Here is a 54,404-nt window from a genome sequence, read left to right as displayed (position 1 = left end):
GAAGATGCGCCAGTACCGGATGAAGACCTGGGTGGGCTCCTTGCTCGTCGGGCTGCTGGGAGTGGCCTGTGGTGGCGCGCCGGAGACTCCACCGGGGCCCTCCCCGCTGCCGGTGGCGACCCGGGAATCCAAGCTGTGCGCCGAGCTGAGTGTCACCACGCTGAGCCTGACGGGTAGCAGCACCCATCAGGGCGAGCTGGCTGGGAGTGGAAGCTGGGCGGTCTCGGGCCCCGCCAACGCGGTCCGGCTGGAGTACTACGTCGACGACGTGCTGTATGCCGTCGAGGAGCAGTCCGGGAAGTCGGGCACCTGGTACTTCAGCCGCACGGGCGCCTCCTGCGGAGTCCTGCACCCCCTCCAGGTGAAGGCCTGGCCGATGCTCATCGACGACGATGGGGTGCGCACCACCTGCACGTCGGGCGCGAAGACGATGTCCAAGCCGGACGTGGGGGAGGAGTGCGCGGAAAACCCTCCGTGTGAGAGCTGCCATGCCAGTGGAGCCATCCGGGGACGCTCCACACGGGCGCTCGCCGACCACTGCCCTCGCGGTGCCCTGGACGAGCAGAACATGATGAAGCTGTTGGAGCGCGCGAAGAGCGGGGAAGGGTCAGCGCGGAAGTAGGCGACGGAGCCCTGTCCGGCGCTCGCCCTGGTCCACGAGGGTTGACGCCAAATGCCCGACACCCGGGCATCAGCGAGATGCACCTGCGTGTAGATGGCATTCAGCGACGCCTGTGCCAGCACCGCAAAGTCACACGAGGACACATCGGACATCAGGAGTTACCGCGGGGCTTGCCTCGCTTGCCCGCCTGAAATGGCAAAGGCAACGTCTTCGTATCTTTCTTTGGCGAGGGAAGAGGGGAACGTTGATTGTCGAGTCGCAACTCCTGCGTTCGTGGCTTCCGCTTGCCGGGAAACTTGGGCCCAGGGCCATACTCCACGGAGGGCCCTCTCTGTTGCTCGGAGATCTTCACCAGGAGCTGTCGCTCCACCATGTCCGATAGGATGTCACGCGCGCGCTGCACATCAATGTCAAAGAAGTTTTGCAAGGTACGGTTGTTCACCTTCCCGTATTCGCGCACATGAGGGATGATCTTTCGATCCAACTCGTCCATTGTCCGGCGCTGGTAATCCACGGCTGAGCCAAGTTTCTTGAGCACCTCTCCTCGCAGTCGATATGCAGGATGGCTCAGACGTGCCGTTTGTCGCGTGGCCTCCAGGATGGAGACTTCGTCGTTCGTCAGCCGCCGCAGGCTCGCCTCGGCCTCATCCACCGATTTCTGCAACATGGGAGCCATATCCAACGCCGTGACGGTCTTGCTGCGACAAAGGCGGAAGAGAATCAGCAGGGTGTCAGTGTCATCCCGTTCCTGTTCCGGGAGCTGGGCGACAAAGCGGGCAATCTGCGTTCTGGGAGCCCCTGCCACCAGTTTCACCTGAACCTGCTCGAAGGACGCCTCGATGCGAGGAAGGTCACGACCGGAGCGAATCATTTCCCGATACATACGATCCACACCGCGTCCAGCTTCCTCGGCGAAACCCAAGGTGCGTGCCGCGCGTGCGAGGGCTCGGTTACGAGGTTTGGGAGGATGGGTCAGGATGTTTTCAGGAGTCACGCCGGAGACAAGAGGTCCGGGAGAGGTGACCACGAAGACTTCAGGGGAATGATCAATGAAGACAGGGCGCCGCAGCCGATAGTCCTGATGGACGATGGCATTGGCAAGGGCCTCGCGAATGGCCAACTGGGGAAAGTCCGCGATTTCAATCTGCTGACCGTTGGGCAGCGAGATCGGCGTCTGATTGAGCCGGGCCTGCACCAGGCCCAGCACCTTTTCGAACGCGAGGACAAGGGGTGTCTCGATGCGTTCGATGGCACGAGGCTCTCCACCCGGCGTCTGGCGGTAGTGGTACTGGAGCAAGGGAGACAAAGGTGTTTCGCAGAAGAGCAACTCCCCAGCGCGCAGAAGTTCCCCTTGCTCAGAAACAACCCCGAGTGCGGCCAACAGGTCGCGGTCACTGAGGCGGGCATACTTGCGCCGCACTTCATCCGTGAGGGTGGCGAGACTGCGGCGGGCCACCTCAAGCGCGGTCGGGGAGACGTCGTTGAGAGTGCGTCCACTGGGTTGACTCGACCAATCAAAATCCCGGCGTTCCTCGCGTAAGCGAGCCACCTCGTCGGGGTTCATGGGCAAGCAGTCGGTCGCCACCCGGCGTCGGGCTCGCCCTTGTGTGTCGGCATGGACATCAAGGCTCTGCTGTACGAAAAGGACGAGCAAGCGAGCACCTGAGAATTGACGCGCTTCCGCCTCAACGAGGAGATGCGGGTTGCTCAACTCGTAGACGCGCTTGCGGACTTCGTCGGAGTCCAGGTCTGTCCCCTTGAAGGCTGGCGGACCAGATTGCTTGTTGTCGACCCCGATGATGATCGCCCCACCACTCGCGTTCGCGAAGCAGACGACATCACCCGCGAGGTCACGCATGAAATCCTTCTGCCCCCCTTGCTGGCCTTGCTCCTTGAAATCCAGGGTGGAGGATTCCAATTTGGATGCGGTCGTTCCCTCCAATACCCGGCTGAGAGCCACCTCCACCTCTTCTCGAATGTTCCGCATGGCTTGATGCCCCACCCAAAGAAAAGTTTGTGCCGAGTTTGTGGTGACCCTTCACTGTGGAGGGTTCCCACAAACTCGGCACAAACTCAAGGGTCAAGCAGCCCGGAGCAAGGACGAGAACCGGTCTTCAGCGGAGGGCCAGTCCGGCACTCGGGCGCTCCCTGGTATACTGGGCCACCCGGCGGCTTTATCGTGCGTCCTTCTCTCGGAGTTTTCCCTGATGAAGGTCCCCTCCCTGATCCGGCGCGGCATGGCGTTCGCCCTCCTCGCGCCCTGGGCCGCGCCCGCCCTGGCGCACAATGGCTACCCCGACACCACCAGTGTCACCCTGCGCCAGGGCCACCCCGAGGAGATGCTCCTGGGCGCCACCTTCGGCGCCGTCATCACCCACGACGGCGGCGCGAGCTGGCACTGGATCTGCCCCCAGGCGCTCGGCATCGGCGGCTGGAGCCCCGAGAGCTACCTCTGGCAGGCCGACGGCACCTTGATGGCCGCTACCGGCGCCGCCCTCATCCGCTCGAAGGATGGGGGCTGTACCTGGGCCCCCCACCCGTTCTTCACCCCTCCGGACAAACCCCAGGCCGCCCTGTGGCCCAAGAGCCTCGCGTCGCTCCCGTCCCAGCCCTCGCGCCTGTGGGTGTCCACGGGCCGCCCCGGTCAGAGCAACGCCCTCTACCGCAGCGATGATGGCGGAGAGACCTTCACCCCCACCGCCCTCCAGAGCACCACCGAGGTCTACCCCAGCGTGAAGGTGGCCCCCTCGGACCCGCGGCGCCTCTACGTCTCCGCCAGCACGCCCACCGGCCCCCGCCTGTACCGCAGCGATGACGAGGGACTCATCTGGCGGCCCTTCGCCTCGCCATTCCCCGAAAACCTCGCGGACGCGAAGCCCTACGATCTGTTCGTCCTGCGCGTGTCCGACCACGACCCGGACCGGCTCTGGGCTCGCATCAGCGCGGGATTCTGGACCTACGTGCTGGAGAGCCGGGATGGAGGCCAGAGCTTCCGCTCCATCGTCCACCCGGACGGCCAGGCCGAGGACGGAATCGACGAGACGCTCATGGGCGTGGAGGTCTCCGAGGATGGCAACACGCTCTGGGCCGCCACCCCCACGCGCCTCTTCCGCGTGCGCTCGGGAGAGACGTTCGCCACGCTGCTGTCGCTGCCCACGGGCAACGCCTGCGTGGAGCGGACGAACGGCGTGCTCTTCGTCTGCGGCGCCTCGCGCCTGCACGACTGGGCCCTGGCCACCACCCCCGACGAGGGCCTCACCTACACGCCCCTGCTCGACCTCCCCGACATGCGGCCCTCGGCGTGTCCCGTGGGCACTCCGGCGCGGGATGTCTGCCAGCCCCTCTGGCCCCAGATCGCCGCCCTCGTCGAGGCCGATCCCCTGTCCACTCCCAGCGGAGACGCCGGCACGCCGCCGGTCCAGGAGCCCCCGCCCGCGCCGCCACGCAAGGGATGCTCCGCCACGGAGGGACTGTTGCCCGCCGCCATGCTGCTCGCCCTTCCCCTGCTGCGCCGCGCCCGGCGGTCCTGACCTCACGCGGGCCAGGAGCACTCACCCCTGGGGCTCGTACGCCTTCATCAACTCGACGAGCCCCTGGCTCCCGTGCTGATCGCCGAGCCCCACGAAGCGCATGACGCCGTCGTAGTCTCGCGCGTCGCGGTTCTGGCCCAGCTTGAACTTGCCCTCCAGGCGGGTGATGGAGATCTCGAACGCGACGATGCCCGCGAGCAGCCGGCTCACGACCGCCTCGGCCTCGGCGGGACTCCAGGGCTTGTCCCTGCCCGCTTCGTACTTGCTGGCCAGTTGCCGCATGACGTGCAGGACCTTCTCGGGCTCCTCGACGAGGGAGGGCGTGCCGTACGCGTGCACGACCGCGTAGTTCCAGGTGGGAACAGAGGGCGCCGAGTAACAGGAGGGCGAGACATAGGCGTGCGGCCCCTGGAAGATGGCGAGCACCTCGCGCTCGTCCGCGAAGGACCGCCACTGCGGATTGGCGCGCGCCACATGGCCCTTGAGCAACAGCCGTCCCCCGGCATCCCGCTCGACGAGCAGGGGCAGGTGCGTGGCGAAGGGCACGCCCTGGGGGTCGGAGGTCACCAGCGTCGCGAAGCCGTACTGCTCCATCAGCGCGAGCAGTCGCGACTCGTCCTGCTCGTGGAAGTGGCGCGGGATGTACATTTCAGTCCTCCTCGGGTTTTCCGTCCCGACCGGTGCAGGGGAGCCTGGCTCATGCGAGGCATCTCGATTGAAGCACGCTCGTGGCCTCGCCATCTCGCCCGGCCAGGACATCCGCTCGAAGCGCGCCCCCCCACCGAATAACCTTCCGGCCCATGAACATGAAAGCTCCGAGCCTCGCCGCCCTCGCCACCACCCTCGCCCTGGCCGCTTCGGCCTGCGGGGAGCAGCCCATCGACACCGAGCCCACGTGCGCCGAGCCCATCTATGCCGGCAAGGCCACGGACGAGGCCTGGCACGCGCTGGTGGACGTGCGCGACAAGCCACTGGATGCCTCGGGCGCCGTGTACCTGACCTCGCCCACCGAGGGCCAGGAGTACGCGGTGGGCTCGCCACCTCCCACCTGGGAGTGGAGCCTGCCCGTGAGTTCGCTTCCGCGCGGGCTGCCGGCCACGCCCCGCGCGACGTCCCGCTCCTTCACCACCTGGCTGGGCGAGCTGCTCCTGCCCTCGGCGCGCGCCCACCTGCCTCCCTACACGGGAGAGATCTACTGGGTGGAGGTGTTCGCTCCGGGAAGCACGTGCCCCGTGGCGCAGGTGCTCACCTCGGAGTTGAAGTGGCAGCCGGACACCGACACCTGGGCCGCGCTCGGCCAGCGCGCGGACAGCGCCCTCACCGTGCAGGTGACACGCGCATACCTCCTGCAGAACCGCGTCACCGAGGGCCCCTATCGCCTGGATCCGCCGCGCACCATCCGCTGGAGCGCGCCTTGACGCGGAGCCCGCGCGTGCCGCCTCGTCTCGGTGCCCTGCCTGCTTGAGGAGAAGCACGTCCCGAGGAATCCATGACAGCTCGGATGAGATACTTCGACCTCTACGATGACGTGTACATCCCAGGGCGATGGCATTTGAGAATGCCTCTGGATGACGAAGAGGGTCTGGAAGAACTGTTCGACGTCGGGCGATTCAAGGAGGGGCGACTCTTGGACATCCAGAAGCCTATCCGCATCTCCATGAAGCCCGCGGGCCTTCCTCTCGAGTTCTCTCATGCCCTGGGGGTTCCCATCGTGCACCGCCGGGTGGTCTCCCTTTTCGAGCGTCTGGGTCTCCAGAAGGAAGTGCAGTTCATCCCCGTCGAGGTGGAAGGTCAGACGGAGCCCTGGTTCATCCTCAACGCCTTGCGCGTCATCAAATGCATCGACGACGCCCGGTGTGCGGAGGTTCTCCACTGGCTCCCGGAGGACAATCGCCCGGACAAGGAGCCTGGTGAATACCGCAACGTCTCGGGGCTGAAGGTGGATCCGGAGAAGCTCGGGGAGATCCACGTCTTCCGTCCCTGGGGCTGGAAGGTGATCCTCATCGTCTCCGAGCACGTCAAGCGCGCCCTGGAGGAAGAGGGCATCACCGGCACGAAGTTCATCGAAGTCTGAATCACATTCCAACGCCCGCCATGCCCTCGTACGTCATCCAAGCCCTCTGCATGCTGCTGGTGCCGCTCGCTGTCCAGGCGGCTCCAGCCGAAGTCGAATCGCGGCTCTCGATACTCAAGCCCGTGACGGTGAGCGAGTACCGAGGTGCTCCGGAGCATGGGTTGAAACTCACCTTCGAGAAGCTGGGGCCGAACCCAGCCTTGGCGCTGTTCTCCTTGAAGGACGCGCGCGAGGTGCTCGCGGCGATGGAGCCAACCGGGTCATCACCTGATGCCCGCTCCTCCAACCTGGAGAGACGTGTACGCGAGGAGTTCGAGGAGAGGTATGGGCCTCCCCTGGTCTCGCCACCGTCGTCGCTGGAGAGTGCCAGGTGGTTCCAGGCCCTGAAGCTCTCACCACGCTACATGGGGGATGGAGCCCGAGAGGCGGCCGTGGAGATGTTCAAGTCTCCGGCCATGCTGCTTTCCGTGGGCATGTCGATGATGCTCTACATGATGGCGTGGGCCGCGCCGGAACCCGTGTTCTCCAAGGCCTTCGCGGCAGCGGTGACGCTGGGTCTGCTGATGACCTACACGGTAACAGAACTCCACAACGTGGGAATGGCGTGCCTGACCCTGTACCGGGAAGCGGAAGCGGCGAAGACGAGGGAACAGTTGGAAGCGGTGGCCGAGCGCTTCGGCAAGGCGATGGGAGGAGTGGGGCTGCGCGTGCTGGTGACGGTGGCGGGGGCGCAGCTGGCCAGGGGACTGCCGGAGGTCCCCGGGGGCGGCTTGTGGGCACGATTGTCACCCCCACGCTTCGCCTTCGCGGGTGGGGGTGCACGGGGAGGATTGTCGGTGGGAGCGGGAGCCCGCGCACAGGTGAGCGTGGCGAACGGAACGGTGGTGCTCATGGGCGTGTCGGCGAACACGACCGCTTCCGCGGTGGCTTCGGCGGTGTCCTCGGCTCGGACCACAGGCGACTGTGCCCAGTCGAAGGCCGACAACAACCATGCGCACCATCTGTGCACGAACAAGAACAACAAGTCCGAAATCACGGGGGGACCCTGGACGCCCAGGTTCGAGGAATTCTTTGAACAGGCGGGGATGAGCATCGAAGATCCGGTGAACATCGTCTATCTGCGAGGCCATAAGGGTCCGCATCCCGAGGACTATCACCGCGAGGTCTTCAGTCGACTGGATTCTGCACTGCAAGCATGCAGGAGTCAGTCTGATTGCCGAGCCCGACTCGTAGAAGCACTCGACAAGATCGCGGGCTCCGTGTGTACACCAGGCTCCAACCTCAACAAGCTCGTCAAGAGGAGTCCATGACAGCTCGAATGAGATATTACGACCTCTACGACAACGTATACATTCCAGGGCGATGGCATTTGAGAATGCCCCTCCACGAAGAGGAAGGCCGGGAGGAACTTTTCAACGCCTGGCGGTTCAAGGAGGGGCAGTTCCTGAACATCGACAAGCCCATCCACATCTCCATGAAGCCCGCTGGAAGCCCTCTCGAGTTCTCTCTCGCCCGGGGGGTGCCCATCGTGCACCGCCGGGTGGTCTCCCTTTTCGAGCGTCTGGGTCTCCAGAAGGAAGTGCAGTTCATCCCCGTCGAAGTGGAAGGTCAGACGGAGCCCTGGTTCATCCTCAACGCCTTGCGCGTCATCAAATGCATCGACGACGCCCGGTGTGCGGAGGTTCTCCACTGGCTCCCGGAGGACAATCGCCCGGACAAGGAGCCTGGTGAATACCGCAACGTCTCGGGGCTGAAGGTGGATCCGGAGAAGCTCGGGGAGGTCCACGTCTTCCGTCCCTGGGGCTGGAAGGTGATCCTCATCGTCTCCGAGCACGTCAAGCGCGCCCTGGAAGAAGAAGGCATCACCGGCACGAAGTTCATCGAAGTCTGAATCACCAGGAAGCACCATGAACAAGAAGCTCCCACGCCTCGCCATCCTCGCCACGCTCGCGCTCGGCGCCTGCATCGACACGAGCGGCGAGCCGCCCCCGCTCCATTACGACCATCCCCAGGGCTGGCCCGGCCGGAGTGAAATGCCTCCCCTCGGCAGCGGGCGCATCGTCGTCACCAACAGCATGGACGACACCGTCAGCCTGCTGGACCTGGACTCCCTCGACACTCCGGACTGGGGCGAGCTCGCGCGCGTGCCCGTGGGACTCAACCCCGTGGAACTCGAGGGCCCCCACCACGCCGCCTTCTCGCCACGCGGGGACTTCTATTACGTGGGCCTCTCCTACTCCGTGCCCGGCGCCGGCTCGGGCCCCCACGGCGCGCATGGCACCGGCACCGCCGATGGCTACTGCCTCAAGCTCGACGCCAAAGACAACCACCTCGTCGCCTCCACGCGCGTGGACCGCAACCCGGGCGACCTCGTGCTCAGCGCCGATGGCCGCACGCTCTACGTCACCCACTTCGATCTGCTCAAGCTCCAGGAGGCCCTCCAGAACGGAACCCCCCAGGAGAACATCGACGCCAACCTCGTCCTCGTCGACACCGACACCATGCGCGTGACGAAGCGCGTTGCCGTGTGTCCCGCGCCCCACGCCGTGCGCCTGTCCCCCGACGAGACGCGCGCCTATGTCGCCTGCCTCTCGGACGAGGTCGCCGTGGTGCGGCTGGATGACCCGGCCTTCCCCGTCACCCGCGTCCGCCTGCCCAACCCGGGCACCGCCCAGGCCCCCCGCTACTCCCCCTACTCACTCACCCTCTCGCCCACGGATGGCTCGCTGTGGGTGGGCTCCCTGGACAGCCCCATCGCCTACCACCTGGATCCCCAGTCGCTGCGCATCCTCCCCGAGCGCTCGCTGCTCCCCGAGCGCATGGACGAGGAGCTGCGCCAGGGCGTGCCCATGTTCGGCGCCTTCAGTGTCGATGGCCGGACACTCCTCCTGCCCTACCAGCGGGTGGATACCGTGGCCATCATCGACGTGAGCGGGAGCGGGCCCGCCGTGAAGGGGAAGATTCCACTGTCGCCCGCGGGCTGTCTCAACGTGCACCAGGTGGAGCTGATACCGGGGGGCAAGCAGGCGTTGGCGGTGTGCGAGGGAGACCATGTGGGTCCGGGCACCCTGCACGTGCTGGATCTGGAGGCGGGCGCGGTGAAGAAGACGGTGAGGGTGGGCATCTATCCGGACTCGGTGGGCCTGCTGAGGAGCAAGCCATGAGGACACGAGGGGTGGCGGGCGCGGTGGCCTGCGCGGTGGCGGGGCTGGTGGCCGGGTGTGGTCCCACTCCCGCGGAAGAATACGGCGAGGCCCTGTTCCGGGACTCCCGGCTGTCGACGAGCCAGTACAACGCCTTCTCGTGCGCCACGTGTCACGCGACGTCGAGCGAGCAGGCCCGGGACAAGCTGTACACGGGCCTGTCGCTGGTGGGCGTGGCCTCGCGCCCCCACTGGTGGGGCGGCTACGAGGTGACGCTGCTGGACGCGGTGAACTTCTGCTACACCGCCTTCATGCGCGGCACCGCTCCCCTCGAGGCGGAGGATGCCAAGAGCCGCGCCCTCTACGAGTACATGGTGGGCCTCAGCCCCCAGCCCGACTCGCCGGCGCAACCCTTCACGCTCGTGCGAGACATCACCGACGTGCCGCGGGGAGACGCCCGCCGGGGCGCGGAGGTGTACCGCGCGGCGTGCCAGGACTGTCATGGCGAGGTGCGCACCGGGAAGGGGCGGCTCACGGCGCTCGCCCCCGTGCTGCCCGACGTGGCCCACGAGTACCACCCGCTCTTTCCCAACAGCACCCCGGGCCTCGTCTTCATCGAGAAGGTGCGCCATGGCCGCTTCTTCGGCGTGGGGGGCAACATGCCGCCCTACAGCCGCGAGGCCCTGTCGGATGAGGACCTGGGCGCGCTCCTGGCCTGGCTCGGGTTGTGAGGAGGTTCACGCCACGCGCGAGCACTCGGACGCGGCGGTCCGCGGATAGCGGCCCGTCCGCAGCGACCAGTCGAGGTTGGCGCGGATCCACCGGCGCATCCCGAGCACGAGCCGCGACACGGCGGCGTCATGCACGCCAAACGAAGGCAGGGAGCGCTCCTGGACGAGGAAGCGCCGCACCGCGGTGTCGTGCATCTCCGCCGCCGCGCGCAGCGCCTCGTCCAGCGGCAGGGTCCGCTCGACTTGCAGCGAGAGCACCAGGTTCGGGTGGAAGTCGTCCCGCAGGTCGCGCTCCAGCGAGAAGAGATCGTTGGCCCAGGCCATCACGTCCGTGGCGGTGCGCGCGAGCTGCACGAGCGCCGGGTGGGCCAGGATGTCCTCCGGGAGGAAGAAGCCCTCGAGCGCCTCCATCTGGGTGAACACCATGGACGTGCCCGCCGACAGGCGGCGCAGCTCGACGTAGGACGACACGTCCAGGCACAGACGCTCGGAACGCACCCGCGCCTCGCGAATCGTCCCCCGGAAGTACGACTGGCAGGCCAGGATGAAGCGCTCGCGCCAGAGGCGGGGCATGGGCCCGAGCAGCCGCTCGCGGATGTCCCGGAGCAGCCACAGCGAGGGCAGCGCATCGCGCGCGGGCGTGGCCCCCTGCAACACCGCCAACGCCAGCCAGCTCTGCTCCTGAAGCCAGACCGGGGGCACCCCGTCCATCTGGTCATTCCAGGAGAAGTTCCAGATGAGGAAGTCGAGCGCCGCGCCCAGTCGCTCCGGGGGCACCGTGGGATGGGCGCAGCCGAGCAACAGGGGGAAGTGGCCGCGGCACAACTTCTCGAGGTCGACATGCTGCGCGGGCGTCTCCAACTGGCCCGCCCAGCGCGCCAGGGCCTCCTGCTCGAGTTGCAGCAGGCGGGGATGTTCCTGCGTGGGGAATGGACAGAACAGCGGGGGCGAGGCGGCGGGGCTCATGCCGCGAGGTTCTGCAAGGCCCGATCCCACCCAGGCGCTCGCGTGAGGCCCGCCGCCCCTCGCAGAGGGAAGAACCGTCCGTCCCGCCCCGGAACGCCGCTCCGTCCACGGCATCTTCCGGGAGGCGGAAAATACCCGGAGGTCCCCGCCTACCCGCATCCCCTGGGAATGGGGAAAGCGCACCGGGGTGAACACTCTCCAGACGGTCCCCGGCTCGCGAAGCGCCCTGTCTGTCCAGGACTGAAAGCCAGACGCCCGGACTGCTGTCCTTGGGCGCGAGGGGCGGCCCCGAGGGAGGGGTTCCGCGCGGACCCAGGGACCCGCCGTGTCTGGTGTTGGAGCGGAAGATGGAGCGCCCGTCCGCCCGCCTGCTTCGAACCCATTCCCGGGCACGGTGCACGACCTACCTTGGAAGGCTCAACGAGAAGATTCAACGACGCGTCCAGACGCGAGGAGCCGAGGATGACCAAGACGTTCCGTGACGAGCAGAACACCGTGGCCGCCCCCGACGAGAACACCCGCGACACCCCCAAGAGAGAGCCCGCCGCGGAGGTGGCCAACAAGGTGCGCTACGGCCATGCCCACGCCCGCACCGAGCAGCTCTATCAGGAGCGTCGCGCGCGGTATGAGCTGAAGAAGCAACAGGAGGCGGCCCAGGCCGCGCGCGAGCAACAGGCCCGGAAGCACGAGGAGCTTCCCTCGGTGGAGGCCCGCACGAGCAAGGCCTCCGCGCAGACACCTCACGCGCAGACACCTCACATGGAGGACTCTGGTGAAGGCCCCGGCGAAGGCACTGGTGAAGGCTTCGGCCGGGAGCGCGTGAAGGAGCTGGCGCTCGACGCCGTCAAGAGCGTGATAGGCGCCGCGCGCGAGGCCGTCCACGGCCATCCCCTGGTGGGCGCTCGCAAGCTCGCCGGGGATGCCTTGTCGGGCGCGCTCAAGGTGGCGCGAGAGGTGACGTCGCGCCCCACCTCCCCGAGCGGCGGGGAGCACTGAGCCACGCCCGGGCTCGCTCCACGTGCGCGGCGTGCCCACCTTGGATGTGATTGTCTGGAGGATCCATAAATGTCCCGACTACTGACGGTGTTGGTGACCGGAGCGACCGGCAAGCAAGGAGGGGCGGTGGCGCGCACGCTCCTCGCGCGTGGGCATCAGGTGCATGCGCTCGTCCGCTCACCGGACAACGCACAGGCCAAGGCCTTGGAGCGCCTGGGAGCCCGACTCGTCCCAGGTGACTTCGAGGAGGTGGACACCCTGGAGCACGCCATGATGGGCGTGGACGCCGTGTTCGCCATGGCGACGCCCTTTGGCGAGCAGGGATTGGAGGGCGAGGTGCGCCACGGCCGGCACCTCATCGACGCCGCGAAGATCGCCCGCGTGCCCCACTTCATCTACTCGTCCGTGGCGAGCGGCAACAAACCCACGGGCGTGCCCCACTTCGAGACCAAGCTCGTGCTGGAGGAGCACCTGCGCCACAGCACCCTGCCCTACACCATCCTGGCGCCCGTGTTCTTCATGGAGAACTTCCTCGGGCCCCTGTTCGCCCAACGGCTGCACGAGGGCATGCTGGCCATGCCCCTGCCGCCCCACCGCGGCCTGCAGATGATCGCCCTCGCGGACTTCGGCACCTTCGCCGTCCGGGTGATGGAGCGCGAGGAGGACTTCATCGGCAAGCGCATCGAACTCGCCTCGGACGAGGTGACGGGAGAGCAGGCCGCCGCGCTCATCTCGTACGTGAGCGGGCACAAGCTGCGCTACGAGGAGGTGCCCCTGGAGGCCGTGCGCTCGCGCAGCGAGGATCTGGCGCGCATGTACGCCTGGCTCCAGACCGAGGGCTACCGCGTCGACAGCACCCTCCTGCGTCAGGACTACCCGGACGTGGGTTGGCACACCTTCGAGGACTGGGCGCGCACCCAGGACTGGAGCGGGCTGCTGGGTACCACCTGGCGGGGACCCGTCGCCGCGGAGCCATCCCTGACCTAGTCCGCCCAGCGAGCGGGCACCGCCCGGCGCCCCGCGTCCCCTCCGAGCTCTTCCTACCTTCCTGGGAGGAGGAGCTTTTCCATGCGCATGCGTGCTTTCCGGCCCGTTCTCGCCACGGCGCTGCTCGCCGTGGGGTGTGTGTCCACGACGACGTTGCGGCCGCTGGCCTCGACGCCCACCACGCCGGCCGGCACGCCCCTGGCCCAGGAGCATGGCGTGCGGCTGGTGGCCAATGGCGCCGCCTGGAAGGGCTCCCCTTCCCACCTCGGCCGCATCGTCACGCCGGTGGAGATCCGCCTGGAGAACCAGAGCGGGCGGCCCCTGCGCGTCGCCCCCGAGGACTTCACGCTGGTGGGCACCTCGCGCTTCGAGTACGCCGCGCTCACGCTCCCGCAGCTCAGTCAGGAGAACGTCTCGGGCGTGGGCGGCTCGGGCCAGGCGGGCGAGGGCGTGGCCGAGCCCATCTTCGTGGGCCGGCCGCCCATCTGGCCGGGCTTCGGCTGGGGCCTGGGCTGGTTCGATCCCTTCTATGATCCGTTCTACGGGCCCTACGCGTACGGCTACGCCCCCGAGCCCCTGCCGACCGAGGACATGGTGAAGGCCGCCCTGCCCCAGGGGACGTTGCAGCCCGGAGGCGCCGTGACGGGGTTCCTCTATTTCCAGAACGTGAGCGAGCGCGAGGGCCAGGTCACCCTGCGCGCGAGGCTCGTGGACGCACGGACGGGCGAGCAGTTCGGCACCCTCGACATCCCCTTCCAGGTGCAGGGCTAGCCAGCCCGGGACGGCCCGGAGGCCGCCTCCCTCAGTGCAACAGCAAGGGGCGATCGGACGGGAACAGCGGCGGGTGGGGCAGGAGCGAGTCCTCGCCGATGCGTCCCGCCTTGCGGCGGATGGCCTCGCCCTGGATGGGCAGACCGAAGAGGGGGCCCAGGACACAGACGTCGAACGCCCCCTCGACCAGGGGAAGCAGGCCCAGCAGCGCCATCACCCGTCCCGAGCTGGACCTTCGGGCGAGCCCTCCCACCACCAGCGAGGCGCCCGCCAGCATGCGTGTCCAGCGCCCCATCCTCGATGCGATCCATCCCATCAACATTCACACACCTCCTGAGGGGAAGATGGGCATGCGCGGGAAGAGGACACAGCGCCCGTGCCCTTCCCGGGTTTTCGTATACCGGCCAACCCTCGGACGCTCCCCTGACCGCCCGGCCGGTGCCAGCGCCTCACGCCGGGCCCTAGCTTGAGCGACAGGGAGAGGTGGCCATGGTGGATCGCTCGGAGTTGCACGCGGGGATGGCGGTATGGACTCCGCGTGGCGAGATGCTCGGTTACGTCGTCGAGGTGACGGACGAGGAGTTCATCGTCGAGAAGGGAGTGCTCGTGTGGCGCCGGGGCTACGCGGTGCCCCTGGGCGAGGTGCGGGAAGTCATCGAGGACGAGGTGTTCCTCCACCACGGTCCGGACAGCCTGCTGTCGGGCCCCCGGGAAATCCCCCCCACCTCCCGGCGCACCTCGCACTGAGCGTGCGCGTCAGGCGCCGAAGTCCATGCGCCGCACGGAGTCGTCGCCTCGCGCGCCCTGGTAGACGTGCCAGGCGGCGACCAGATCCTGGAAGGGCAGCCCCACCGAGCCGAAGACGGTGACCTGGTTGGCGTCGCCGCGGCCGGGTTTCTGGCCGGCCAGCACCTCGCCCAGCTCCGCGTGGATGACGTCCACCCCGAGGCCCACGCGCGCGGGCGCGCCCAGGCGGGCGTTGAGCTCGCGGTGATCACAGAAGAAGGTGGACTGGCGCAGCAGCCCGGCGGAGATGACCACGGACTCCGGCGTGTCCGCGTCCAGCACGGTGACGTGCGTGCCCCCGCGCAACATGCCGGGCAGCAGCAAGGGCTCGCGCGAGGCCATGGAGATGACGACGATGTCCGCGTCCTCCACCGCCTCCTCCACGGACAGGGCGGGCCGCACCGGAAGGTTGAGTGCCTGGTACATGCGGGCGGCGAAGTCCACCGAGCGCGCCATGTCCTCGTCATACACGCGCACGTGCTGGAGGCTGCGCACCAGCCGCAGGCTCTTGAGCTGCATGGACGCCGCGGGCCCGGCGCCCAGCAGCGCCACCCGGGACGAGTCGGGCCGGGAGAGCACGTCCGCCGCCAGCGCTCCCACCACCCCGGTGCGCAGCGCCGTGAGGTGGCCCGCGTCCATGATGGCCAGCAGCGCCCCCGTCTCGAGCTCGTACAGGTGAACCACGCCCTGGCGGGAGGCCGTGGGCCCGGAAGCCCGCGACAGCACCGTGACGGTGGAAGCGGCCAGACCGGACAGGGTGCCAGGAAAGGAGACCGCCAGCGTGGCCTGGCCCGGTGGGGAGGAGCGGAGCAGCTGGGGCTCGGCGAGTCGGCGCTCGGCGTCCACGCGGAACGCGGCGCGCATGTCCTCCAGCAGGGGGAGGGCCTCCATGGACCGGAGGACATCGGTGCGGCTGAGAAGCAGGGTGCTCATTCTCCCAACCTATCCCCTTCTTCGGGGTGGCACAGCCAACCGGAAGGGCGTTCGGTGCGTCCCGCCGGGCGCCGAGGGAAGTGGCGGACCCTGCGTGAAGGGCCGCTTCTCGCCTCTGGGGACAGCGGCCACGTCCACCCGCCATGCGCACCTTACGCGCGGACAGAGGGGAGGTGACCTGGGGGGTGTTCGTGATGCAGGAGAAGGGTGAGCATTCCTCGGACGAAACACACGACCTGGCGGACTCCCTCCGGCGGCACCGCGAGGACATCCTGCGCACCTGGGAAAGGGCCGTGGCGGAGCACCAACCGGACGGGCTGGCACGCGAGGCGCTGTTGCACGACGACCTGCCCGGCTTCCTCGAGCGGATGGCGGACGTGTTGGAGCACCCTCCAGCCGAGGGACAGCTGGCCCGGTTCATCCCCGACGAGCACACCCTGCACCACCTGGAAGCGGGCCTGGAGCCGGCGCAGATCGCCCTGGAGTTCGGGCTGTTGCGCCGCTGCATCCACCAGCGCCTGGCCCATGTGGGTGGCTTCGCGCAGTGGGCGTTGCTCCACGAGTGCATCGACCAGGGCATCCTCCGCGCCACCTCGCTCTACACGACCATGCGCGACCGGATGCTCGAGGCGCTGGAGCGCGTGTCCGAGGCGGCCGTCACGAGTCAGGACGTCGACACCTTCTTGTTCCGGCTGCTGAACATCCTGCAGGAGTGCTCGGTGTCGGTGGATGGCGCCGCCATCCTGCTGAGCGAGAAGGCGGAGCTTCGGCTGCGCGCCGCGGTGGGGCTCGGTGCCCGGGAGGCCATGGAGTCCAACCTCCGCATTCCGCTCGACGCGGGGCTCACCGGCCAGGTGGCCACCGAGCGCCGTCCACTCCTCGTGCGCATGGCGTCCACCCATCCCAAGGTGCGCTCGGACCTCGTCCGCCGGCTCGGCGTGCGCGCCATCTACAGCGTGCCCCTGCTCCAGGGAGAGCGGCTCATCGGCGTGGCCCACATGGGCTCGAGAACCCTCTTCGACTTCACCCCATCCGACAAACAGCTCTTCCGCACCCTGATGACGCGCGCCATCAACTTCATCGTGAAGGCGGAGCTGATCGAACAGGAACAAGCCGCGCGGGCCGAGGCCCAGCGCCTGCTGTCCCTGGTGGACGCGCTGGTGGAAACGTGTCCGGTGGGCCTGAGCCTCGTGGACCGGGAGCTGCGCTTCATCTGCATCAACGACACCCTGGCCCGGCTCAACGGCCACCCGACGGAGCAGCATCTGGGAAGACCCTTGCGCGAGATGGCACCCGACTGGGTCGCCGCGCTGATCGAGCCCTGCTTCCGCCGGGTCCTGGAGGAGGGTACCCCCATCTGCAACCATGAGTTCACCAGCCCGCCCTGGAAGGAGGGCCCCGAGCAGCACTGGCTCTGCCACTACTACCCGGTGAGCAACACGGACGGCGAGGTGGACGGGGTGGGCTGCGTGTTGGTGAACATCACCCAGCAGAAGCAGGTGGAGGCGGAGCTGCGCCGGGCGGGCGAGCTGCGCGAGCGGCTCATCGGCGTGGTAGGGCATGATCTGCGCAACCCGCTCAACGCCATCAGCATCTCGGCCGGGCTGCTGCGACGCGAGGAGAACCTGGGAGCGGACGCGCAGCGGGCGGTGGAGCGCATCCGCTCCAGCGCGGCGCGGATGGCGCGGATGCTCAACGACATCCTCGACTTCGCGCGCAGCAACACGAATGGGGGCCTGCCCGTCCACCGTGAGCGGGTGAACCTGCACGAGCTCTGCCGGAGCGCGCTGGAGGAGCTTCAGGTGACGTATGCGAACCAGCGGCTGGAGCTGGACGTGCAGGGCGACGGCTGGGGGTGGTGGGATCCGGACCGGCTCACCCAGGTGGTGGGCAACCTGGTGAGCAATGCCGTGCAACACGGACGCGAGGGCGCACCCGTGCGCGTGGAAGTGCGGGACGAGGGAAACGACGTGCTCCTGGCCGTCCACAACGAGGGCGAGCCCATCGCCCCCGAGCTGCGCTCGTCGCTCTTCCAGCCCTTCCGCCACGGCGCCACGGGCAAGGCCAGCTCGCGCAGCGTGGGGTTGGGGCTGTACATCGTCCAGCAGGTGGCCCTCGCGCACGGAGGCGAGACCCAGGTGAGCTCCAGCGAGAGCGGGCACACCGTCTTCACGGTGCGCCTGCCCCGGGGTGGTTAGCGCGCGGGGGGACCCCTCACCGGGGGCTCAGCGCCCGTGCCGGCGGTGGTTGCTGCGCACGGGCAGGGGGATGGGCTGTAAGTGACCGCCGGATTGATCATCCTCGTCACGCACGCCCGCGCGCGCCAGGTGCTTGTCCAACCGGCCCACGAGCATCAGGCCCGCCATGCGGAAGTCCGAGACGAGCGACCACAGCGGATAGGTGAAGGTCGCCGGACGGTTCTTCTCGAGGGTGAAGTGGCTCACCCAGGCGAAACCGTAACCCGCCACCAGCGCGGCCGGCAGCAGCCCCACCCGGCCCGTCACCGCGGCGGTGCCCGCCAGGCAGACCGCGACGGAAGTGCCCAGGAAGTGCAACCACCGGGTGCTCGCCAGGGCGTGCTCGCGCAGGTAGTAAGGCCAGAACTCAGCGTAGGTTGGGATTCGCTCGTTCATGGGATGGATTCTGCCGCCGGAAGAGCCCCCTTCGTCAACCCTCCACGGCGCCTCTTTGGTGCTCGGGTGTCATTCGGCCTAGGCTCAGAGGGGCCGAGGGAGCTGGATGTGAACGACTGGACGCCCAAGCCCATTCCCACCACCGCCCTCGCCCGGCTTCCGCTCACACCCGAGGAGGGCTTCGTCCTCTCGCGCCTGGATGGCGCCACGCCCGTGCGGCACCTGACCGCCCTCACGGGCCTGCCTCCCGAGCGCATCCAGACCATCCTCGCCCGTCTGCTGACGCTCGGCGCCGTTCATCCCCCGCCCACCTCCGTCCCCCCGACTCCCACTCCCGCCCCCGCGGCGTCCGCACCGGCCATGCCGCCACGGACACCCGAGGAGTTGCCCGACGCCGGGGAGGAGGAGGAGGACGCCGGAGAGCCGGAGGACGAGGGCGCCGAGGCCCACGCGGGCACCTTCCGGCAGCTCTTCGAGCGGCGGCTGCATCCCCTCACGGCGGATGAGCGGGCCCGGCTCGCGCGCGAGTCCGGCGAGCCGGAGCTGTCCGCGCTGTGCTTCGACCCGGTGCCCGCCGTCATCCACGCGCTGCTGGAGAACACGCGCCTGGGGCTCGCGCATGCGCGGCTCATCGCCCGACACCACCTCAACCCGGTGGGGCTGGAAGCACTGTGTGGCCGCGCCGCCTTCGCCTCGGACGCGGGGGTACGCCGGTGGCTGGTGCGCAACCCTCAACTGCCCGCGGGGCTCTTCCGCCGTCTGTGGGGAGGCCGCCGGCTGATGGAACAGTTCAAGGTCGTGGGCAATCGCGACGTCCCCGAGGGCACCCGCCGCACCGCGCGCGAGGTGATGCGCTCACGTTTCAGCACCGCGCCCGCCGAGGAGCGCGTGGAGCTCATCCTCCTCACCGAGGGCCGGGTGCTGGGCGCGCTCATGGGGCTGCCCGTGGACGGCAAGACGGCGGCGCTCCTGTGCGGACGCGTCTACCGCTCGCCCCTGCTCATCCAGAACCTGGCGCGCTGGAGCGCCGCGCCTCCGGCCCTCATCGCGCACCTGCTCAAGCAGGAGGCCGTGCGCCGCCAGCCGCAGCTGCGGCAGTTGCTCCAGCGCCACCCCAACGCTCCCGCGGACGCGCGCCGGGGCGACTGACGTTCACTCGAAGACACGGGTCTCGACGAGCTCGATCGCGGCGCGCACCGCGTCGGGCACGGCCACCTTCTGGTGGTCGGCGTAGCGCAGGGTCACCATCACCGCGCCGCCGCGCGCGTAGCGCACCCCACTGTTCGCGTCCTCCACCGCGAACTCCATGGTGAAGCTCGTCGTGCCGATGCGCGTGACGCGCGCGCCCACCACCAGCTCCGCCGGGTAGACGACCGGGCGCAGGTACTCCGCGTTCGTCGCGGCGACGATGGGACCCACGCCCTCTCCCTCGGGCTTGCGCATCTCGGGGCTCACCAGCCCGACACGGATCATGTAGGCGATGCGCGCCGCCTCGAACCAGGTGAAGTAGCGCGCGTTGTTCACGTGGCCAAAGGCGTCCATGTCGGACCACTGGATGGGAAAGCGCACGGTGACGGAGAAGTCATTCATGGCACTGCATGCACCACGGGGGCCCCCTCCAGGGCAACTCCAATCAACCCCTCGCCCGCCCGCTCGCCTGGCGATGGGGGAATCCGGGAGTTGACCGCGGCGGGGCGCATGGGAGACGGTTTCTCCTCCGTGACACACCCCGAGCCCGCCAACGCGCCGAAGCCCTCTCCCCCGAAGACGAGCGAGGAGGCCTCGAGCGATCGCATCCTCTATGTGCCCTCGGGCCACAAGCTCATGCCCTGGAAGCGCGCGGACATGGTGCGCTGGCTCCACCCGCAGCACCTCATCCGCTCGGGCATGGACGCGCTCGTGGCCAGCATCTTCGGCGTGCGCGCGGACCACCGGCTCATCGAGGCCGTGGTGCGTCCGCAGGCCCCCTACTTCGACTACTCGGACGAGGCGGCGGGCGAGGACTTCTGGCTCGACTACGTGTCGGACACCGGGGACGGGTGGGACTCCACCTACGCCGTGGCGCGGCTGCTGGCCAAACCCTCGCTGGAGCTGAAGGACCCGAACGGAGAGACGCACGCGCTGGAGCGCGGACGCATCCTCGTGTTCGGTGGAGACCAGGTGTATCCGGGCGCGAGCCGCGACACGTACGAGCAGCGCCTGGTGCAGCCCTACCGCGAGGCCATGTCGCGCTCGCCCGAGCCCAGCCCCCACCTGTTCGCCATCCCCGGCAACCACGACTGGTACGACGGCCTGTCCGCCTTCATGCGGCTGTTCTGCGCGGACCGCTGGTTCGCCGGGCGCCGCACGCGCCAGAGCCGCAGCTACTTCGCCCTCAAGCTGCCGCGCGGCTGGTGGCTCATCGGCACCGACGTCCAGCTCAACAGCGACATCGACGTGCCCCAGCTCGAGTACTTCCGCCAGACGGCCACGTACATGCAGCCGGGGGACCGCATCATCCTGTGCAACGCGGAGCCGGCGTGGATCCACGCGGCCACCACGCCCCGGCCCCGGGGCTACATGGAGAACAACCTGGAGTACCTCCAGGAGAAGGTGTTCGGCCGGCGCATCAGCCTCTTTCTCGCCGGGGACCTGCACCACTACAAGCGGCACGAGGACGCCGAGGGCCGGCAGAAGATCACCGCGGGCGGTGGCGGGGCCTTCATGCACCCCACCCACGCCCCCCAGGCGCTGCGGCTGCGCTGCGGGTGCGAGCAGAAGAAGTGCTTTCCCGACGAGAAGACCTCGCGGGAGCTCACGCGCCAGAACCTGATGCTCATCCGCCACAGTCCCTTCTTCGGACTGCTCACGGGCACGCTCTATCTGCTCCTCGCGCTGTCGGCGTACACGGAGCTGGGCAACCAGGGGCTGTTGAACATCCACGAGGCCCTGCGGCAGTTGGCCGCCTCCCTGGTGAACCGGCCCATGTCGCTGGTGGTGGGCGCGGCCACGCTCGGGGGGCTGGTGGGGTTCGCGGATCCCGCCCTCGGGCGCTGGCGCGTGCCCATGGGGTTGATGCATGGCCTCGGACACATCGTCTGTGCGTTCCTCGTGGCCTGGGGCGCGATGTTCTTCACCGTCAACACGCTGGGCATCTGCGCCGAACCACCGCCCCCACAGCTCGCGTCCTTCATCATCCCCGGCGCCAACGCGTGCGCCGGCGGGTGGACGCACATGTGGGCCAAGTTCCTGCTGGGCACCTTCCTGACCTTCGCGGGCGGCTTCCTCGTGGGCCCCTTCGTCATGGGCCTCTACCTCACGGTGAGCCTCAACGGCTTCGGCGCCCATTCCAACGAGGCCTTCATCTCCCTGGCCATCCCCGACTGGAAGAACTTCCTGCGGCTGCGCATCGACCCGGAGGGGCAGCTCACCGTGTTCCCCGTGGGCCTGGAGCGCGTGCCCCGCAAGTGGAAGGCGACCTACGCCGATCGCTCCTCTCCCGCCTACGAGCCGGACGACCCCCGGGCCACCGACCCCCTCCTCATCGAGCCGCCCGTGCGCGTGATGCCCCGGGAGCAGGCACCCTAGTACGATGAGCCTGCCATCGCGGACACATCCGGCAGGGGTGCCCTCATGACGGGAGAGGTCATACCCTATGGGCATGACTTCCAACGTCGAGCAGCAAGAAGGATGGAGACCCCGGTCCCTCCACGTGGGGGAAGGCGAGGGCCACAAGCTCTCGCTCAAGGCCTTCTGGGAGGGCATGGAGAAGCGGCTCGGTGCCTCCTCCCTCGAGGACCTGCGCACCGTCCTGCGCGCCATGGCCAGCCGCGTCCACCCCTCCGAGCGGCAGTCCTTCCTGGACTCGCTCGCCCCCGTCCCGGATGACCGGCGGCAGGCACTCGAGCACGCCCTCCAGGACAAGCTGCTGGCCGATATCACCGAGCAGGCCCAGCGCTTCGAGGAACTCACGGACGAAGCCCACTCCGACTGGGACGAGTATGGCGAGGACTCCGGCCCCGGTCCCTACGCGGAGCTCGTCGCGCCCGTGACGGCCCTGTTCCAGCGGGCGCAGCGGGCCTTCGAGCGAGGCCGCTGGCCGCTCGCCCGTGACGCCTACCAGGCCCTGTTCGAGCTGCTCCAACGCGAGGACGACTACGGCCTGGGCCTGCGCCCGGAGCACCTCGAGGAGGTGGACGTATCCGAGGCGCAGGCGCGCTACCTGTGCGCCCTCTATCGGGCCACGCCGCCCGCCCGACGCGCCGAGGCACTGTGGGAGGCGATGAAGGAGGCGAATCGGTGGAGCTTCGGCCCACCGCCAAAGCTGCAGGAGGTGCGTGACATCTCCCCCGAGCCGCTGCCGGACCTGGAGTCCTTCCTGTCCGACTGGGAAGCCCTCCTGCGCAAGCGGGAGGACGACTCGGAGGCCGAGGCATGGTTGCGCGAGGCCGTGGGCCTGTCTCGAGGCGCCGGGGGACTGCGTGAGCTGGCACGTGCCGGACGGGGCCGCCACCCGCGGGCCTGGGTGGACCTGCTCGCGTTGCTGGAACGTGAGGGGCAACCGCGCGAGGTGCTCGACACGGCCCACGAGGCCCTGAAAGCCCTGCCGGCCAGGCTGCCACTGCGAGCCTGGGTGGCGGACTTCCTCGCCACGGCCGCCGAGCGCCTCGCGCTCCCCGAGCAGGTCCGCGAAGCCCGCTGGGAGTCCTTCGTGGCCAGCCCGGACCTGAAGCGCCTGCTGGAGCTGCGGAGGTGCGGCGAGACCGAGCCCGAGCGCGCGCGCCTGATGAAGCAGGCCGCCCAGCGGGTGCAGAAGGCCCTGGCCCAACCGGACGACACGCGGCCACTGCCTTGGGAAGAGCCCCCTCTGCCGAGGGGTGAGTGGGACGAGCCGTACCCGCGCCTGGATGAGGTACTGCTCGCCCACGCCCGGTTGCTCGGGCACGACTGGCAGGCGGCCTGGAAGAGCGCCGCGGGAGCGGAGGTGCTCGGGTGGTCGAGCAGAAATAATCCCCAGGGGCTCGTGGTGCCCTTCCTGCTGAGGTGGCTGTCGGGTCCGTCTTCTTCCGAGGAGTCCTCACACGCCGTGGAGGAACTGTGGCGCAAGGCATTGGAGAACGGCTTGGCGTACGAACCCTGGAGCACGGAGGAGGCGGCGCTGGAACTGTCGGAGCGGCTCTCCCGCGCGTACGGCGAGGTCATCGCCGCGCTTTCGGTGGGCCACCCTCGGCAGGAGGAACTGCTGGAGGAGTGTTTGAAGGTGGCCCGCGAACGGGCGCGCGCCATCGTGCGGGAGAAGCACCGGCGCAGCTACGGCAAGGCGGCCCTGCTGCTGGTGGCCTGCGCCGAGGTGCTCCAGAGACGAGGACAGCCGGCACGGTCCCAGGAACTCCTCCGCCGGTTCCGCGAGGAATTCCCCCGGCACAGCGCCTTCCAGGCGGAGTTGGACGCGGCAATGCACCAGGATTGTCGGGCAGAGGGACCCGCTCCATAATAGGACGATGGAGCCTCTTGGTCCGGATGAGCGTCACGCTTCACGATTCAATTTCGATTTCGCCGCGTACCGCGCCGGCCGACCGACGGCGATGATCGAGGCGAAGCGTCGGTTGAGGACGAACGGCTCCTGGGCAGCCCAATTCCGGGGCAACCTGCTGGCGCATGGGCAACCTCCTCCCGCCGACCTGCTCGCGATCATCGTGCCTGATCGGCTCTACATCTGGAGGTCGTCCGAGCCGCCGCACGCACCGCCGACCTACGAGATTGATACGCGCCCTCTGCTCGCACCCTACTTCGAGCGGATAGGCGTCCGCCCCGAACAGATCCAACCGATGGCGTTCGAGGTTCTTGTCTCCTGGTGGTTGAACGATCTCGCTCGAGGGGATGTGGCGCCCGTCACCCAGGAGTTGTCGAAGTCGGGACTGCTGGATGCGGTGTCTGGTGCACAGATCCTCCACGAGTATCCGGCTTGAGGATCTACGTCGAGACAAACTTCCTGCTCGAAATGGTGTTCGAGCAGGAGCAGCGCGACGCGTGCGAAAGCATCCTGCGTCTCGCCGAAGACAATGCCACGGTCACCCTCGCGATACCCGCGGTCTGCTTTACCGAGCCACATGGCCGGCTGCGGCGGCAGAAGGGGCTTCGGGACCAGTTGCAGGAGATGCTGGCGAAAGAGCATCGTGAGTTCGCCCGGACGCGGCAATTCACCAAGGAGAAGAATGAGGCCTGGTCCGCGGTGACTGGCATGCTGGTGAGTAGTACACAGGAGGCGGAACAGCGGCTCGAGTCCATCAGCGAACGGTTGCTCCGACACCGGGTACTGCCACTGACGGACGCGATCATCAAAGCGGGGCAGAAGTATCGTGAGGACTAAGGACTTCGATGAACCGTCCATCAAGAACGAGTTGGAGAAGCATGGCTGCAAGTTGAAGGGCAGCTTCGAGGCCGGACTCGCCTACGTGTACGCGTCGCTGCGCTAGGAGAAAGGCGGGCCTTCCCGGTTCGCGGTGGTCTACCAACGCGCGGCATCGAGCCTGCCACGTGCCCCCCAACATCCGCCGCCTCCCCCCCAGCCGGAGGGCCATGCGACAACCCGGGCATCCTTCCCGCCACTCGCGCATCCCATGTCGGGTGCGCTGCTCCTGAGCGCATCCTGGAAAGGGAAAGGCGGGACACGCATGGAGAAGCGGAAGCTGGGATCTCTCGAGGTGTCGGTAGTCGGCCTGGGCTGTAACAACTTCGGATGGCGCCTGGACGCCCAGGGCACCGCCACCGTGGTGGACGCCGCGCTCGACGCGGGCATCGACTTCTTCGACACCGCCACCCTCTACGGCGAGGGGAAGAGCGAGGAGTTCCTCGGCCGCGCGCTCGGCAAGCGCCGGAGCCAGGTCATCATCGCCAGCAAGTTCGGCCACCCCGGCGAGGGCCCCGGCAAGGGAGGCAGGCCCGCCTATCTCCAGCAGGCCATCGAGACGAGCCTGCGCCGCCTGGGCACGGACTACATCGATCTCTATCAGCTCCACATGCCGGATCCCGAGACACCCATCGCGGACACCCTGGGCACCCTCGACACACTCGTGCGCGCGGGGAAGGTGCGGGAGATTGGCTGCTCGAACTTCTCGGCGGCCCAGTTGCGCGAGGCCGCCCAGGCCGTGCGTCCCGGCGCGGCGCGCTTCGTGAGCGTGCAGAACGAATACAGCCTCCTGCACCGCGAGCCCGAGGCCGAGGTGCTCCCGGAGTCCGAGCGCGGCCAGCTCGCGTTCCTCCCCTACTTCCCGCTGGCCAGTGGACTGCTCACCGGCAAGTACCGCCCGGGACAGGCCCCTCCCGAGGGCAGTCGCCTGAGTGGAGGCGGGCTGGCGAATCGATTCCTCACCGAGGCCAACATCGCCCGCGCCGAGGAGCTGCGCCGCCATGCGGAGTCACGTGGACACACGCTGTTGGAACTCGCCTTCTCGTGGCTGCTCGCGCGGCGGCCCGTCGCCTCGGTGATTGCGGGGGCGACCTCGGCCGAACAGGTGCGCGCCAACGTGGCCGCGGCCGGCTGGCGGCTCGACGCGGCGGACCTCGCGAAGGTGGACGCCCTCACCGGGAGCGCCTCCCGATGAACGGTGGAACACCCCGTGGGAACGGCCCGGCGCTGCGCCTGAGCGTGTTGGATCAATCCCCCATCCCCGAGGGCTCGACGGGGGCCGAGGCCCTGAGGAACACGCTGGACCTCGCCCGGCACACGGACGCGCTCGGCTATCACCGCTACTGGGTGGCGGAGCACCACGGGGGCACCATGCTCGCCTGCGCGAGCCCCGAGGCGCTCATCGGCCCCATCGCCCTGGAGACCTCGCACCTGCGCGTGGGCAGCGGCGGCGTGATGCTGCCCCACTACAGCCCGTTCAAGGTCGCCGAGACCTTCAGCATGCTCAGTGGCCTCGCTCCGGGCCGTATCGATCTCGGACTCGGCCGCGCGCCGGGCTCGGATCGCATCACCGCGCTCGCGCTCCAGCGAGACCGCCGCTACCACATGCCCGACGACTTCCCCTCCCAGCTCGCGGAGCTGTTGGGCTACCTCGCGGGAGAGCTGCCCGGGGACCATGCCTTCGCGCGGCTCACCACGCTGCCCGGCCTGCCCGAGGTGCCCGAGCCCTGGCTGTTGGGCTCCTCGCCGCAGAGTGGCATCTGGGCGGCCGAGGCGGGCCTGCCCTACGCCTTCGCCGACTTCATCCAACCGGTGGGCGTGCCCATCGCCGCGCGCTACCGCGAGGAATTCACCCCCTCGCGCTGGCTCGACGCGCCGCGCGTCCTGGTCGCCGTCTGGGCCCTGTGCGCCGCCACCGACGCGGAGGCCGAGCGGCTCGCCTCCAGCATCAAGATGGCGGGGGCCATGCTCGTGCGGGGCCAGCCCATCCCCGTGCCCCCGGTCGACACCGCGCTGCGCTTCCTGAGCAACCTGGGCGGCATGTCGGCACTGCCCTTCCGGGAGCGGCGGTTGATCGTCGGCTCGCCCGCGCGGGTGAAAGAATCCATCGAGGCGGTGGCGCGGGAGTATGGGGCCGATGAGGTGATGATCGTCACCATCACGCACGAGCACGCGGCGCGCCGCCGCTCCTACGAGCTCATCGCCGACGCCTTCGCCCTGCCCCGGCCCCTACCCACCAGGGGCTGAACGGCTGGCGAGGGGACGCGGGTCCCGTTACAACCTCCCTCATGCCCAAGGGTTCCGTCTTCGGCGGAAAGGCCCACGGCCTCCGCCTCGAGCGCATGACCGCGTCCCCCCGCTTCCGCGAGGGGATCTTCCACAACACGGCCGAGGTGGGCCGGGGCCTCAAGCCCGGCACCACGCTGCCCACACTCGGCGAGTTCTTCACCGGTGGCCAGGAGCGCAAGCCCCCCGGACTGCTGCCCACGGAGAACCCGCTGGCGACCTGGGCCCGGCCGGTGGACACGGGCCTGCGGGCGACGTGGCTCGGCCACTCCACGGTGCTGCTGGAGGTGGATGGACTGCGTGTGCTCACGGATCCCGTCTGGGGCGAGCGCGCCTCCCCCTTCGCCCTGCTCGGCCCCCGGCGCTTCCAGCCCATGCCGGTGACCATCGCCCAACTGCCTCCGCTGGACGCGGTGATCATCTCGCACGACCACTACGATCACCTGGATCATCCCAGCGTGCTGGAGCTGGCGCGCCTGGAGGTGCCCTTCTACACGTCGCTCGGAGTGGGCGCGCACCTGGAGGCGTGGGGAGTGCCGCCCGAGCGCATCACCGAGCTGGACTGGTGGGAGTCCGCGCGGCTGCCGCGCGGCGAGCTGCGCATCACCGCCGCGCCCTCGCAACACTTCTCGGGGCGGGGGATGGGCGACGGCAACCGCACGCTCTGGTCCTCGTTCGTGGTGGAGAGCCCGCGGCACAAGGTGTTCTTCAGCGGTGACACGGGACTGACGCCCGAGTACGCGGAGATCCGCCAGCGGCTCGGGCCGTTCGACCTGGTGATGCTGGAGGTGGGCGCGTTCCACGAAGCCTGGGGAGGCATCCACCTGGGGCCGGCCAACGCGCTCGAGGCGCTGGAGCTGCTCGGCGGGGGAACGCTGCTGCCGGTGCACTGGGGCACGTTCAACCTCGCCCTGCACGCCTGGGACGAGCCGGCGGAGACACTGCTGCGGCTGGGGACGGAGCGGGGCGCGCGGCTGGTGATGCCCCGCGCGGGGGCCCCGGTGGAACCCTCGCGGGTGGAGGGGGTGGAGCCCTGGTGGCGTGCCGTGGGTTCCGGCGCGCCCGAGCCCCTCGAGCCCCTGGAGGCTCAGGCGACGGTGAGGATCTCCGCGCCCTGATCCGTCACCACCAGGGTGTGCTCGAACTGGGCGGTGCGGCTGCCGTCGGCGGTGACGGCGGTCCACCCATCGTCCCACTGCCGGTGGTGCCAGTGGCCGAGGGTGATCATCGGCTCGACGGTGAACGTCATGCCCGGGCGCATGATCGTCTTGGCCTCGGGGTCGAAGTGGTGCGGAATCTGGAGCGAGCTGTGGAAGCGCTCGCCGATGCCGTGGCCGCAGTAGGCGCGTACCACGCCCATGTGATTCTTGGTCGCGTGCGCCTCGATGGCCCGGCCGATGTCGTTGATGGGCTGGCCCGGCTTCACCGCCTGGATGCCGAGCATCAGACACTCCTTCGTCACCTCCACCAGGCGCCGGCTCTCGGCGTCCACGTTGCCGATGAGGTAGGTGGCCGAGCAGTCCCCGTGCACCCCATCCAGGAAGATGGTGATGTCGAGGTTGATGATGTCACCGTCCTCGAGCGGCCGGCTGTCGGGGATGCCGTGGCAGATGACCTCGTTGACCGAGGTGCACAGCGACTTGGGGAAGCCGTGGTAGTTGAGGGGGCTGGGATAGCCGCCGCGGCGGAGGTACTCCTCGTGCGCGATGGCGTCGATCTCGTCCGTGGTGATGCCGGGGCGCAGGTGGGCGGCCGTCGCGTTCATCACCTCGGCGGCGGCCTTGCCGGCACGGCGCATGCGGGCGATGACGTCGGGGCTCTGCACGTCGGAGATGAAGCCGCTACGGGAGGGGCGCCCGGTGGCCGCGTAGTCGGGCCGGGGGATGTGCGGCGGAACGGAGCGCATGGGGCTGACGACGCCAGGCCGGATGCCCTGCGAGCGAGCCTCGGGCCCTCGCTTGCGAGCCTCCACAGCGTCCGCGCCCCGATGGCACTTCTTGTACTTGGTGCCACTCCCACACCAACAGGTGTCGTTGGGCTTGGGAAGCACGGCGGGGGGAACACGTTCAGTGGAAACGTCGGTCATGACGGGGAGCTATAACCGGTGGGCCCCAGCGAATCCATCCCCCTTGCGCTCTCCTGTCCGGTGACTCCCGGGTCGCCTTCCTGAAGCCTACCTCCGAGGACAGGCCCGAGCCTTCGGCCGTGGGCCTCCCGGGCGCCTTCTCGGCCGGGGTGCTCGATCGGCACGGGCTCAGGCCTGGGTGTGCCGCCGGAGACCCGCGCCGTGAGTGGGCCGCTCGGCGGACTCGTAATCGGTCGCCAGCCAGACCAGGAAGAGGCCAATCGCCGAGAAGATGAAGACGTTGCTCGCCGAGACGATGGTCGAGAAGCCAAACAGGAAGGGCGCGGAGAGCAGGACGATCGCGAAGACGGCCTCGACGATCCCGTGGATGGGGAAGGGAATGAGCCGGGCCACTCCGAGCGGATAGGCGGTCAGCAGGCTCATGCACAACTGCGTCATGGCCATCGAATAGCAAAGCAGCGCTGGCAATCCCGGGAAGCCGAACAGGGAGGGAGCCAGCGCGAACAGCACCACGATGAAATAGTCACCGTAGCCATGAATCTTGGGGGAAAGAGGGGCTTTCATCGTGGACCTCGTGCACCAGGGACCCAGACAGACACCTGCTGGCACGGCCCCGCCCGGAAATGGGTGCCATCCGGAGTGGACATGCGCTCATCTCCAGCGTGGCCACGCCCGGCGTCGACGCCAGCCCGGGATGTGCGCACGTCAGGGAGGAGTCCGGCGTGAGGAGGGCACGCGGGCCTACTCGGTGCCAGCCCGCTTCAGGGCACCGAGGACCAGGCCCATGACATGGAAGGCGAGTCCCATGCCCCAGGCCACCGCGGGCCATTGGAACCACCAACCCGGGCCGCTCATCACGTCCACGAGGGCGAGTCCGCTCATGACGATGCCGTAGCTCATGCCGTGGGCCGCCAGGCCGATCAACGCGCCCCGGCGGCGAGACTGGTGCTTGCGCCTCTTCGCCCGGTCGGCGAGCACCTGATCCACGGCGTCCTCGCTCACGCCCAGCTCGTGCGCCAGGGAGAGGAGATCCTCGCGCGTGAGCTGGCGCGACCCGGTGGAGGGGTGCTCGTGCCGACCCTCGAGCATGCGCGAGGTGGCCTCGCGAACGATCTCCGCGGCCTCATCCTGGGTAAAGCGTGGCGGTTGTTGCCGGGTGTCAGCCATTCTCGAAGGTTATCCAAGGAAACTTCCCGCGCAACAGGGCCGCGCCCCTCCGCGCTTCCACTTCATCGACTGACTCCGCCGTGCGAGAGTCCACGGAGCCCATGCCCCTCGGAAGCACACCATGCCCTCTGTCATGAAGTTCCGGCGACCTTCGAGGTTGTTCCTCCTCGGAGGCCTGCTCGCGGTGTGCGCTCCGGTGGCGTACGCCGCCGATTCCGTCACGAACGCCTGTCGGCAGAATCCCGCCAACTGCGCTCTCCTCAACGGACAGGAAGCGGGTGCCGCGCCCACCGTGCGCAGCGGGGCCGAAATCGCGTCCATCGCCGCCACGCTCCGCTTCCTCTCCCCCGAGCTGAAGCTCCGCATCGAACGGATCCTCCATGAATGCGCCGCATGGGCGGATGCCGAGGTCAACCGCCAGCGCCTGGGCGGCAATGCGCCTTCACGCCAGCAGTGCCAGGAAGTCCTGCCCAAACTGGACCCCTGTGGGCAGACGGTGACCCGGGCGATGCAATGGGGTAGCGAGAAGCACGCCCTGGCCACCCAGTGCGTCCAGGAACAGTTGGACCCGCTGATTCCAGGACGGTTCAGCCTGGAGCCCCGCTACCGTTACGACAGACCAACGGGACAGCTTCAGTGGCTCAGCCCGGCGGAAGTCCGCGCCCTTCTCCGCCAAGATTGCGGAAAAGAACTGAAAGGGACATTGGTGCCGGACGTGGTCATCCACTCCGGAAATCCACTCCAGGCCGTCTCCATCTACGACTTCAAATTCCCTTGTCCTCCCCACAACGAAACGCCCTGGAGGATGTATGACCATGGACCATTCGAGGGTTCGAGCCAGGGAAAGGTGTACGTCGAAGCACTCAAGACAGAAGCCGCCCTCGTCACTCCGCGACGTGGAATAGAGCAGAGGATCCAGCCATGAGCGAGCACTGTCCGACCATCCGCATCTGCGCACTAGATGGCAGTATCCTCATACGAGACGGATTGAGCATCTGCTTCTACATGCGCCGCCATCACCACGAGGTGGCACAAGGCGTCATGCGCTCCCTGGAGACATACCTGCGGGTCCTGGGCCCGGAAGCGCTCGGCTGGTACGCGGATAGCGAAGGAGACTGGCAGGAGCTGGATGAGGCGGGCTGGGCACACATTCGGAGCCGGATGCAGGGGCGCAGCCCCATTATCATATTGAAAGATGATCCGGCAGGCGCCAGTCCCTATCGGTTCGAATATTTCGGTAAGGACCTCGAAGCCCCGTTCTTCATCAACAACCCCCATGCGGTCTGTGCGTTGGAGTTCTGGCTGCCCACCGAGTTCCTGGAGGAACGAGGGCCCGCGCGCGTGCGTGAACTGGCCTTGGAGCTGGCCACTTCCCTCCCCTTCAACTCCGGCCATGTCAGCCTCTCCCTCAACGCCCTTCACCAACTCGCCGGCGTCTCCGATGAACTCCGCCAGTTGCGCCTGCGCTACCCGGGCATGGACGTCCATGCACTGGAACATCTCGGTTGGCACATCGGCACACGGATACGAGGCCCCCACTGGCTGACCTTCCTGGGACAGCCCGTCCTCGGAGAGCTGGGGGGAGTCCCGGGGCTGCGCTCCCGCCTCGTCTCCCCGGACATCTCCGTGCAACCCCTGGACGCCGAGCGCGCCCTCGTCACCCTCGGCGAGTGGCCCGAGGCAGGTGACACCACCCGGGGACTCCCCCTGCCCCTGCACCGCGAGCTGGCCCGCGTGTTGGCGCCCTGGCTCTACCACGAGCCTCCCCTCCGCGACCCCGTGGCCTCCGAGGACACCCTCCGCTGGGAACGCCGCTTCCTCGACTGACTTCGCCGTGCGAGAGTCCACGGAGCCCATGCCCCTGGGGAACACACCATGCCCTCTGTCATGAAGCTTCGAAGACCTTCGGGGTTGTTCCTCTTCGGGGGCCTGCTCGCGGTGTGCGCTCCGGTGGCGTACTCCGCCGATTCCGTCACGAACGCCTGTCGGCAGAATCCCGCCAACTGCGCTCTCCTCAACGGACAGGAAGCGGGTGCCGCTCCCACCGTGCGTAGCGGGGCCGAAGTCGCCTCCATCGCCGCCACGCTCCGCTTCCTCTCCCCCGCGAGCTGAAGCTCCGCATCGAACGGATCCTCCATGAATGCGCCGCATGGGCGGATGCCGAGGTCAAGTGCCGGACGTGGTCATCCACTCCGGCAATCCACTCCAGGCCGTCTCCATCTACGACTTCAAATTCCCTTGTCCTCCCGATAATAATGCGTCCTGGAGAACATACACAGAGGGTCACGTCAACAAGGACTTAACTCAGGGAAAAGTGTATGTCGAAACACTCAAGGCAGAAGCTGCTCTCGTCACTCCGCGACGTGGAATAGAGCAGAGGATCCAGCCATGAGCGAGCACTGTCCGACCATCCGCATCTACGCACAAGATGGCAGTATCCTCATACGAGACGGATTGAGCATCTGCTTCTACATGCGCCGCCATCACCGCGAGGTGGCACAAGGCGTCATGCGCTCCCTGGAGACGTATTTACAAACCTTTGGGCCAGAAGCACTCGGCTGGTATGTGGATGACGAAGGGGACCCGCAGGAGTTGGATGAGGCGGGCTGGGCACACCTCCGCAGCCGGATGCAGGGGAGCAGCCCCCTCATCACGTTGTCAGACAACCCCCGCGAAGCTGGTCCCTATCAATTCGAATATTTCGGCAAGGACCTCGAAGCTCTATTCTTCATCAACAACCCCCATGCGGTCTGTGCGTTGGAGTTCTGGCTGCCCACCGAGTTCCTGGAGGAACGAGGGCCCTCGCGCGTGCGCGAACTGGCCTTGGAGCTGGCCGCTCCCCTCCCCTTCAACTCGGGCCATGTCAGCCTCTCCCTCAATGCCCTTCACCAACTCGCCGGCGTCTCCGATGAACTCCGCCAGTTGCGCCTGCGCTACCCGGGCATGGACGTCCATGCACTGGAACATCTCGGTTGGCACATCGGCACACGGATACGAGGCCCCCACTGGCTGACCTTCCTGGGACAGCCCGTCCTCGGAGAGCTGGGAGGAGTCCCGGGGCTGCGCTCCCGCCTCGTCTCCCCCGACATCTCCGTGCAACCCCTGGACGCCGAGCGCGCCCTCGTCACGCTCGGCGAGTGGCCCGAGGCAGGTGACACCACCCGGGGACACACCCTGCCCCTGCACCGTGAGCTGGCCCGCGTGTTGGCGCCCTGGCTCTACCACGAGCCTCCCCTCCGCGACCCCGTGGCCTCCGAGGACACCCTCCGCTGGGAACGCCGCTTCCTCGACTGACTCCCTGGAAGCCCGAGAAGGGTGTCAGACGACTCGTTTCTCAGCGAAGCGCTCAGGCGCCGCTCTCAGTAGTATTGCCCGGAGGCGTCGTAGATGGTCTTGGTGGTAGTACCGAGGTTCAACATGATCTCGTTTCCAGCCTTGCCGTCGAGGTCGGCGATCATCTGCACACTCCAGGAGGGGCTCCCGACAGCGTAATCCCTCGTGCTGGCGTCCCGGTTTCGGATGATCTTGACCGACGAGAGGTTGTTGATGACCACCTCGGCACCGGGCTTCCCGTCCGTATCGATGATGCCAATGGGTGCCCAACTGACGCTCGAGATGGCGTAATCGCGAGAGGAGGCGGTCCGATCGTTGATGATCTTGACGGCACGCACGTTGTTGACAACGATATCGATGCCGCCATCCCCGTCCGTGTCCGCGAAACCGATGGGCGCCCACGAGACATTCGAGATGGCATAGTCACGCACCGTGTCCGTCTTGAGCTTGATGGTCCTCACGGCGGGCCCGGTGTTGACCGCGATATCCGTCGCACCATCAGCGTTCAGATCATGGTATCCGAGCGGAGCCCAGGGCCCCGAGGAGATGAAGTAGTCACGGACCGAGCCCGTGCGATGGGTGATGATCTTGATGCTGGAACCGACGTTGATCGCCAACTCCAAGCCCGCCGTTCCATCCAGGTCCGCCACGGTCAACAGCGTCCAAGCGGCGTTCGTGATACTGTAGCTGCGCGTGGAGCCATTCGATTGTCTGACCTCGATCGAACTCAGGTTGTTGTACACGGTCTCCGCAACACCATCCCCCGTCAGATCCCACGCCCCCATGAACGTTCCGGCCGCCTGGGCCTCACCTGCCCCCATGGTGAAACTCAAGAGGGCCGCGAAGAAGATACTCCCATTCAGGGTAGATGAATTTCTCATGAACTTGGACTCAGCCTTTCAGGATTCAGCCCTGCTCCTTGCAAGGCGGGTCGGATTCTACGGACCTGTCTGACATGTCTGGCGGGAGCAAGGGGGCCGCGATAGGTGCCTCCCCGGCGCAGGCCCATGCGCTCGAGGCGGAGAAACAAACTCTGCCATTACCGCCGCAGGGCCCCCGGAACCAACAACGTCCAACTGTAGTAAAGAGCCGCAAGGCAGCGAGCTTCTCCTCCAGACTCCGGTGGTTCTCGGCCAGGATGCTCCGGGCGATGGCACGTGAAGCTCGTCGTTGAGAAGGGTCTCGGTCAGGAGCTCGTCCACCCGCGCGCCAGGACAGGCCCGCTGACGAAGGAGAGGCGGTGGAAGGATGTTCCCATCCGAGCGCATGTCCGCCAGCGTCAGCAGCACCTGGTTCGACACGAGCCCCACACGCCGCCCGGCGAGCAGCGCGGGCGATCGCCGTAGCTCAGGCGGTCTTGCGAGAGTCGGACCCGCGCATCCGGCGCAGCTGCGCGCTGATCAGCCGCATGTACAGCGGACGCGGCAGCAGGCGCTTCATGAGCCACGCCTGACGGCCCTGCACGTGCGGCAGGACGTAGAACGTGCGCTGGCGCACCGCCTGGAAGATCTGCTCCGCGATGTCCTCCGCGGACACCGTCGAGCGCTCGAGCACCCGGTTCACCGCCGCGCGCGTGGCGGCATCGACATTGCGCAGCGACTCGGCGAGGTTCGTCTTGAAGAAGGAGGGACACACGAGCGTCACGCCCAGGCGCGTGCCGACGAACTCGTTCTGCAACGTCTCGGACAGCGAGACCACGGCCGCCTTGGAGGCGTTGTAGCAAGCCGCCCGGGGCACATCGAGCAGGCCCGCCATGGAGGCCACGTTGACGAAATGGCCCTGGCCCTGGCGCTTGAACAAGGGCGTGAACACGTAGCAGCCGCGCACCACGCCCATCACGTTGATGTCCAGCACCCGCTGCCAGTCCTCGAGGGGCACGTCCTCGATGGCGCCCGGCGCGGCGACGCCCGCGTTGTTCACCACCACGTCCACTCCGCCCCAGTCGGCCGTGAGCCGCTCGGCCACCGCTCGCAGGTCCTCCGCGCGCGTCACGTCACAGGGCATATAGAGCGCCGCGGGCGCGAGCGCCTGGAGCTCGCGCAGCACCTCCGCGCCGCGCGTGGGGTTCACGTCGCCAATGCACACACGCCAGCCCGCCCGCGCATAGCGCAGCGCGATGGACCGACCGAGGCCACTGGCACCACCGGTGATGAAGATGCGTTGGTTCGTCATGGGAGTCCGGCTCCGATTGTCAACGTGGGACGAGTCCCGGCCCTGCTCCTACTCCCGCCACACGCCTTCCGTCCTTCTTATCTGCGCGCTCAGTCGTTGAGCAGGTTGTCGATAGTGCGGCCCCCTTCGGGCACACACCCTCCCACCACTCAAGCGTTTCATCTCGGGGACTCCCAGGTGGAGGGGAGCCCCAGGATACAGACCCGTGCCAGCCTCTGGACCAGGCCTCAGCGCCAGTCCGGTGGAGCCAGACGGATGCGGGGCACCTCATAGCCCTCGGGCCCCTGCAACACCGTCTCGAAGCGCGGGTAGTTGAGCACCACGCCGCCCCCCGTCGTGTCCACCCGGGATGGATCCACACCCGCCCCCGGAACGGCGAACTTCTGCCAGGTCGCGAGGCCGTACTGGTGCATGTCGTCCACGGCCACCCCACAGATGGGATACTCAACGCCCTCGGGCATGCGGAGGCGGTCGAACCGCATGTGGACGCGGTTGGGGCTCATCTCCGCCACGCCGAAGATCGTCACGTACAACTCATTCCCCCCGATCTCCACGAGCATGTCGGCGGAGACAGGGCCCGGCTTGATGTTGAGCGGCCCCCCATCCTCGATGCGCTCGTCCGAGGCCGGAGTCCCCGACGTCGGCGTCAGGAAGGAGGGCTGCTCGTCGGGTTTGATGCCCAGCTTCACCGGCGTGGCGCGAGCCTCGGGAGGACACCGGGAGAGATAGCCCTGGGGGTCGGGCTGCCGGGGCACGGTGGCGCATCCGGCGAGCTGCGCGGCGGACACCCCCAGCAAGCCCGTGAGCAACGCGCACCGGCGCGAGCGAAGAGGCACTGGAGTGCTGTCGGGGGAGGATTCGGGACCAAGGGAGGAGGGCACGGGCTGCGTTCCTTTCTCGAACGGCACCGGAGGAACCGGTGCGGTGGGCTCCGTGCGAACGCCCTCCTCCCAGCCAGGAGGATGCGCCACGCGGAGGCACATCCACCCTATCCCGAGCACTCCAAGCACCAAGGCCAGGGCGGCGAGGCGTCCCGGCCTCACCCCCGTCAGCCGCCGTCCCTCACGAGGCCGCCACGCCTCCAGAGCGGCAGGGAGTCCCTCCCCTGCCTCGTTCAGCAGCTCCATCTCCTCGGGAAGTTCCCGTCCCCACGCGCACTCGGATGGCCGCTTCGACGGAGCCCTCCAGACCCCGGAGTCCGCGCCCTCCTCCCGAAGCCGTTCCAACACCAACCGGACCGCCTCGGCGTTCGGAGGGCGCTTCGCGGGCTCCTTTTCCAGCAGGGACATCGTCAGCGCGGCCAGGGGCTCGGGAATCGAGGGATCGAACCGCCGGGGATCCGGCACGGGCGTGGAGGCGATGGCGATGAGTAATCGCGACAACGGCAACCGGCTGTTGAAGGGACGGCACTGCGTGAGGGTCTCGTAGAGCAGCACGCCAAAGGCATACAGGTCCGCCGAGGGCAGGGCCCGCATGCGGGTGCCGGGCAGCCGCGCGTCGGAGAACAGGAAGGAGATGACCTCGGGTGGCTGGCAGTAGAGCGTCCCGGGCGCCACCCCCTCCGTCAGGATCCGTGCCCCCGGCAGGTGCGCCGAGCCGAAGTCGATGAGGAGGGGCTCTCCATCCGCCTCGCGCACCAGGACGTTGTCCGCCTTGAGATCCCGGTGGCACATACCTCGCCAGTGCAGCACCTCGAGCGTCCGCGCGAGCGTGCTCAACACGCCCACGGACTCATGGAGCGAGGCGCGCCGACGCCAGCGCCAGACATGAAAGGTGTCTCCCGGAACGTACGCCGTGAGGAAGTACGCGTAACCCGTCCGCGCATCCGGCCACCGGCTCCACTCGAAGACTGGCAACACCAGGGGATGACCCACCAGTTGGTCCATCGAGGCCACCTCGCGGCGCATCCAGGCATCCACCTGATCCGGGTCCTCGGCGGACAGCGGCCGGGCGGCCATCTTCATGGAGAACTGGAGTCCTCCGCGCTCCACCAGGAAGACGAAGGCGAAGCCCCCCACCCCCAACCGGCGCACGATGCGGAAGTCGCGCACGAAGTCGCCCGCACGCAGCTCATGGGGATGCCGGGGTGGACTCATGGATGCGTGCTCGGATCCTTCCGGGACAGTGGTTGAAAGACCCCTGCGGTGTTGGCTTCATCCAGCGCCAGTTCCACTCCCGAGGCGCCCCCTGGCAGCAGGCCCGTCGCGATGTGCCGCTGACGGGTCGAACCCGCCACACCCGAGACCAGACGCACGGGCCCCTCCCATACCTCTCCGTCCGGGAGCATCGCCCGCATCCTGACCTGGACCAGGGGCCAGAGCGCGGCGCCCTTGTTGCCGCCACGAACCGACACCGTGGCGAAGAAGCGCCGTCCCATCCACAGCACGGAGTCGACCCGTCCCTGGGAATTCCGGGCATCGATCTCCGCCACCCGTTGGGGCAGTTCGAGCGTGGCCTGGGCCCCAGGCGCGTCGAGCAGGCTCCGGGCCACACCGTCCACCCCCTCCTCCTCGGAACCAGACGTAGCCCGCACCACCTGTACCCGCACATCCACCGCGTCGCGCCGCGTCACCAGCACGAAACGCAGCGGCTCGGCATCGGGCGCAAGCCTCACGACGAGAGGAACCCGCTCACCCGGAGCGAGATCCGCGGAAGGAGAGAGGATCAACGCGCCCCCGCTCATGTCGATCAAACGTAGGGAAGGATGACCCTGTCCGAACTCCAGGACCTCGGGCCGCGAGCACCCTGCGAACGACACGAGCGTGGCCACCCCCGCCGCCACGTGCAGCTCCAGGGGCGGCACCCGCTCGGGACTCGAGGGATGCACAAGCGTGCGCCGCTGGAGCACGGCCCCTCCCGCTTCGTCCCAGGCGGAGGCAGGAGGGGAGGACAAGATCGAGAGGAGAAGCCATGCCCCAGGGCGCACGCCGTGAACAGTACGGGCAATCCCCTCGCGGTGGCAAGAGAAAAACCACTTCCCCGGTCACTCGCTCCGGGATGACCTCCGCCATCCTGTCCGCCCGTTTTCCAACGGACTCGCGCGGCCCGGGTTGCCGCGCGCCCCATGCGTCAACGATGCTTCATGAGGACGCACCAAAGAGGGGGAGTAGATCATGCGAGTGAACGTCCAGGGCTCTCGACTCCGTGTGCTTGGAGGCGTGCTCCTGTTGCTGCTGCTCGAGGGATGCGCCACGGGGGCCCCGCCGCCGGGGCTGTTGGGAAACCGGCGGCCGCGTCCGGCGCCGCGTGAGAGCCCTCCCGCCAAACCGGAGCGCCCTCCCCGCCAGGCCGTGACCACCTACACGCTCTAGTCCTCCCGGGTCGCTTCGAGTCATCTCAGCGGGCCCTCGTGACCAGGAGCGCGGTGAGCAGGAGCGCGCAGCTCGCCCCCGCCGCGGCGAAGAAGGGCTTGCGCAGGCCCTCCGCCAGCGCGGACAGGATGCCGCTGGACACCTCGCGACCCGCTCGCTGGAGCGCTTCCCCGGCCGACGAAGACCCGCCCAGGGAGCGCACCTGACGGAGCAACTCCCCGGTGGCGCCCCGCACGCATGCCGCGGCCACCTGCTCGGCCCTGTCCTCCACGACCCGGCCCACCTTTCCTTCCCCCACGCCCCATCGGGCCCGCAGCTCCGTGTCGAGCTGCTCCACGAGCGCGTGAATGAAGCCCCGCCCCGCACGCTCGAGGATGGCGGCGAAGACATCGCGCTCCTCCCGCGCCTTCGCGCCAAGCCCCTCGACGAAGCCACGCCCCACCTGGGACGAGAGCCCGGCCGCCATCGGCGCCAGCCGCGGCATCGCGTCGTGGAGTTCTCCCAGCGCGCCCCGTACCGCTCCAGCGGCGGCGATCCGGGCGCGCGTCCCGGGCATGCGAAGCTCCCTCTCCCGGTTCGCCGCGACCCGCGTGGAGCGCTCGAGCAACCGATTCAGCCGCTCCAACACCTCATGGGAGAACGCATCCACGCCGGGCATCGAGCGCCGCAGTTCCTCCACCGCTCCCCGCACCGCGCCCTCCGCGACCCTGCGCGACCACTCCTCGGGGGGCCGGACCGGACGCCCGGCGGCCTCGTGCACCATGCGCTCGAGCAGCGTCAACACATCCTGGAAGACGGCCTGGAGTTGCCCGTCGAGCTCCGGATGTCCCGCCCGCAGCTCCTCGGTGGCACCCCGCACCGCGCCACTGGCGAGGCCCTGGGCGGCGAGGCGCTCGACCGACAGGGTGAGCTGCCGCAACAGCTCGACCGGGGACAGGCGCCGCTCGTGGCTCATCACCGCTCCTCCTTCGAGAAGACGATGGGCACCTCCCGACCCGATGGACAGACCCACTAGTGGTGCGGCTCGCCCGGGTGCTCCCCGGGCGATTCGTGCGACGGCTCCGGCCCATGCACCCGCGTGTCCCCCGCGTGCGGCTCCACGGGAGACACCCGACCACGAGAGCGTCCCACGGGCAACCGCTCGCCACGACGCCAGGCCCACGCCAGCAGTGCCGCGGCCACGAGCACGCCCAGCACGAACAGGAGTACCAGCCCCAGCAGCCACAGGAAGATGTGGTCCACCAGGGCCTCGGCCCGATCGAAGGCCTGGTCCACCCAGCCGCGCCCCATCGCGTCCGTCTGCGCCAGCGCCTCCACCCGCTCGGTGTGGAGCGCGTCCAGCACCGCCACGCGCTCGCCCCGCACGCCATCCAGCACGGCCAGACGCTCGGAGGAGATGAAGTCCTGCAGCGCCTCGCGCTCGCGAGCCACCACCGCGGGGGTGTCGCCGGCCAGCGCTCCCACCCGCACGAGCACGTCCACGGCCCGTTCCAGCTCGGCCATGGCCGAGGTCAGCACCGGAGTCCCCTCCACCATTTCCTGGACGGCGAGCTCCGCCTGCCAGCGGGCCTGCCGGGGGAGGCTGTCGGTGTACGCGTCCATCCGCGCGAAAACGTCCTGCGTGTCCTGGAGGAGGTTGGCCGTCGCCCCCAGCAACCCCACCCCAGAGCGATCCGTGAAGGCGGCCAGCAGCGGCACGGTGGACTCGCGCACCAGGAGAGGGCCCGTCAGTGGATGCTCCGCGGCCCACGTCTGGATCAGCTCTCGCAGCCTGGACACGTCCTGGCTGCCCGAGAGCTTCCGCCAGAGCGCCTCCATTTCCGACTCCATCTTCTCGATCGGCTGCCGGGCGGCGGCCCTCGCATCCGGCGAGCCTGCTGCTGGAAGCGCCTGCTCGATCTGCACCAGCAAGGCCCAACCGTCGATGAGCGCCGCCACCGGATCCGGCTGCAGGAGCGCGGCCTGCATGGCGGGGACGGCGCTGCTCTTGGCCCGGAGCATCGCCTCGCGCATCTCGGCCGAGCCGGAGAGCCTGGCGACGTCATCCGCGACGGCCTCGAGCATGACGGGAAAGCGGCGGGCCATGTCGCGCACGTGGATGCGCAGCGCGCCCACGGACATGTCCGACCTGCCCACGCGCTCCATCAGCGGAGAGCGCCGCTGCACCGAAGCACAGGCCGCCATCAGCACCAGCAGAGGGAGCGCGAGCAGCGGACGCGGGAGCCGAGAGAGGGGGCGCATGGGAGGACCGGCTCCCCAGCATGCACATCCCCTTCCGCTCCGCCGAGTGGGCCCCGGGGGGCGGGGGCCGCGTCACGCCCCGGACGTCCGGCGGCCCTTTCCCGATACCGTCGACGGACGAACGGGCAGGTCACCCCTGGACGCCCTGGATGCGCACACCCGGATGCCCCCGGCGGAGGGGCACCTCATGTTCACGTCCAGAAGCACGGAAGGGCACCAAGGAACAAGTTCCTGAAAGGCCACGACAGGCGCTGGAGGCTCGCGATGGCTGACGTGCTCACACAGATGTGGCGGGAGATCGCCGAGCGCCCCGATGGGCCGATGGCGTTTCGCTTCTATCTCCAGCCGTTGATGGCGATGCTGTTCGCCGTGCGTGACGGCATCAAGGACGCACACGCGGGACGCCCCGCCTACTTCTGGGCGCTCTTCACGGACCCAGCACACCGGCGCGAGCGGTTGCGCGAGGGATGGCACGCGGTCGGCCGGATCTTCCTCCTCGCCGTGGTGATGGACGTGATCTACCAACTCACCGTGCTCAAGGGGCCACGGCCGCTACAAGGGTTGCTGGTAGCCGTGGTCCTGGCGCTCGTGCCGTACGTGCTGCTTCGCGGCCCGGTGAACCGGCTCGCCCGTGGCCTTCTCCACCACCGGCCGAGGGCGCGAGGCCCGGGGTCGCCCGCCAGATGACAGGCGGCCCCGCTCCGTCCGCGGCGGGTGCTCAGGGGGGAGGAGTGCCCTGCGAGGCGAGCTGACGCGCCCGCTTCTCCACCGCGCGCACCGTGTCCAGCACGGCGTCCTTCTGTCCCACTCCGGCGAGGAAGCCGGGGATGGAGCCACCCGGCTCCACGGTGAAGCGGTAGACGTAGCGCACCCGATCCTCGCCCTCGGGCGTGAAGAGCCAGCTGCCCGAGTTGTGACGCAAGCGCACCACGCCATCGCGATCGGGCAGCGCCTCGTTGTCCGGCGTCCAGCGCTGCAGGAACGTCACCGTCCCGTCCTCGGTGTGACCCTCTTCCTCCACCACCCGCAGGACGTAGTCCCGGTTGGAGATGAGGGGGAAGTCCAGCTGCGTGTACGTCAGGCGCGTGCCCGGTGCCTCATCCAGGACGCGCGACTCCGTCACATAGGGCATCCACAGGCGGAAGTTCGCGTGGTTGCGCAACGCCGCCCGCACGTGGGGCAGCCCCACCGCCATGCTGCCCTCGGCCCAGACCTCCCGGCCTCCGGGAATGTCCGGCCGCAGACGCACGCGGATGGACACCGGCCCCGTCGACACCGTCTCCCACTTCTCCTCGCCCACCGCCACCGTTGCCACCGCCCACACCAGGAGCGACACCCCTAGCGAATTCCGCATGTTCAGCTCCCTTGATTCGAGTCGGAGTGATTGTCCGCTGTCCTACCCGCCACCAACACCCACGACGCCAGAATCAGTGACTTTTGTCACGGTCCAGGGCACGAAGTGGCCATGATTGGCCACTTGAAAGCCCCCCCACCCGAGCGCGGCCTCTTCTGCAACCGCACCCTCAACCTGAGGGCCATCAAGGCCATCGGGTACGACATGGACTACACGCTCATCCACTACAAGGTGGAGGTCTGGGAGAAGCGTGCGTACGAGTACATGAGGGATCGGCTCGCGGCCCAGGGCTGGCCCGTGGCGCACCTCACGTTCGATCCGGTGCTCGCCATGCGCGGGCTCATCATCGACACCGAGAAGGGCAATCTGCTCAAGGCCAACCGCTTCGGCTTCGTGAAGAAGGCGCTGCACGGCACCCGGCCCATGAGCTTCGAGTCCCAGCGCGACGAGTACATGCGCACCGTCATCGACCTGTCCGAGCGGCGCTGGGTCTTCCTCAACACGCTCTTCTCGCTGTCCGAGGCGTGTCTCTACGCCCAGGTGGTGGACCTGCTGGACGACGGCAAGCTCGAGGGGCCCATGGGCTACAACGACCTCTACGAGCACGTGCGCCGCAGCCTCGACGCCACCCACATGGAGGGCGCGCTCAAGGCGGAGATCATCGCGGACCCCGCGCGCTACGTTCAGGCCGATCCGGACACGCCGCTGGCCTTGTTGGATCAGAAGCACTCGGGCAAGAAGCTCCTGCTCATCACCAACAGCGAGTGGGCGTACACGCTGCCCATGATGCACGCCGCGTTCGACCCCTACCTGCCCAAGGGCATGACGTGGCGCGAGCTGTTCGACGTGGTCATCGTCAGCGCGCGCAAGCCCGAGTTCTTCACCACGCGCTCCTCGCTCTTCGAGGTGGTGACGATCGCGGGACAGGAGGGCCTGTTGCGTCCGCACTCGGGGTCGCTCAAGCCCGGGGTGCCCTACTTCGGCGGCAGCGCGAGCGAGGTGGAGCGCTCGCTGGGCATGAGCGGGGATGAGATCCTCTACGTGGGCGACCACATGTTCGGCGACGTGCACGTGAGCAAGAGCGCGCTGCGCTGGCGCACCGCCCTCATCCTGCGCGAGCTGGAGGACGAGATCCGCGCCATCAGCTCCTTCCGCGCCACCGAGGCGCGGCTCGCCGAGCGCATGCAGCAGAAGGAGCGGCTGGAGGCCGAGGCGTGCCAGGTGCGGCTGGAGTTGCAGCGGCGGCGCCTGGGCTACACCGCGCGCGACGAGTCGCTGCCGGGCGACGAGCAGTTGCACGCGCGCTCCCTGGAGCTGCGCGCCCAGCAGGAGGCGCTCGACGCGGAGCTGGGCCCCATGGCGCGCGCCGCGAGCGAGCTGTCCAACCCCGTCTGGGGACTGCTCACCCGAGCGGGCAACGACAAGAGCCACCTGGCGCGACAGGTGGAGCGCTACGCGGACATCTACACGTCCCGGGTGAGCAACTTCCTCTTCGCCACGCCCTTCGTCTACCTGCGCAGCCCCCGGGGCAGCCTCCCGCACGATCCGACCACCCCCGGCGGCACGCCCGTCTTCCCGCACCCCACCACGGGCGGGGACACGGGTGGGGACTCGGGCGGGGCCTGAGAGGTGCTCCAGCGGGGCGTCAGTTCAGGTACACGAGCAGGGCCTGTCCCTGCTCGGCGCCCTCGCGCAGGAAGCTCCGGAGCGTGTCGAAGTCCTCGAGCAGGGACGCCAGCGACTCCTCGTCGTCGTTGTCCGACCAGCCCTGCGGGTAGATCTCCAGCTCGTCCATCTTCCTGGCGTTGAAGCGCCGGCGCAGCCCTTCCCCGTCGAGGCCCTCGAGCGCCCGGGAGATCTCCTTCACCTGCTGGGGGGTGAAGGCACGCGGAGGGCCATAGCCGACGTCCTCGTCGCCCACGCGCTGGCCGCCCGCGGCGATGAAGTTCAGCGGCGGCGAGCCTTCCCAGGCCGTTGCCGTCAGCAGGAAGTGCAGCCCGTGCCAGTTCTTCTCCAGGGGCAGGTGATCGGCGTTGGAGGAACCGTCCTCGTCCAGGTCCTCGTCTTCGGGGGGATGGACGATGTCGTTCACCTGCTCGGGGGAGGCGAGCAGGGCGCGGAGCTGGTCGGCGCCCACCCGCCGGAGGTTTCCTTGAATGCTCATGGGCGGGGAGAATCCTCCAAGATCCGCCCCGGGGCCAGCGCGCAACAACGGGCTCACTCCCGCTGGAGCCCGCCGAGCAGGAGGACATGGATGTCCGCTGTCAGCTTCGCACCGATCGCGTAGAGGCTTTCGATACTGGACTGGGTCCTGTTGGCCAGTTCCTGGAGCAGGGCGCGAGCCCGATCCTCGGCGCTCCCCAGCTTGAACTGACCGCAATGGGCACAGTAGCGCTGGCGGAAGATGCGAAAGTACCGGGTGGGCCGACCCTTCTGGAGATCCGCGTAGAGATTGCGCAAGTCGGTGGCACCGCGAATGCCGAGTTCCCGCGCGAGACCTATCTTGTCCTGCAGGTGCACGGCCAGGATGGCCTGATCGATCCAATCGATGATCCGTTTGAGGGGATAGTTGGTCCGGAGCGTCAGGAGGACGGGGTCATAGGTGGCGAGATGCTGGACATTGCTGACGCCAAGCTCCTCGAGCCGTTCGATGATCATCTCGTCCAGTCCGCTCACGTACTCCAACGGGATCTTCTCGGAGGCGGCCTTGGGCTGGAGGAGCTTGCGTGCCTTCTCGCGCAGGGCCTCATATCCCCAGAAAGGGAAGGCACCGATGGCGAAGTACACGACGAGGCCCATGGAGGAACTCACCATGGAGTTGGAGGCCACCTCCGAGGAACCGCTCGGGACGTTGGAGGTCGCATGCATGAGGAAGATGCCTGTCTCCCCCACCATGAAGCCAATGACCATCATCGTGATGACCCTCAGCGCCGCGCCCAGCAAACACTCGGTGGAGAGCGTCTGTGCGCGCATGCGATGAAGAATCACGATGAGCGTGTAGACGTAGACGCCGTAACCCGTGAACACCAGCCCGCGGAGCCCTTCCTCGTAGAACTGTCCGCCCGCGCCCTTGTTGGGAAGAGTCCCGCGGATCTCGAACAGGGCATCGGAGTATATCGAGAGGACGAGGAAGGACAGGGTCAGGGCGCAGATGCTCACCAGGTACTGACTGGGTCGGGGGCGGAGGAGGGAGTCGAGTTCTTTTTCGTCCTGAAACCTCAGGAAGTTTTGTGAAATGAGTTTGTCTTCCGAGTGCCTGCCCTTGCGGAAGATGTTCTCCCGGAAGCGGAGGTACTCCTGGATCGTCTGGATGTGGATCCTGGGTGAGCGCCTGCGCCTCGCGATGAAGTGACCGAGCACCAGCAGACTCGGCAGGAGCGCGAACATCGTCGCGCAGTAATCGGTCAAATTGATCGGCGCATGGGGATGACTGGCTTGTCCCGTATTGCTGGCCAGGTAGCGGATATAGAAGTAGCTGGCGGCGACGAATCCCGCCAACTGGACGATGGCCCCGAATCGGGAGAACGCCGGATGAGACCGAGCGAACGCCGCGACCCCATCGAAAAGCTCATCCCACCATTGGAGGAAGGTCTTCCAGCGTCTTCTGGGGACCGGGTCCACCTTGGGTTTACTGCTCTCCCGAGAGATGGCGTCATTCCACCATTGGAGGAAGGCCTTCCAGCTGCTTCTGGGCCCCGGATCCATCTTGGGTTTACGGGCCTCCCGAGAGCTGGCGTCATTCGAATCAAAGGGTTGATTGCTCGCATGCACTCTTGACTCCAAGCGTTCTGGTACAACTCGATTCACCCCAGGGGATGAAAATTAGTGCTGCGTTCCGTGACAGGCGCCAGGCCCCGAGCGACCCGTGCCCACGCCCTCTCTCGAGGGGAGCCTGGGCCTGACCGCCCAGGAGGGCCCGCTCCACCGGAACGAGGGCGGGGCTGGCCGTGGGCATCCCGGATTCGGCTTGCGAACTCCCGGCGGCCCGATGAGGCTGCTGACGCCCGTGCCCCCCACGCCCCCATTGCTCGATGACATGCTCGTCTTCGCCGAGGTGGCGGACACGGGGAGCCTCACCGCGGCGGCGGCGCGGCTGGGCCTGCGCAAGTCCACGGTGAGCCGGCGGCTGGCGGCCCTGGAGGAGCGCCTGGGCACACGCCTGCTGGAGCGCAACACGCGGCGGCTGCGGCTCACGGAAGCGGGGCGCGAGTACCACGCGCACTGCGCGCGGCTCGTCGCCGAGGCCCGCGCGGTGAACCAGGCGATGAGCGAGTCACGGGACATCCCCAGGGGCACGTTGCGCGTGGCCACGTTCTCGCTGCTCGGCGAGCTGCTCACGCCCGTCATCGCCGACTTCCTCTTGCGCCACCCCCAGGTGCGCGTGGAGGTGTCCCTGGCGCCCGCCCACGTGGACCTCGTGGCCGAGGCGTATGACGTCGCCCTGCGCACCGGGCCGCTCGTGGACTCGGCCCTGGTGGCGCGCCGGCTCGGCCACGTGCGCACCGGCTATTACGCGAGCCCCGCCTACCTCGGCCGGCGCGGCACGCCCCGCACGCCCGAGGAGCTCGCCCACCACGAGTGCGTGCTGGTGGCGGAGCCGGGCACGGACGAGGTGTGGTTCTTCACGGGCCCGGGCGGCGCGCGCACCATGCCGGTGAGTGGCCGGTTGCAGGTGCCCAGCGTGCGCGCGGGCCACGCCGCGGCCCGGGCCGGGCTCGGGCTGGTGCGCCTGCCCACCGTGCTCGTCGCGGAAGACGTGCGCGCCGGCGCGCTCGTGCCGGTGCTGGAGGCGGTGTCACCCCCGGGCCTCGCGCTCTACGCCGTCCATCCCAGCCGTCAGCGGATGCCCGCCAAGGTGAAGGTCTTCCTCGAGGCCCTCACCCGGGGCGGCCCGGGGCTGCCCTGGGAGGACGGGCCCCGGTAGCGGGCTCTTCACGGAACAATCCGTCGCGCGCCGGGCCCTCGTCCCCGCCGGGCCCCACCGCTATCTCTCCTCCCACACCACCGCGGAAGCGGGGCCCCCGAGCGGCGCCCTTCCGCGCTTCGACCCACGAGGGAGAGAACCATGGCGGGAGACATCATCGACGTGAGGGACGCGGAGTTCGGCGGGCAGGTGCTGCGGGCGGACGGGCCGGTGCTGGTGGACTTCACCGCCCACTGGTGCGCCCCGTGCCGCGCCCTCACCCCGGCGCTGGAGGCACTCGCCACCGCGAACAAGGAGCGGATGAAGGTGACGCGGCTGGACATCGACGAGAACCCGGAGACGGCCCAGGCGTATGGCATCCGCTCCGTGCCCACCCTGCTCCTCTTCAAGCAGGGCCGGGTGGTGGGACAGCTCGTCGGTGCCCAGCCCCGGCAGAAGCTGGAGAGCGCCGTGGAGAAGTTCCTCCAGGCGCCCTGAAGCCCCCGCCCGGGGCGCTCGCCCTACTGGGTGCGCCGCCACAGGTAGTGCAGGTCCCAGGACAGGCCGCGCTCCACGTCCTGGCACTCCCCCTCGGAGAGGAAGCCGCGCAGGGTCTGGAAGACGGTGCGCACCAGGGGCTCCACCGCGGAGACCTCCAGACGCAGCTCCCGCGCCACGCTCGTGAACAGGGCCTCCTGGCCCGAGATGGGCTCCAGGGAGCCCTTGCCCGCGTCCCGGGCGGGAAGGAACTCCACCAGCCTGCGCATCAGGTGGCCCCGCGGCTCCTGGTCCTCGTCCAGCTCGAGGTTGCGCAACAGGGCGGTGACGACCGAGGCGGCCGCGCACTCGGCCAGGCCCGGGTCCAGACGTCCCTCCTGGACCAGGGACGTGGTGAAGGCGGCGGAAGAGGGCCCGGGACGGGAGGGGGGACGCTTGTCACCACGGCTCAGGGGATTGCCCGGTGGGGTGTCAGACACGTGACGCTCCTCGCGAAAGGGTGTCTGGAGAAGGTGCTCATTCCCACCGCGAAGGGGGGCGGGACCGGGGCACGCCAGGGCCTGGGGAGTGACCAGGCCGCTCGGGTGGCGGGCAGGCCACCTCGACGATCAGCAAGTCATGTCAGACTCGGTTAGTATGAAGGACGCCGTGAGCTACTCGACCAACGGCGCGTTGAGCATCCTGGGGCAGGGAAACCTTCTCGGGGAGAATTATCTGATGCCTGTCCTCAATGGGGGCGGACGGAAGAAGCGGGCCCGGAAGCAGGAGGCCACCCCGAAGCCGGGGTTCGCGGCCGCCCTGAAGCTCGTGGTGCAACTGGGCCGCGAGAAGGAAAAGGAAGTGGGGAAGACGGCGCTCTCGCGCTGCCCCCGCTGTGGCCACGTGGGACCCACCGAGCAGGACTTTGGCATCCGGGTCATCCGGGGCGAGCGCCGCCCCCAGTCGTGGTGCCGCAGTTGCCGCAAGGTGAACCTGCCGCCCCTCAAGGCCCTGCCCCACGCCGCCAACCGCAAGGTGAAGGCGACGCTCGTGGAGACGGCCAACGAGAAGCCCGAGCGGCCCCGCAACGCGCCCAAGCCCGTCCCCTCCCAGGAGGACGGCTGGCTCTTCCCGCCCGACGCGCTCGGCAAGCGCAAGCGCCGCAAGTCCTGACGGGACCACCCCCCGCGAGCGGCCGTTCAGGCCCCCCGGTGCTCCTCCCCGGGGTGACACCGCCGTGCCTCGCGCCCCACCTTGTCCTGAAGTCCATGCTCAGTCCAAGGGAGCGCACATGGCAGTTCGAACGGATATCGTGGGAATCAAGAACCGGCGGCAGGTGGGCGTGCATGCCGCTCAGCCCAGTCCGCAGGCGAGCAAAGGCAGAGCCATCCCCTTCCATGATGAGATCCCCCTCTTGCGCCGGGAGCGGCTGCTGGAGCGGGTGACGCTGGGGCCCGCCGCCGAGCCCCACCACCCGAAGACCCCCCGGCTGGCGACGTCGGTGAACGGGCGCAAGAAGCCACCCAGCGAGATGCACATCCGCCGCAGTGGCGGGTAGACAACGCCCTCCCGACGCAACAAATCGGGACGCGGGCCGCGAGCGGTCTATGTTGGGGGAGAATGAGCGACTCGCTGTTCTCCTCCGACGTCGAGACCGCCGACACCCTCCACCTGGGGCGGCAGTGGCTGGGAGATCTGCTGGATCTCGCCCTCTCACTGCTGCTGGGGTGGGGGCTGCTCCGCACATTGGACGTGACCCGGACTCCCGGACGGCTCATCGCCGTCACGGCGGGCGTGTGGTGCGTGGTGTGTCTCGTGGGGGGGTTGAGCGGGTGGACGCTGGGACAGGCCCTGGTGGGCCTGCGGCTGGTGCGCGGCGACCATGCGCCCGGGGTCTCGCGTGGAGCGGCCCGGGCGCCCCTGGCGCTGGTGGAGCTGCTCGTCTCCCCCATCCTCCAGCGCCGCGTCTTCGATCGGACTCTCGCGCTCGAGACGAAGTCCATGCCGCCCTGGCGCGGGGGACTGCCGTGGAAGGGGGCCTGGCTGGTGCTGGCCCTGGCCGCGGTGTGGTTCATGGTGACGCCCACCCGGACCGAGTCCCTTCGCTACCTGAAGACCCTGGATGGGTGGCGGTGCTGCCATGGACGGGCGACGCCCGCGCCCTCGCGGTGCGAGGACGCGGTGTCCCGCGCGGTGCGCGAGGCGGCGGGTGGAGACGCCCAGGCCCGGGCCGTGGTGGCGGATTGTCCCACGGCCGCGGCGGCCATGAGCCGCTGAGGGGCGAGCGTCCGACGAGGAAGAGGGAAGGCGGAGGATGAAAAACCGCCGGACGGTCCCTACCTCCATGGAAGGAGGCAGCCATGGCCGTCAGAACGCGAATGGCAGGAACGAAGAATCCACGGCGGGTGACGAGCGTCGACGAGGCGCAGAGCAACCGGCAGGCGACGAATGGGAAGAAGACCGTTCCGCGAGATCAGGCCGCGGCCCTGCGCCGGCAGAAGTTGATGCGCAAGGCGACCCCGGGGCCCGCCATGACGGAGCCGGTGGGACACGGCCCCGCCACCACCGAGGTCCGGCCCACCCAGAGGACCGTCACCCGGCGCAAGATGAAGCGCGGCAACGCCCTGTAGCCCGCCGCGCTCACGGGAGCGGCGCCCGGCGGCGGTACAGCCACGCGGCGAGTGCTCCCAGCGCCAGCGCTCCCGGACCCGGCGCGCCCGTGCAGCCCCGGGGGATGTCCTCCCCCTTGGAAGGCTCGGAAGGGGGCTCGGAAGAGGGCTCGGAGACGGGCTCCGCGCACGGGGTGAAGCAGCGGCACGAGTCATCGCCCTCGGGCTCCAGGCGCGCGCACACGCCCCCGGCTCCGCACTGGGCGTCCTCGACGCACGGGCCGCCGTAGTCTCCCGGTTGCAGCGCGGGCAGGAAGCAGCGGCGCGAGGCGTCCGCCGTCTCGGCGCAGGCGAGGCCCGCGGGGCAGTCCGCGTCACGCGTGCACGTTCCCGAGCAGAGGGCGTCCAGGGCGAGCCTCGGGCCGGGCGGCTCCGGGTGCTCGTCGAGCAAGGGCTGGAGGAAGGAGTCGCGCACCGCATCCACCCGCAGGTTGACGGCTTCCTTCTGGCAGGCGAAGTCGCCGCTCACGGTGACGCCCGCGAGCACCTCGCCGCCCTCCGCGTCCCGCACCAGCACGGGCCCACCACTGTCGCCCACGCAGCTCATCGCGGGATCCGGCCCGGCGAGGAAGACGTCCGGCCGCACCTCCGTCACGCGCAGTCCCCCCTGGCGCCGCACGCCCGGAGGCGCGTCCCCATCCCGCGTGTCGCCGAAGCCCACCACGCGCGCGGCCCCGCCCGGCGACGGCACGTCCTCGCCCGGGCCGGGAAGCCGCAGGGGGGGCACCTCCACCGCGACCGCCAGACGCAGCAGGGCCACGTCATGGGCGTGGGTCTCCCGCTCATAGTCCGGGTGCCGCACCGCGCGCGCCACCCGGACGAAGCGCCCCTGGGTGTGCGTCTCCGGCAGCAACCGCGCTCCGAAGAAGACTTCGTAGGCCCCTTCCGGGCCAAAGACATCCAGGCAGTGCGCCGCCGTCAGCACCACGTCCGGGGCGATGAGTGCCCCCGAGCACAGCAGCGTCAGGGACTCCCCCGCGCAGCGCACCCGCCGGGCCACCAGCGCCACCACCGCCCCATCCCCGGGTGCCTCCGTGCCTCCCACCACCGCGTCCCCCCGAGAGGCCGGAGGCCCGTCCACAGCAGAAGAAACAGGCGCGCAGGCTCCGAGGCTCGCCCCCCACAGCGCCCCCCATACGCCGAGCCACCGGAGCCTGCCCCCCCTCACCGCGTCTGCTCCTCCTGACGGGCCGCGTCCGCCATCACCGCCGTCTCCTCGCGCAGCGAGCCCAACCTCGCCCGGTGACGAGTGAGCTGCACCGCCAGCCGCCGCGACTCCCCCTCATCCCCTCGCGCGCTCGCGGCCTGGCGCTCCGCCTCCAGCCGCTCCACGTCCCGATCCAGCAGCTCCGTGATGCGCACCAGCTTCTCGTGGCGCCACGCCGCCGTCTGGGGTTGCTCCGGCTCGATGGGGTCATTCTCCTGCGGCGGGAGATTCGCATCCTCCGATTCCGGCAGCGACGCCTCCCCCGCCGCGAGCTCCTGACTCGCGATGGGGGCCGGACCCACCGCCGAGCCGACCCCCTCGGGAGGCGACCCGGACGACCCGGACATGGGCGGCCCGGGCACGGAGGGAGAGGAAGCGGAAGAGGACGGCGCGGCGGCGACAGCCTCCGGGGACGGAGCGGAAGAGACGTCCCGGAGCGCCCACAGCAGCGTGCCTCCCAACACCAGACACGCGACGAGCGGAACAACGACACGGAAGCGGGGATTCATCACACGACCCTTCTGTCTACAGACGCAACTTCCAACCCTCGGGGTGACGCTCCACGCGCAGCAGCATCGGCTGCTCGCGAACCCGTCCATCCCGAGCCACGCGCGCACGCACCATCACCGCGTCCGCGTCGCGCCCATCCACCTTCGCGTCCAGCACCTCCACCAGGGAGAAGCCGTGCGCGCTCAAGTCCGCCACCTTCTCCTCGCAGGAGGAGCCGCCCTCCCCGGCGAGCATCGGGCCGAGCACCGCGCAGTCCCCCGAGGGCAGCTCGGTGAAGAAGCGCCGCACGGTCTCGCGCGCGGCCTCGGTCTTGCTCGCCGTCGAGGGGGCGCAGCCCACCAGCGCCCCCACGAGCAACGCCAGGCCTGGTCGCCGCATCGTCAGTAGCAGTCCGAAGCGAACAGCTCGTCATCGCTCGCGGAGGTGAACTGGTCGTCGCAGTAGGCACTGGCCAGCGCGTGGCCGTTGCGCACGCAGCCGTCATGGTTGGTGGCATCCACCGTGTACTGGGTGTCTCCGCCACAGCCACCGCCGCAGCGGCCGAAGCAGTTGCCCCGCACCTTCGGACGGCTCAAGTGGTCGGGCTCGCCGCACACCCAGCTGCCACTGCTGTTCAGGTACAGCTCGTCCCCGCTGCACGTCCCGTGGTCGCCGAGCTGGGCGATCTGCTGGTTCTTCGCCAGATCGAAGCCGCCATGCTGGCAGTCGTGCTTCGCGTACGAGTACCAGTTGTAGGTGGAGCAGCTGCCCGTGTAGCTGCTGTTGCACTTCGCATAGCTGCACAGCATCGTGTAGCCCCGGCCCTGCTCACCCATCACCGTGCGCTGCAACTGCACCGACCCTGGGTGCTCGGCCCACAGGCCCACCGCGCGCCGCAGGTACTTCAGCTCGGGAGAGAGAGCGGTGCCCGCCGGCAGCTCCGCGTTGAGCGCCGCGTACAGGGCCGTGAGCAGCTCCCGGTCCCCGTCCAGCATCTGCGTGTCCTGGCCACTGTCCTCCGCGAAGCCATCCAGCGACGACACACCGTTGGCCGTGTCCACCAGGCCCGTGAGCGTCATGCCGCTGTGCCGCACCTCGAGCCGGAAGACGCCCGGCTCCACCTGCCTCGAGGAGAAGAGGACCTCCACCCCCCCGTGCGAGAAACGACCCGAGGCGCTCTCCGCCCCCCGCGTCAGCGACAGCCCTTCCGCCGCACCGGCCTGCTGCTCCGAAGTCACCCCCTCCCCCATCTGCCCACCACAACCACTCAACATCATCGCGACGACTACACCCAAGAAGTTGCGCATGCGCTCGTACCCCTCCCGCTCGTTTTCCTAGAAAACGAGAGTGGGCCCAGAAGTACGAGAATTGTCGGGTTTCATGCAAGTCCAGTTGCGTCACTCCCTCATGGCTTCTCCCAACGGAAGAGGGGCAGGTCCGGCCCGGCGGCCCGCGTGAGTCCCGGCACCGGCTCGGGGAGGGACTCGTGGGCGCCAATCACGAGCAGTCCACCGGGGGAAAGCCGCGTGAGGAGCCGCGCCAGCACCTGCCGCTGCACGGGGGGCGCGAAGTAGGTGAAGGCCACGTTGCGGCAGAGCACCAGGTGGAAGGGGCCCTCGGGCATGTGCTCGCGCAGATCCTCCCGGCGGAAGTCGAGGCCCTCGCGGTACTCGGGCCGCAGACAGTCCTCGTCCCCGAGCGGGGTGAAGGCCTCGTGCCGCCACGCGGCGGGCAGCTCGCGCAGCGTGGAGCGCCGGTAGCAACCCCGCCGGGCGCGCTCCAGGAGCGAGGCATCCGCGTCCGTGGCCACCAGCTCCAGGCGGAAGTCCGGGAAGCGCGGCGCGAGCCCCCGCCGGAAGAGGACGGACACGCTGTAGGGCTCCTCGCCGCTGGCGCACCCCGCGCTCCACACCCGCAGGCGGGATTCGCCCCGGGCACGAGCGGACACCAGCACCTGGGGCAGCAGCGGCTCGAGCAGCGCGTCGAAGAGGGCCGAGTCCCGGTAGAAGCGGGAGATGGTGACGCGGCACAACGCATCCAACACGGCCCGCTCGGCCGGCTCCGCCTCCAGCCGCGCGACATAGGCGTCCAGGCCGGACAGCCCCAACGCCTTCATCCTCCGGCCCACGCGCTTGCACACCTGGGCGCG

General features: G+C 68.7%; 59 protein-coding genes (1 of these 59 cut by a window edge). 34 read left to right on the top strand and 25 right to left on the bottom strand.

Going from position 1 to position 54,404, the window contains the following annotated elements; translation table 11 throughout:
• Positions 1-4: 4 nt before the first annotated feature.
• Positions 5-622, top strand: coding sequence for a hypothetical protein (locus CYFUS_RS02705; protein ID WP_095983798.1), 618 nt, complete (start codon positions 5-7; stop codon positions 620-622).
• A 151-nt stretch (positions 623-773) separates the two neighbouring features.
• On the opposite strand, the gene CYFUS_RS02700 is transcribed toward CYFUS_RS02705, so the two are convergent.
• Positions 774-2,609, bottom strand: a complete 1,836-nt coding sequence (locus tag CYFUS_RS02700) for an ATP-binding protein (protein ID WP_095983797.1) — start codon at positions 2,607-2,609, stop codon at positions 774-776.
• A 220-nt stretch (positions 2,610-2,829) separates the two neighbouring features.
• Here CYFUS_RS02700 and CYFUS_RS02695 point away from each other — a divergent pair, with 220 nt between their 5' ends.
• Entirely contained in the window at positions 2,830-4,152 is a 1,323-nt protein-coding gene (locus tag CYFUS_RS02695; RefSeq protein ID WP_095983796.1) for a WD40/YVTN/BNR-like repeat-containing protein, read from the top strand.
• Positions 4,153-4,173: 21 nt separating this feature from the next.
• Here CYFUS_RS02695 and CYFUS_RS02690 read toward each other — a convergent pair whose 3' ends face one another.
• Complete coding sequence (locus CYFUS_RS02690) at positions 4,174-4,800, bottom strand: FMN-binding negative transcriptional regulator (RefSeq protein ID WP_095983795.1); 627 nt, start codon at positions 4,798-4,800, stop codon at positions 4,174-4,176.
• 152 nt (positions 4,801-4,952) lie between these two features.
• Here CYFUS_RS02690 and CYFUS_RS02685 point away from each other — a divergent pair, with 152 nt between their 5' ends.
• The 6 genes from CYFUS_RS02685 (at position 4,953) to CYFUS_RS02660 (ending at position 10,100) form a co-directional block, all read left to right on the top strand.
• Entirely contained in the window at positions 4,953-5,570 is a 618-nt protein-coding gene (locus tag CYFUS_RS02685; protein WP_095983794.1) for a hypothetical protein, read from the top strand.
• 71 nt (positions 5,571-5,641) lie between these two features.
• Positions 5,642-6,226, top strand: a complete 585-nt coding sequence (locus CYFUS_RS02680) for an imm11 family protein (RefSeq protein ID WP_332468336.1) — start codon at positions 5,642-5,644, stop codon at positions 6,224-6,226.
• A 20-nt stretch (positions 6,227-6,246) separates the two neighbouring features.
• Complete coding sequence (locus CYFUS_RS02675) at positions 6,247-7,536, top strand: AHH domain-containing protein (RefSeq protein WP_095983792.1); 1,290 nt, start codon at positions 6,247-6,249, stop codon at positions 7,534-7,536.
• A complete protein-coding gene (locus tag CYFUS_RS02670) occupies positions 7,533-8,117 on the top strand; it encodes an imm11 family protein (protein ID WP_332468335.1) in 585 nt (194 codons plus the stop codon). Before CYFUS_RS02675 ends, CYFUS_RS02670 begins: the two co-directional genes overlap by 4 nt.
• Before the next feature lie 16 nt (positions 8,118-8,133).
• On the top strand, positions 8,134-9,390 hold the full coding sequence (locus CYFUS_RS02665) for a hypothetical protein (protein WP_095983790.1): 1,257 nt from the start codon (positions 8,134-8,136) through the stop codon (positions 9,388-9,390).
• On the top strand, positions 9,387-10,100 hold the full coding sequence (locus CYFUS_RS02660; RefSeq protein WP_095983789.1) for a c-type cytochrome: 714 nt from the start codon (positions 9,387-9,389) through the stop codon (positions 10,098-10,100). Before CYFUS_RS02665 ends, CYFUS_RS02660 begins: the two co-directional genes overlap by 4 nt.
• A 6-nt stretch (positions 10,101-10,106) precedes the next feature.
• Here the strand turns inward: CYFUS_RS02660 and CYFUS_RS02655 are convergent, their stop codons facing one another.
• The gene (locus tag CYFUS_RS02655) at positions 10,107-11,066 is read right to left on the bottom strand and encodes a terpene synthase family protein (protein WP_095983788.1); all 960 of its coding nucleotides are present in this window, start codon (positions 11,064-11,066) and stop codon (positions 10,107-10,109) included.
• 462 nt (positions 11,067-11,528) lie between these two features.
• Between CYFUS_RS02655 and CYFUS_RS02650 the strand changes: the two genes are divergently transcribed.
• The 3 genes from CYFUS_RS02650 to CYFUS_RS02640 all read left to right on the top strand — a co-directional run bounded on the left by CYFUS_RS02650 (position 11,529) and on the right by CYFUS_RS02640 (position 13,820).
• Positions 11,529-12,062 (top strand): hypothetical protein, encoded by a 534-nt coding sequence (locus tag CYFUS_RS02650; RefSeq protein WP_095983787.1) that lies wholly within the window; start codon positions 11,529-11,531, stop codon positions 12,060-12,062.
• 69 nt (positions 12,063-12,131) lie between these two features.
• A complete protein-coding gene (locus tag CYFUS_RS02645; protein WP_095983786.1) occupies positions 12,132-13,049 on the top strand; it encodes an NmrA/HSCARG family protein in 918 nt (305 codons plus the stop codon).
• Positions 13,050-13,130: 81 nt separating this feature from the next.
• Entirely contained in the window at positions 13,131-13,820 is a 690-nt protein-coding gene (locus tag CYFUS_RS02640; RefSeq protein ID WP_232537317.1) for a hypothetical protein, read from the top strand.
• Between the two features lie 31 nt (positions 13,821-13,851).
• On the opposite strand, the gene CYFUS_RS02635 is transcribed toward CYFUS_RS02640, so the two are convergent.
• Positions 13,852-14,142: a YgaP-like transmembrane domain gene (locus tag CYFUS_RS02635; protein ID WP_095983785.1), complete on the bottom strand. Its 291-nt coding sequence runs from the start codon at positions 14,140-14,142 to the stop codon at positions 13,852-13,854.
• Between the two features lie 167 nt (positions 14,143-14,309).
• Between CYFUS_RS02635 and CYFUS_RS02630 the strand changes: the two genes are divergently transcribed.
• Positions 14,310-14,567 (top strand): hypothetical protein, encoded by a 258-nt coding sequence (locus CYFUS_RS02630; protein WP_095983784.1) that lies wholly within the window; start codon positions 14,310-14,312, stop codon positions 14,565-14,567.
• Between the two features lie 9 nt (positions 14,568-14,576).
• Here CYFUS_RS02630 and CYFUS_RS02625 read toward each other — a convergent pair whose 3' ends face one another.
• Complete coding sequence (locus tag CYFUS_RS02625; protein WP_095983783.1) at positions 14,577-15,539, bottom strand: ornithine cyclodeaminase family protein; 963 nt, start codon at positions 15,537-15,539, stop codon at positions 14,577-14,579.
• A gap of 194 nt (positions 15,540-15,733) precedes the next feature.
• Here CYFUS_RS02625 and CYFUS_RS02620 point away from each other — a divergent pair, with 194 nt between their 5' ends.
• Positions 15,734-17,737, top strand: coding sequence for an ATP-binding protein (locus CYFUS_RS02620; protein WP_232537759.1), 2,004 nt, complete (start codon positions 15,734-15,736; stop codon positions 17,735-17,737).
• Between the two features lie 27 nt (positions 17,738-17,764).
• Here CYFUS_RS02620 and CYFUS_RS02615 read toward each other — a convergent pair whose 3' ends face one another.
• Entirely contained in the window at positions 17,765-18,172 is a 408-nt protein-coding gene (locus CYFUS_RS02615; protein WP_095983781.1) for a DUF962 domain-containing protein, read from the bottom strand.
• 108 nt (positions 18,173-18,280) lie between these two features.
• Between CYFUS_RS02615 and CYFUS_RS02610 the strand changes: the two genes are divergently transcribed.
• Complete coding sequence (locus tag CYFUS_RS02610; RefSeq protein ID WP_095983780.1) at positions 18,281-19,321, top strand: hypothetical protein; 1,041 nt, start codon at positions 18,281-18,283, stop codon at positions 19,319-19,321.
• Between the two features lie 3 nt (positions 19,322-19,324).
• On the opposite strand, the gene CYFUS_RS02605 is transcribed toward CYFUS_RS02610, so the two are convergent.
• Positions 19,325-19,762 carry an acyl-CoA thioesterase gene (locus CYFUS_RS02605; protein WP_095983779.1) on the bottom strand — a complete coding sequence of 146 codons (438 nt, stop codon included), beginning with the start codon at positions 19,760-19,762 and terminating at the stop codon, positions 19,325-19,327.
• A 129-nt stretch (positions 19,763-19,891) separates the two neighbouring features.
• Here CYFUS_RS02605 and CYFUS_RS02600 point away from each other — a divergent pair, with 129 nt between their 5' ends.
• From CYFUS_RS02600 to CYFUS_RS02570, 7 genes are all read left to right on the top strand, one after another.
• Entirely contained in the window at positions 19,892-21,739 is a 1,848-nt protein-coding gene (locus CYFUS_RS02600; RefSeq protein WP_420042678.1) for a metallophosphoesterase, read from the top strand.
• A gap of 67 nt (positions 21,740-21,806) precedes the next feature.
• Positions 21,807-23,645: a hypothetical protein gene (locus tag CYFUS_RS02595; protein ID WP_157758198.1), complete on the top strand. Its 1,839-nt coding sequence runs from the start codon at positions 21,807-21,809 to the stop codon at positions 23,643-23,645.
• 7 nt (positions 23,646-23,652) lie between these two features.
• Entirely contained in the window at positions 23,653-24,120 is a 468-nt protein-coding gene (locus tag CYFUS_RS02590; protein ID WP_095983777.1) for a hypothetical protein, read from the top strand.
• A complete protein-coding gene (locus CYFUS_RS02585; protein ID WP_095983776.1) occupies positions 24,117-24,521 on the top strand; it encodes a hypothetical protein in 405 nt (134 codons plus the stop codon). The genes CYFUS_RS02590 and CYFUS_RS02585 overlap by 4 nt, the downstream gene beginning before the upstream one ends.
• Positions 24,522-24,825: 304 nt before the next feature.
• Positions 24,826-25,755, top strand: a complete 930-nt coding sequence (locus CYFUS_RS02580) for an aldo/keto reductase (protein WP_095983775.1) — start codon at positions 24,826-24,828, stop codon at positions 25,753-25,755.
• A complete protein-coding gene (locus tag CYFUS_RS02575; protein WP_095983774.1) occupies positions 25,752-26,807 on the top strand; it encodes an LLM class flavin-dependent oxidoreductase in 1,056 nt (351 codons plus the stop codon). The genes CYFUS_RS02580 and CYFUS_RS02575 overlap by 4 nt, the downstream gene beginning before the upstream one ends.
• Before the next feature lie 95 nt (positions 26,808-26,902).
• Complete coding sequence (locus CYFUS_RS02570; RefSeq protein WP_232537316.1) at positions 26,903-27,964, top strand: MBL fold metallo-hydrolase; 1,062 nt, start codon at positions 26,903-26,905, stop codon at positions 27,962-27,964.
• On the opposite strand, the gene map is transcribed toward CYFUS_RS02570, so the two are convergent.
• The 3 genes from map to CYFUS_RS02555 all read right to left on the bottom strand — a co-directional run bounded on the left by map (position 27,934) and on the right by CYFUS_RS02555 (position 30,099).
• Positions 27,934-28,932: a type I methionyl aminopeptidase gene (gene map / locus CYFUS_RS02565; protein WP_095983772.1), complete on the bottom strand. Its 999-nt coding sequence runs from the start codon at positions 28,930-28,932 to the stop codon at positions 27,934-27,936. The two genes, CYFUS_RS02570 and map, sit on opposite strands and share 31 nt — an antisense overlap.
• A gap of 168 nt (positions 28,933-29,100) precedes the next feature.
• Complete coding sequence (locus CYFUS_RS02560) at positions 29,101-29,496, bottom strand: hypothetical protein (protein ID WP_095983771.1); 396 nt, start codon at positions 29,494-29,496, stop codon at positions 29,101-29,103.
• A 177-nt stretch (positions 29,497-29,673) separates the two neighbouring features.
• Positions 29,674-30,099, bottom strand: coding sequence for a 2TM domain-containing protein (locus CYFUS_RS02555; protein ID WP_095983770.1), 426 nt, complete (start codon positions 30,097-30,099; stop codon positions 29,674-29,676).
• Between the two features lie 196 nt (positions 30,100-30,295).
• On the opposite strand from CYFUS_RS02555, the gene CYFUS_RS52255 reads away from it, so the two are divergent.
• The 4 genes from CYFUS_RS52255 to CYFUS_RS02530 all read left to right on the top strand — a co-directional run bounded on the left by CYFUS_RS52255 (position 30,296) and on the right by CYFUS_RS02530 (position 33,393).
• On the top strand, positions 30,296-31,024 hold the full coding sequence (locus CYFUS_RS52255; protein ID WP_232537315.1) for a hypothetical protein: 729 nt from the start codon (positions 30,296-30,298) through the stop codon (positions 31,022-31,024).
• Positions 31,021-31,926: a DUF3396 domain-containing protein gene (locus CYFUS_RS02545; protein ID WP_232537314.1), complete on the top strand. Its 906-nt coding sequence runs from the start codon at positions 31,021-31,023 to the stop codon at positions 31,924-31,926. The genes CYFUS_RS52255 and CYFUS_RS02545 overlap by 4 nt, the downstream gene beginning before the upstream one ends.
• 48 nt (positions 31,927-31,974) lie before the next feature.
• The gene (locus CYFUS_RS02540; RefSeq protein ID WP_157758197.1) at positions 31,975-32,211 is read left to right on the top strand and encodes a hypothetical protein; all 237 of its coding nucleotides are present in this window, start codon (positions 31,975-31,977) and stop codon (positions 32,209-32,211) included.
• Positions 32,212-32,487: 276 nt separating this feature from the next.
• The gene (locus CYFUS_RS02530; protein ID WP_232537313.1) at positions 32,488-33,393 is read left to right on the top strand and encodes a DUF3396 domain-containing protein; all 906 of its coding nucleotides are present in this window, start codon (positions 32,488-32,490) and stop codon (positions 33,391-33,393) included.
• 65 nt (positions 33,394-33,458) lie between these two features.
• On the opposite strand, the gene CYFUS_RS02525 is transcribed toward CYFUS_RS02530, so the two are convergent.
• From CYFUS_RS02525 to CYFUS_RS02510, 4 genes are all read right to left on the bottom strand, one after another.
• Positions 33,459-34,313 (bottom strand): hypothetical protein, encoded by an 855-nt coding sequence (locus CYFUS_RS02525; protein ID WP_157758196.1) that lies wholly within the window; start codon positions 34,311-34,313, stop codon positions 33,459-33,461.
• A gap of 466 nt (positions 34,314-34,779) precedes the next feature.
• Positions 34,780-35,604: an SDR family oxidoreductase gene (locus CYFUS_RS02520; protein ID WP_095983766.1), complete on the bottom strand. Its 825-nt coding sequence runs from the start codon at positions 35,602-35,604 to the stop codon at positions 34,780-34,782.
• A gap of 227 nt (positions 35,605-35,831) precedes the next feature.
• Positions 35,832-37,700, bottom strand: a complete 1,869-nt coding sequence (locus CYFUS_RS02515) for a serine/threonine protein kinase (RefSeq protein ID WP_095983765.1) — start codon at positions 37,698-37,700, stop codon at positions 35,832-35,834.
• Positions 37,697-38,530: a DUF2381 family protein gene (locus CYFUS_RS02510; protein ID WP_269770202.1), complete on the bottom strand. Its 834-nt coding sequence runs from the start codon at positions 38,528-38,530 to the stop codon at positions 37,697-37,699. Before CYFUS_RS02510 ends, CYFUS_RS02515 begins: the two co-directional genes overlap by 4 nt.
• A gap of 187 nt (positions 38,531-38,717) precedes the next feature.
• Here CYFUS_RS02510 and CYFUS_RS02505 point away from each other — a divergent pair, with 187 nt between their 5' ends.
• On the top strand, positions 38,718-38,915 hold the full coding sequence (locus tag CYFUS_RS02505) for a hypothetical protein (RefSeq protein WP_095983763.1): 198 nt from the start codon (positions 38,718-38,720) through the stop codon (positions 38,913-38,915).
• Positions 38,916-38,940: 25 nt separating this feature from the next.
• Here the strand turns inward: CYFUS_RS02505 and CYFUS_RS02500 are convergent, their stop codons facing one another.
• Entirely contained in the window at positions 38,941-39,870 is a 930-nt protein-coding gene (locus CYFUS_RS02500; protein ID WP_095983762.1) for a hypothetical protein, read from the bottom strand.
• Between the two features lie 56 nt (positions 39,871-39,926).
• The gene (locus CYFUS_RS02495; RefSeq protein ID WP_198316435.1) at positions 39,927-41,156 is read right to left on the bottom strand and encodes a chemotaxis protein; all 1,230 of its coding nucleotides are present in this window, start codon (positions 41,154-41,156) and stop codon (positions 39,927-39,929) included.
• A 264-nt stretch (positions 41,157-41,420) separates the two neighbouring features.
• On the opposite strand from CYFUS_RS02495, the gene CYFUS_RS02490 reads away from it, so the two are divergent.
• Positions 41,421-41,843, top strand: a complete 423-nt coding sequence (locus CYFUS_RS02490; RefSeq protein WP_198316434.1) for a hypothetical protein — start codon at positions 41,421-41,423, stop codon at positions 41,841-41,843.
• Between the two features lie 31 nt (positions 41,844-41,874).
• Here CYFUS_RS02490 and CYFUS_RS02485 read toward each other — a convergent pair whose 3' ends face one another.
• Positions 41,875-42,510: an SRPBCC family protein gene (locus CYFUS_RS02485; protein WP_095983761.1), complete on the bottom strand. Its 636-nt coding sequence runs from the start codon at positions 42,508-42,510 to the stop codon at positions 41,875-41,877.
• 111 nt (positions 42,511-42,621) lie between these two features.
• Here CYFUS_RS02485 and CYFUS_RS02480 point away from each other — a divergent pair, with 111 nt between their 5' ends.
• Positions 42,622-44,136, top strand: a complete 1,515-nt coding sequence (locus CYFUS_RS02480) for an HAD-IG family 5'-nucleotidase (protein ID WP_095983760.1) — start codon at positions 42,622-42,624, stop codon at positions 44,134-44,136.
• Between the two features lie 19 nt (positions 44,137-44,155).
• Here the strand turns inward: CYFUS_RS02480 and CYFUS_RS02475 are convergent, their stop codons facing one another.
• Both CYFUS_RS02475 and CYFUS_RS02470 read right to left on the bottom strand, forming a co-directional pair.
• Positions 44,156-44,674 carry a YfbM family protein gene (locus CYFUS_RS02475; RefSeq protein ID WP_095983759.1) on the bottom strand — a complete coding sequence of 173 codons (519 nt, stop codon included), beginning with the start codon at positions 44,672-44,674 and terminating at the stop codon, positions 44,156-44,158.
• 53 nt (positions 44,675-44,727) lie between these two features.
• On the bottom strand, positions 44,728-46,215 hold the full coding sequence (locus tag CYFUS_RS02470; protein WP_095983758.1) for a hypothetical protein: 1,488 nt from the start codon (positions 46,213-46,215) through the stop codon (positions 44,728-44,730).
• Between the two features lie 301 nt (positions 46,216-46,516).
• Here CYFUS_RS02470 and CYFUS_RS02465 point away from each other — a divergent pair, with 301 nt between their 5' ends.
• A complete protein-coding gene (locus CYFUS_RS02465) occupies positions 46,517-47,434 on the top strand; it encodes a LysR family transcriptional regulator (protein ID WP_095991753.1) in 918 nt (305 codons plus the stop codon).
• 141 nt (positions 47,435-47,575) lie between these two features.
• Positions 47,576-47,911, top strand: a complete 336-nt coding sequence (trxA, locus tag CYFUS_RS02460) for a thioredoxin (protein ID WP_095983757.1) — start codon at positions 47,576-47,578, stop codon at positions 47,909-47,911.
• Positions 47,912-47,934: 23 nt separating this feature from the next.
• Here the strand turns inward: trxA and CYFUS_RS02455 are convergent, their stop codons facing one another.
• The gene (locus CYFUS_RS02455) at positions 47,935-48,390 is read right to left on the bottom strand and encodes a DUF2267 domain-containing protein (RefSeq protein WP_095983756.1); all 456 of its coding nucleotides are present in this window, start codon (positions 48,388-48,390) and stop codon (positions 47,935-47,937) included.
• A gap of 169 nt (positions 48,391-48,559) precedes the next feature.
• On the opposite strand from CYFUS_RS02455, the gene CYFUS_RS02450 reads away from it, so the two are divergent.
• From CYFUS_RS02450 to CYFUS_RS02435, 4 genes are all read left to right on the top strand, one after another.
• Entirely contained in the window at positions 48,560-49,063 is a 504-nt protein-coding gene (locus CYFUS_RS02450; RefSeq protein ID WP_232537311.1) for a hypothetical protein, read from the top strand.
• 118 nt (positions 49,064-49,181) lie between these two features.
• Positions 49,182-49,448, top strand: a complete 267-nt coding sequence (locus tag CYFUS_RS02445; RefSeq protein ID WP_095983754.1) for a hypothetical protein — start codon at positions 49,182-49,184, stop codon at positions 49,446-49,448.
• Between the two features lie 62 nt (positions 49,449-49,510).
• Positions 49,511-50,167: a hypothetical protein gene (locus tag CYFUS_RS02440; protein WP_095983753.1), complete on the top strand. Its 657-nt coding sequence runs from the start codon at positions 49,511-49,513 to the stop codon at positions 50,165-50,167.
• 83 nt (positions 50,168-50,250) lie between these two features.
• Positions 50,251-50,520, top strand: a complete 270-nt coding sequence (locus CYFUS_RS02435; protein WP_157758194.1) for a hypothetical protein — start codon at positions 50,251-50,253, stop codon at positions 50,518-50,520.
• 10 nt (positions 50,521-50,530) lie between these two features.
• On the opposite strand, the gene CYFUS_RS02430 is transcribed toward CYFUS_RS02435, so the two are convergent.
• The 5 genes from CYFUS_RS02430 to CYFUS_RS02410 form a co-directional block, all read right to left on the bottom strand.
• Positions 50,531-51,607: a S1 family peptidase gene (locus CYFUS_RS02430; protein ID WP_232537310.1), complete on the bottom strand. Its 1,077-nt coding sequence runs from the start codon at positions 51,605-51,607 to the stop codon at positions 50,531-50,533.
• A 116-nt stretch (positions 51,608-51,723) separates the two neighbouring features.
• Positions 51,724-52,275, bottom strand: coding sequence for a hypothetical protein (locus tag CYFUS_RS02425; protein WP_095983751.1), 552 nt, complete (start codon positions 52,273-52,275; stop codon positions 51,724-51,726).
• Between the two features lie 16 nt (positions 52,276-52,291).
• Positions 52,292-52,654 carry a hypothetical protein gene (locus tag CYFUS_RS02420; RefSeq protein ID WP_095983750.1) on the bottom strand — a complete coding sequence of 121 codons (363 nt, stop codon included), beginning with the start codon at positions 52,652-52,654 and terminating at the stop codon, positions 52,292-52,294.
• A gap of 2 nt (positions 52,655-52,656) precedes the next feature.
• Positions 52,657-53,562, bottom strand: a complete 906-nt coding sequence (locus CYFUS_RS02415; protein ID WP_095983749.1) for a hypothetical protein — start codon at positions 53,560-53,562, stop codon at positions 52,657-52,659.
• Between the two features lie 98 nt (positions 53,563-53,660).
• Positions 53,661-54,404, bottom strand: partial view of a CheR family methyltransferase gene (locus CYFUS_RS02410; protein WP_095983748.1) — the 3' portion only. Its footprint extends 81 nt past the window's final position; the window shows 744 of its 825 coding nt (coding positions 82-825); its start codon lies off the right edge, out of view; the stop codon is at positions 53,661-53,663.

The sequence above is a fragment of the Cystobacter fuscus genome (assembly GCF_002305875.1).
GTDB lineage: Bacteria > Myxococcota > Myxococcia > Myxococcales > Myxococcaceae > Cystobacter > Cystobacter fuscus_A.
This window is presented reverse-complemented; position numbering and strand designations above follow the sequence as displayed.

Coding starts and splice junctions, on each gene's coding strand:
- CYFUS_RS02520 (WP_095983766.1), bottom strand. CDS start 35,604: ATGACGAACCAACGCATCTTCATCACCGGTGGTGCCAGTGGCCTCGGT.
- CYFUS_RS02630 (WP_095983784.1), top strand. CDS start 14,310: ATGGTGGATCGCTCGGAGTTGCACGCGGGGATGGCGGTATGGACTCCG.
- CYFUS_RS02670 (WP_332468335.1), top strand. CDS start 7,533: ATGACAGCTCGAATGAGATATTACGACCTCTACGACAACGTATACATT.
- CYFUS_RS02680 (WP_332468336.1), top strand. CDS start 5,642: ATGACAGCTCGGATGAGATACTTCGACCTCTACGATGACGTGTACATC.
- CYFUS_RS02675 (WP_095983792.1), top strand. CDS start 6,247: ATGCCCTCGTACGTCATCCAAGCCCTCTGCATGCTGCTGGTGCCGCTC.
- CYFUS_RS02655 (WP_095983788.1), bottom strand. CDS start 11,066: ATGAGCCCCGCCGCCTCGCCCCCGCTGTTCTGTCCATTCCCCACGCAG.
- CYFUS_RS02490 (WP_198316434.1), top strand. CDS start 41,421: ATGGCTGACGTGCTCACACAGATGTGGCGGGAGATCGCCGAGCGCCCC.
- CYFUS_RS02620 (WP_232537759.1), top strand. CDS start 15,734: ATGCAGGAGAAGGGTGAGCATTCCTCGGACGAAACACACGACCTGGCG.
- CYFUS_RS02660 (WP_095983789.1), top strand. CDS start 9,387: ATGAGGACACGAGGGGTGGCGGGCGCGGTGGCCTGCGCGGTGGCGGGG.
- CYFUS_RS02665 (WP_095983790.1), top strand. CDS start 8,134: ATGAACAAGAAGCTCCCACGCCTCGCCATCCTCGCCACGCTCGCGCTC.
- trxA (WP_095983757.1), top strand. CDS start 47,576: ATGGCGGGAGACATCATCGACGTGAGGGACGCGGAGTTCGGCGGGCAG.
- CYFUS_RS02420 (WP_095983750.1), bottom strand. CDS start 52,654: ATGCGGCGACCAGGCCTGGCGTTGCTCGTGGGGGCGCTGGTGGGCTGC.
- CYFUS_RS02475 (WP_095983759.1), bottom strand. CDS start 44,674: ATGAGCATTCAAGGAAACCTCCGGCGGGTGGGCGCCGACCAGCTCCGC.
- CYFUS_RS02635 (WP_095983785.1), bottom strand. CDS start 14,142: ATGTTGATGGGATGGATCGCATCGAGGATGGGGCGCTGGACACGCATG.
- CYFUS_RS02425 (WP_095983751.1), bottom strand. CDS start 52,275: ATGAATCCCCGCTTCCGTGTCGTTGTTCCGCTCGTCGCGTGTCTGGTG.
- CYFUS_RS02695 (WP_095983796.1), top strand. CDS start 2,830: ATGAAGGTCCCCTCCCTGATCCGGCGCGGCATGGCGTTCGCCCTCCTC.
- CYFUS_RS02445 (WP_095983754.1), top strand. CDS start 49,182: ATGGCAGTTCGAACGGATATCGTGGGAATCAAGAACCGGCGGCAGGTG.
- CYFUS_RS02645 (WP_095983786.1), top strand. CDS start 12,132: ATGTCCCGACTACTGACGGTGTTGGTGACCGGAGCGACCGGCAAGCAA.
- map (WP_095983772.1), bottom strand. CDS start 28,932: ATGACCGACGTTTCCACTGAACGTGTTCCCCCCGCCGTGCTTCCCAAG.
- CYFUS_RS02650 (WP_095983787.1), top strand. CDS start 11,529: ATGACCAAGACGTTCCGTGACGAGCAGAACACCGTGGCCGCCCCCGAC.
- CYFUS_RS02595 (WP_157758198.1), top strand. CDS start 21,807: ATGGGCATGACTTCCAACGTCGAGCAGCAAGAAGGATGGAGACCCCGG.
- CYFUS_RS02625 (WP_095983783.1), bottom strand. CDS start 15,539: ATGAGCACCCTGCTTCTCAGCCGCACCGATGTCCTCCGGTCCATGGAG.
- CYFUS_RS02415 (WP_095983749.1), bottom strand. CDS start 53,562: ATGCGCAACTTCTTGGGTGTAGTCGTCGCGATGATGTTGAGTGGTTGT.
- CYFUS_RS02485 (WP_095983761.1), bottom strand. CDS start 42,510: ATGCGGAATTCGCTAGGGGTGTCGCTCCTGGTGTGGGCGGTGGCAACG.
- CYFUS_RS02575 (WP_095983774.1), top strand. CDS start 25,752: ATGAACGGTGGAACACCCCGTGGGAACGGCCCGGCGCTGCGCCTGAGC.
- CYFUS_RS02690 (WP_095983795.1), bottom strand. CDS start 4,800: ATGTACATCCCGCGCCACTTCCACGAGCAGGACGAGTCGCGACTGCTC.
- CYFUS_RS02555 (WP_095983770.1), bottom strand. CDS start 30,099: ATGGCTGACACCCGGCAACAACCGCCACGCTTTACCCAGGATGAGGCC.
- CYFUS_RS02615 (WP_095983781.1), bottom strand. CDS start 18,172: ATGAACGAGCGAATCCCAACCTACGCTGAGTTCTGGCCTTACTACCTG.
- CYFUS_RS02570 (WP_232537316.1), top strand. CDS start 26,903: ATGACCGCGTCCCCCCGCTTCCGCGAGGGGATCTTCCACAACACGGCC.
- CYFUS_RS02685 (WP_095983794.1), top strand. CDS start 4,953: ATGAACATGAAAGCTCCGAGCCTCGCCGCCCTCGCCACCACCCTCGCC.
- CYFUS_RS02580 (WP_095983775.1), top strand. CDS start 24,826: ATGGAGAAGCGGAAGCTGGGATCTCTCGAGGTGTCGGTAGTCGGCCTG.
- CYFUS_RS02515 (WP_095983765.1), bottom strand. CDS start 37,700: ATGAGTCCACCCCGGCATCCCCATGAGCTGCGTGCGGGCGACTTCGTG.
- CYFUS_RS02435 (WP_157758194.1), top strand. CDS start 50,251: ATGGCCGTCAGAACGCGAATGGCAGGAACGAAGAATCCACGGCGGGTG.
- CYFUS_RS02605 (WP_095983779.1), bottom strand. CDS start 19,762: ATGAATGACTTCTCCGTCACCGTGCGCTTTCCCATCCAGTGGTCCGAC.
- CYFUS_RS02480 (WP_095983760.1), top strand. CDS start 42,622: ATGATTGGCCACTTGAAAGCCCCCCCACCCGAGCGCGGCCTCTTCTGC.
- CYFUS_RS02590 (WP_095983777.1), top strand. CDS start 23,653: ATGGAGCCTCTTGGTCCGGATGAGCGTCACGCTTCACGATTCAATTTC.
- CYFUS_RS02525 (WP_157758196.1), bottom strand. CDS start 34,313: ATGAGAAATTCATCTACCCTGAATGGGAGTATCTTCTTCGCGGCCCTC.
- CYFUS_RS02470 (WP_095983758.1), bottom strand. CDS start 46,215: ATGGATCCGGGGCCCAGAAGCAGCTGGAAGGCCTTCCTCCAATGGTGG.
- CYFUS_RS02640 (WP_232537317.1), top strand. CDS start 13,131: ATGCGCATGCGTGCTTTCCGGCCCGTTCTCGCCACGGCGCTGCTCGCC.
- CYFUS_RS02530 (WP_232537313.1), top strand. CDS start 32,488: ATGAGCGAGCACTGTCCGACCATCCGCATCTACGCACAAGATGGCAGT.
- CYFUS_RS02440 (WP_095983753.1), top strand. CDS start 49,511: ATGAGCGACTCGCTGTTCTCCTCCGACGTCGAGACCGCCGACACCCTC.
- CYFUS_RS02705 (WP_095983798.1), top strand. CDS start 5: ATGCGCCAGTACCGGATGAAGACCTGGGTGGGCTCCTTGCTCGTCGGG.
- CYFUS_RS02545 (WP_232537314.1), top strand. CDS start 31,021: ATGAGCGAGCACTGTCCGACCATCCGCATCTGCGCACTAGATGGCAGT.
- CYFUS_RS02500 (WP_095983762.1), bottom strand. CDS start 39,870: ATGAGCCACGAGCGGCGCCTGTCCCCGGTCGAGCTGTTGCGGCAGCTC.
- CYFUS_RS02540 (WP_157758197.1), top strand. CDS start 31,975: ATGCCCTCTGTCATGAAGCTTCGAAGACCTTCGGGGTTGTTCCTCTTC.
- CYFUS_RS02560 (WP_095983771.1), bottom strand. CDS start 29,496: ATGAAAGCCCCTCTTTCCCCCAAGATTCATGGCTACGGTGACTATTTC.
- CYFUS_RS02700 (WP_095983797.1), bottom strand. CDS start 2,609: ATGCGGAACATTCGAGAAGAGGTGGAGGTGGCTCTCAGCCGGGTATTG.
- CYFUS_RS02505 (WP_095983763.1), top strand. CDS start 38,718: ATGCGAGTGAACGTCCAGGGCTCTCGACTCCGTGTGCTTGGAGGCGTG.
- CYFUS_RS02495 (WP_198316435.1), bottom strand. CDS start 41,156: ATGCGCCCCCTCTCTCGGCTCCCGCGTCCGCTGCTCGCGCTCCCTCTG.